Here is a 54,918-nt window from a genome sequence, read left to right on the forward strand (position 1 = left end):
ACGGCCGTGGACTGTTCCAGCAGTTCCCGGCTGGCAGGACAGCAGGTCAGGGAGCCGCGTTTGTTGCCTGGGGGTCAAGGAGTCCGAGGTGACGTCACAACGCGCAGGAGCCGTGCGCGACCATGGGCGTGTGCCGACGGACGATGCTCTCCCGAGCCAGACACGACGCCCACTCAGCGAGGCTGAGCGTGCGGTGATCGAGCGTCTGCTCGCTTCGCCGTTTCCCGGCAGTGACGAGCTGCTGGCGCAACTGAGGCATACCACGGTTGACGGTGGATGCCATTGCGGCTGCGCGACGGTCAACCTGTCAGTTGACCGAGCGGGAGCGGCGCCCGCCCCGGTCATCTCGGCGGCACCCGTCTCGGCGGATATCAGCGACGGCGACACCTACACCGGTGTCGTCCTGCTTGTAAACAGCGGATTCCTGTCGTGCCTGGAGGTCTACTCCATCGATGAACCTGTCCGAAGGCTGCCACCGCCCCACGCCATCTGGCCCCGCCCAGCGGCGTGAGCCGACAAGCCCGAGGCGTCGGACTGCTGGGTGACCAACTGGGCGACGATCGACACGAGTGACGATGGACGACCGTGGACACTGGCGGACCGTTCGGGCGGGCCAGCCTTGACGTTTGCTCAGCTCATCGGCCCGTGATCGATCCTTCGGAAGCGACAGGTCCTGTGGATGGAGTCTGCCTTCTAAGTGGTCCATGCAAAGCTGTTGGCTTTGGCGAGGTTCCTCCTCTGCTATGCCGACCACGGCTGCGGCGGGTGGGGTGGGACAGACAGCGGGCCACCAACGCAGGGTGTCGACACTGGAGACCTCCGCAGGGCTACACCGCGGTCGGCCTCCGTCATCTTGCAAGCGCCGCAGGGCAAGGTGCCACAACAAGAGTTATGCGACCGGCCTCCGGGGCCTGGGTGTCCGACTGAGTAACACCACGAGAACAGGCGGGACGCCTGGCGTACGAATCGGTGGGCTCAGGGCTGTTGTTTCAGGTCGATCACAGGTACAACGGGCGGCGTGGAAAACCATGAAGGGTCGCTTGAAGCGAACCTCGAATACCTCCGTTCCAGTCGCGCCGATTTCGGGTGGGACCGGAGACGCGTTCTCTGGCGTCTCACCGATCACGGCATGGAGTTGGTGCCTCGACTGCGGCAGATCCGTCGTGAGGGTCCCGGTCGGCTTCGGGCGGCTGCGCTCGAGGTCCTGGTCGCGATCGGGGGTGAGGCGGTGCTGGACGAGGCAGACATGGCGGCAGCGGAACGGCTCATCCGTGTCAAAGCGCCCTCCGAGACGCCCATAGGAATCGACGCATGCGTAACCTTCTGGATCTGCGTGCGCGGTGGTGATCAGCAAGGGGTCATGAGTTCCCTAGGTCTCACCGCGCTGCGGCCGGCGACGTTCGCGCTCGGGGAGAGCGTTGTGGTCGGCGATGCCCATGGCGATGAGAGCGGCCTGGTCTTCGTCACGCCGGAACTCAATGGCTGGACCGCAGTGGTCGGTCTCTGGTGCGACCCCTTTGTCGACGAGCGGCGCGAGGAGATCCGAGCGCTCGTCGAGGAACTGAGCGAGAGGTACGACGAAGCTCATGCTTACTACTTCAGCTCGCAAGGCGACGGGTCGGCCTGGCTGATCGCGCGGAACGGCCGCACCGTTCGGCGATACATCGAGTGGTCGGCCGCCATGGCCCTCGGCGAACCGCTGCCGATCGAGCGCCAGTACCTCGACCAGTTGGGGATCAGGGGCAATCCTGAAGACCACCACGAGAGCGACGACGACTTGCTCGGAGATTTCCACCTCGAGTGCGACGCCACCACCGTGGCAGCTGCGATGAGCATCGACGTGGTCTCGAGCATGTCCACCGAGTGGGTGGTGCGTGGAACCGGGCAGCTGGCTCTTGTGCCGGGCGCATCAACAACCGGTATTCCACCAGGACCGCACCGGATTTGATCTGGATCGAGGAGCGACAGCTTTGACAGGACCACGACGAGCTTCGCGGCCGGCTTTCGCCTCCGCTGTTTCTTGGTGGCCATCGATCAAGGCAATCCTTCCCTGGCGGCCCTCCGTGCGCGTGCTGAGACGGTCCGACTGGTTCAGTGATAACTGGCGATACGCGGGCCTGGTGCTTGTGTCGCTTCTGGTCGTAGCGGGAGCGGTTCTGCCGAGCCTGATCTTCCGCAGAGCGCGTCGCCGCATGAGCGTGAGGACGGCATTGAGCCGGCCGGCAGGTCTTTGCGTTGCTGAAGACCTGCCAGCCGGGCCGGCTGTCGTCAGACCTGGGGTGGCCAGGTGTGCAGGATCGCCTCGACGACCTGCTCCAGCTCTTCACGGCTGGTGCCGCCGGCGGCCTGGACGGCGAGGCCGTTCGTCACGGTCATGACGTAGCGGGCGAGCAGCCCGGCGTCGGTCCCCTCGGGCAGATCGCCCTCGTCGACGGCTCGTTGGAACCGCTCGCGCAGCATTGAGCAGCCGCTCTCCCGCCAGGCCGCCAGGAGGTCCCGCGCCCGACGCCCCTGGTCGCCGGTGGCGATGCCACCCTGGATGCCGAGGCAGCCGTGGGGGTCGCCGGGGCGGGTGGCCGTCCGGACCGCGCCGTGCAGGAACGCCGTGACCACCTCCTGCGCCGTCGGTTCGGCCAGGGCGCGGTTCACGTACGCGGCGGGGCCTTCGGTGTAGCGCTCCAGGGCCTTGCGGAAGAGCTCGTCCTTGTTGCCGAAGGCCGCGTACATGCTGGGGCGGTTGATGCCCATGGCGCTGGTCAGGTCGGCCAGCGAGGCGCCCTCGTAGCCCTTCTCCCAGAAGACCCGTACGGCGCGTTCGAGCGCCTCGTCGGCGTCGAAGCCGCGCGGCCTGCCGATCGGTGCCTTCTGGCTGGTGTCCATGCGATCAGCCTACCCTTCTGTACCGCTCGGTTTGGAACTGCTACTGTCTGATTCAGTACCAACCGATACAGAAATCTGGGGAGTCACTGTCATGGGGCAATTCGAAGGCAAGACCGCCGTCATCACCGGCGGAAGCACCGGGATCGGGCTGGCCACCGCCGTGCGGCTGGCGGAGCAGGGCGCGTACGTGTTCATCACCGGCCGGCGCAAGACCGAGCTGGACGCCGCCGTCGAGACCATCGGTGCGGCGTCGGTGACCGCGGTGCAGGGCGACGTGTCGGTCCCGGCCGACCTGGACCGGCTCTACGACGCGGTCCGCGGCCGGGGGCAGGGTGTCAACGTGCTCTTCGCCAACGCCGCCGTCGCCTCCTTCGCGACGCTTGCCGAGACCACCGAGGAGCACCTCGACGAGATCTTCGGCATCAACGTTCGGGGCGTGGTCTTCACCGTGCAGAAGGCGCTGCCGCTGCTCAACAATGGCGCGTCGGTCATCCTGAACGCCTCCACCAACGCCGAGCGCGGCGACGCGGCGTTCGGCGCGTACGGGGCCTCCAAGGCGGCGGTGCGGTCCTTCGCGCGTACCTGGGCCGGCGAGCTCATCGGCCGCGGCATCCGGGTCAACGCCGTCTCGCCCGGCCCGACCGAGACCCCGGGCCTCAACGGCGTCGTCGGCGACGCCAAGGCGGACCTGGCCGCATCGCTCCCGATCGGCCGGATCGGACGCGTGGAGGAGGCCGTCGCGGTCGTGGAGTTCCTCGCCTCCGAGCGGAGCAGCTTCGTGCTCGGCGCCAACTTCTATGTCGACGGCGGCTCGAACCAGGTCTGAGCCGTCCGCGGTGGCGTGCGGGCTGCTCCGCACGCCACCGCGTTCTTCCCTGGCGTTCGCCTTGCTGGCGCCCCGCTACGACCGGCCGGGCGATGCGTCACCGTGCGGGCAGATCACGCCCCTCGGTCATCAGCTCGACGGTGATGTCGAGGTGGCCGGCGTGGCGGGCGTACTCGGCAAGGACGTGGAAGCAGATCCACTCCAGCGTCGGCGGCTCCGACGTGAACCGGCCGCCCACCCGTCCCGCCTCGTGCAGATCGTGGGTGCGCAACACCTCCCGGGTACGTTCGCCCTGCGCCCGCAGCCGTTCGGCGATCTGCTCGGCCGTCACCCCGTCCGGCACCCGCCAGCGGGCGTCGGGATCGGCGTCCGGGTCGTCGACGTTCCAGTCGCCGAAGGGGTCGGCGGGCTTCTCGGCGAGGAAGCCCCAGACGAACCAGCGCTGCTCCATGTGGAGCAGGTGGTTCAGCAGCTCCAACGGCGTCCAGCCGGACGGCACCTTCGAGGTGCGCTGCTGGTCGTACGGGAGCGAGGTCACCGCCTCGATGCACTCCTCCCGTACCCAGTCCAGGTAGCCGGACCAGCGGGGCGCGCCGGCGTCGCCGGCCTTCGGTGGTTCTCCCGGATTGGCGTTCACTCGATTGTCTTCATTGATCACCGTTCACTAATAGCACGGGTGCTTGGGGCGGTCGATCGCTTTCGTGGTCAGCCGCCGAACGGCGCCAGGCTGAACCGGCCCCAGGCCACGAAGGCCGCGAGCGCGAGGAAGAACAGATCGGCCGGGACGATCCGCCACTCCCGGCGCATGATCCGCACGGTCGCCGCGCCGGTCATGAGCAGCACCAGCCCCAGGGCGGCCAGCGGCACCAGCACCGGCGCGATGTCGAGCACGGCGGGCAGGACCAGCCCCGCAGCGGCCAGGATCTTGACCACGCCGAGCGCCTTGATGAACCCGGCGTCGAAGCTGTCGACGTAGTGCTGACCTGCGCCGATCGCGCGGAACCGCTCCTTGGAGAGCAGGAGCATGGCGAGACCACCGCCCAGATAACCGATCGCCAGCAGACCGGCCACCACCCACAGTGTCGTATTCATCGATTTCTCCTTGCCTTGTCCGGCTGCTCTTCGGTAGTCAGGACGAGACGGCGGCCGGCGCCGTGACATCGCCCGCCGATGTCACAGCGCGGCGCGGTGCGTCGTCACAGGGACATGCGGACACCAGACGACGTACGGCAGGAAGAGCACTCCATGACGCAGGCGCAGGAGTTCGAGGCGCTGCGACCGCTGCTCTTCTCGGTCGCGTACCGGATCCTCGGCAGCGTCAGCGAGGCCGAGGACGCGGTGCAGGAGACCTGGCTGCGTTACGCGGCGACCAGCGTGCGGCCGGAGTCGCTGAAGGCGTACCTCTGCACCGTCGTCACCCGGATCTCGATCGACGTGCTGCGTTCGGCGCGGGTGCGCCGCGAGACGTACGTCGGGCCGTGGTTTCCCGAACCGCTGCCGACCGATCCGGTCGCCGCCCAAGGTGACCCGGAGCGCGCCGTGGAGCTGGCGGAGTCGGTGTCGGTGGCGGCGCTGCTCCTGCTGGAGCGGCTCAGCCCGCTGGAGCGGGCGGTCTTCGTGCTCCGCGAGGTCTTCGGGTTCGATTTCGCCGAGGTGGCCGCGGCGGTGGGGCGGACGGAGGCGGCCTGCCGGCAGCTCGCCGTACGGGCCCGCCGGCACATGCGCGAGCAGCGGCCCCGTTTCGAGGCCGACCGGCGCAAGCGGACAGAGCTCGCCGACCGGTTCTTCGCCGCCGTGCACGACGGCGACGTGACGCGGCTGACCGCGCTCCTCACCGCCGAAGTGGCGACCCTCAACGACGGCGGCGGCACGGCCGGCGGAAAGGGCGGCGTCTTCACCGCCGCCAAAGCCGCCCGCTACCTCGTCGCGATGGTGCCGCCGCTGCTGGCGTCCGGCGCGACGCTGGAGCGGACCGAACTCAACGGCCACCCCGGGGCGATCCTGCGCGGCGCCGACGGCACCGTCGTCGGCACCTGGACCCTGGAGATCGGTGACGGGCGGATCCGGGCGATCCACTCGGTGACCAACCCGGCCAAGCTGCGCCACCTCGGCCCCACGGGCGACCTGCGCGCGGTGCTGCGGCAGCGGGGAAAGACACCACGCCGGCCGGGCTGACCCACCCGTGCCACGCCCGGAGCCTGCGCCCGAAGACCGCGCGGGAAGACCGCACGGGGAAGGCCGTGCCCCGTCGGGGACACGGCCTTCCGATGACGGAGCTCAGCCGCGCGGGACGTTCATCCGCTCGGGGATCGACTCGTACCGCTCGGGGTCGATCTGGTCGAGGGTGCCGTCGGTGATCGAGTCGAGGAGGCCGGTCAGGCCGGTCCCGATCTGCTTGGTGAGCATCCCGTGCTGCTTCTGCCCCCAGGACTGGGTCTGGCCGCGCGTCTCGAAGAGGATCGTGGCGCTGCCGCGGAGCGCGAACGAGCCGAGCGCCGTACCGGGCAGGTTGGTGTTCTGCGGGTAGCGCGTCACCTTGCTCTGCGGCGAGTTCCCCGACTGGAGCGCCTCGTAGACGGCGACGTTGACCCGGCGGGAGGCGTCGTAGTCGAACTTCGGCCAGTTGCCGTGCTGCGCCGGGTCGGTGATGAAGCGCCCGGAGATGGAGAGGGTGGTGAAGTCGTCCATCCCCTCACCGGTGTAGCAGGCGGCCTGGTTGTGCAGGTCGACGAAGACGTCGACGGTGCCGAACTCCCGCTCCAGCGCCCGGTAGACGTCCCGGGTGGTCTGCGCCTCCGGGGTGACGTACCAGCCGACGGAGGCGCTGTTGCCGGGGAAGTCCGCCGCCTGCGGCACGTAGTCCAGGTCGGGGTGGAAGTCGCGGTTGACGTCGAAGCCGCCGACCCGGGAGTTGTAGTTCCACGCCGGGCGGGCCCCCGCCAGCTGCGGGAAGTCGGCCACGGTCGCCTCCCAGCTCTGGGCGTTCGCCCGCTGGTCCAGCTCCCCGCCATCCGGGTTGATCTTCGGTACGGCCACCACGGTCACCGCCCGGCGGATCGCCTGCGAGCGCGGCGAGTTGTTGCCGAGCGTACGGAGCAGGTCGAGGAGCGCGGCCGTACCGTGCATCTCGTTGCCGTGGATCTGGCTCTGGATCAGCACCACGGTGTCGCCCTCGCCGACCCGGGCGGTGAAGATCTCCCGTCCCTGGTGCGAGTAGCCGGCCACGTCGACGTCCACCACACCGCCGCTGCTGTGCTCGATCTGCTCCAGGCTGCGCCGCAGTTCGGCGTGGCTGATGAAGCCCTGCACCGACTTGCCGCCGGTCTCGGTGCCGCAGTGCGATTCGAGCGGGTTGGCCAGCGCCGGGCTGCCCAGGACGGCAGCCCCCGCCCCGGGTACGGCCAGCAGGGCGGCCGTTGCGGCGGCGAGCCGGCGCCGGCCGCGGGCTGAGATGGATGTGACGGGTCCGCGCACAGTCTGCCTCCGGTGGCGTGGGGGATGCATTGATCGCGACTCAACCAGCCCCACTGACGACCGTCAATAGCGCCGCCATGGCGTGCGAGGGCGGCTCTGGCCCTGCGCGCACCACGGTGGCAGGGTGGCCCGCAAGCCCTCCGGCAGAGGGATCCCTCACGGGGACAGCCGTCGTTACTGTCGAGTAATGTCGCGGTCAACCGATACGTAACCGGTCCGAAACCCGTACTCGGCGCAGCGGACCGGCGGAGGAGACAGGGGAGCACGTGCGGTCACCTAAAGACTTCTTCCAGCCACTGGCGGTCGGGGCGCCCGCGCCGCTGCGGGAGATTCCGGTCCGTCCGTCGCGGATGATCCACTTCTTCGATCCGAGCAACGAGAAGATGGCCGCCAAGGTTCCCGGCCTGGTCGGCAAGCTCGACGTGCTGCTCGGCAATCTCGAGGACGGCGTCCAGAGCGACCGCAAGGAAGCCGCCCGCGACGGGCTGGTCAAGATCGCCCAGAACACCGAGTTCGGGCAGACCCAGCTCTGGACCCGCATCAACAGCCTCGACTCCCCCTGGGGCCTGGACGACCTGCTCACCCTGATCCCGGCCATCGGCGACAAGCTCGACGTCGTGATGGTGCCCAAGGTCGAGGGCCCGCAGGACATCCACTACGTCGACCGGCTGCTGGCGCAACTGGAGGCGAAGGCCGGCCTGACCCGGCCGATCCTCATCCACGCGATCCTGGAGACGGCGACCGGTGTCGCCAACGTCGAGGAGATCGCCGGCGCCAGCCCGCGCATGCAGGGCCTCTCGCTCGGCCCGGCCGACCTCGCCGCCAGCCGCCGGATGAAGACCACCCGCGTCGGCGGCGGCCACCCCGGCTACCTGGTCCGCACCGACCCGGTCGGGGACGACCTGCACGCCGGGCGTACGACCTCGCAGCAGGACCTGTGGCACTACACCCTGGCGCGGATGGTCGACGCCTGCGTGGCGAACGGGATCCTGCCCTACTACGGCCCGTTCGGCGACATCCGTGACGTGGTGGCCTGTGAGGACCAGTTCCGCAACGCCTTCCTGCTCGGCTGCGTCGGCACCTGGACGCTGCACCCGGTGCAGATCGACATCGCCCGCAAGGTCTTCTCGCCCGCCCCGGAGGAGGTCCGCTGGGCCCGGCGGGTCCTCGCCGCGATGGGTGACGGCACCGGCGCGGTGATGCTCGACGGCAAGATGCAGGACGACGCCACCGTCAAGCAGTGCCGCGTCGTCGTCGGCCTCGCCGACCTGCTCGCCGCCCGCGACCCGGAGCTCGCCGAGGCGTACGCCGCGGAGGAGGAGTGACCATGAGCGCCGACGAGATGCTCCGTCCCCGCCGGTCCGTGCTCTACATGCCCGGTGCCAACGCCCGGGCGCTGGAGAAGGCGAAGACCCTCCCGGCCGACGCGCTGATCCTCGACCTGGAGGACGCGGTCGCCCCCGACGCCAAGGTCGAGGCCCGGGCGCGGGTCTGCGAGGCCGCCGCCTCCGGTGAGTACGGCAACCGCGAGGTGACCATCCGGGTCAACGGCATCGGCACCGAGTGGCACGACGAGGACCTGCGGGCCGCAGCCAAGGCCGGACCGGCCGCGGTGGTTGTACCGAAGATCGGGTCCGCCGACGAGGTGCTGGCGGTGGTCCGGGCCCTGGAGGCCGCGGGCGCGCCGGCGCATACCAAGGTCTGGGCGATGATCGAGACGCCGGGCGCGCTCCTGCGCGCCGAATCGATCGCCGCCGCCCACGAGCGCCTCACCGGCCTGGTGATGGGGACCAACGACCTGGTCAAGGAGCTGCGCGCGCAGCGGGTGCCGGACCGCTCGCCGATGCTGACCAGCCTCTCGATCGCGATCCTCGCCGCCCGCGCCGCCGGGAAGCTGATCTTCGACGGCGTCTACAACGACGTCAAGGACCTCGACGGGTACGAGGCGGAGGTCCGTCAGGGCCGGGCGATGGGCTTCGACGGCAAGACTCTGATCCATCCCGGTCAGATCGCCCTCTGCAACGAGATCTTCAGCCCCGGCGAGGCCGAGATCGCGCACGCGCGCCGGGTCATCGAGGCGTTCGAGCAGGCGCAGCGGGAGAAGCTCGGCGTGGCGACGGTCGACGGCCGCATGATCGAGAACCTGCACGTGGAGGAGGCCCGGCGGGTCCTGGCGATCGCCGACGCGATCGCCGCCGCCGACGCGACGAGGTAGCAGGTCACGGCCGCGTCCAGCACGCCGGCCGAGATGCGTGAACGGTATTTCAGGGGCCGTCCGGGGATGAACCGGACGGCCCTTGATCCGTTCGGCCACTGTCATGCCTGGCCGCCGGGCTGACATCGGTGGCCAGTTGGTCATCTCCGGCTGGACACCAGGCGTGACCAGCCCCGCGACGGTGATCACATTTCGGCCTCTCGGCCGCTGACTGACGTGAGGAATGATCACTTACGGTCCTCGCAGTCGGGCGAATCCCCTCCACCGCCCTGTCACCTGCGAGGAGCAGCCAGCCGGATGTTGCGGGTCTTCCTTGCCCTCCTCGTGGGCCTCAGCGCGCTGTTTCTCCTCTCGATCGTCGTCGCCTTCGTCTACGGGTTGGTCCGTCCGGAGAAGGTGCGGCAGGCGAAACGCAAAGCCGACGCCGGACCGCGGTACGGGCCGGTCCGCCGCGACCAGGTCGCCATCCTCATCGCCTGCCGCAACGGCAGCGGCACCATCGGCGCCTCCGTCACCGCCGCCCGGCGTACCGGGGCGAACGTCTACGTCGTCTCCGACGCCTCCAGCGACGACACCGTCGACCAGGCGCTCCGGGCCGGCGCGGCGGTGCTCGAACTGACCGACAACGTCGGCAAACCGGCTGCCCTGAACCTCGGGTACGTCCGCTTCGGGCTCGGCGTCTATTACCGCGCGATCGTGATCCTGGACGACGACGTGACAGTCGCCGAGGACTTCGTCGAGGTGTCACTGGCGCAGCTGACAGACCGGACCGCGATCGTCGTCGGGCACAACGTGACCTGGTGGCCGCAGGAGCGGCGCTGGAACGTCTGGCTGGCCAAGCGCGCCTACAGCTACTGGAACTACCAGATCTTCATCCGGCGGGTGCAGAGCTACTTCAACGTCATGAACTGCATCTCCGGCTCGAACTCCCTCTACCGCACCGAACTGCTGGACATCCTGTTGCCGCAGCAGCCGCCCTACATCGTCGATGACACGTACTGGGTGCTGGAGACCCACCGGCGAGGGCTCGGCGAGGTCGTCTACGCCCCCCACGCGGTGGCGCAGCTGCAGGACCCGACGAACCTGCGCGACTGGTACAAGCAGAACCTGCGCTGGCTCTGGGGCACCTTCCAGGGGATCATCGGCCACCGGGTCGGGCGCCAGGTCAGCCGCTTCGACTACGCGTACGTGCTGCTGATGCTGCACTGGGTGCTCTACGTCCTCGGCATGCCGCTCACCATCGCCCTGCTCGCCGGCGCCGGACCCGGCCTGCTTCCCGGGGTGCTGCTCCTCCTGGCCGGCCACGGCATCTGGGTCTCGCTGGCGGCGTGGCGGCTGCGCCGTCCGCAGCTGGTGCTCCTCATCCCGGCGATCCTCTTCGCCGACATGGTCTACCGGGTGATCTTCGTGCACGCCCTCGTGAAGGCGATCCGCGAACCGACCGTGGACCGGTGCGTCTGGGACTCCCCGGAGCGCATCAGGGTCCCCGAACCGACCCCTGTGTGAGGAGGTGAAGATATGTCAGCCAGCCAGGATCTCCCGGTCACCGGGGCGCCGGCCGCCGCCGTCGGCCTGATCGGAGCACTCTCGCTCGCGATCGGCGCGGTACTGGTCGCCGTTGCCCAGTGGGGCGCGAAGCTGCGACCCGGCAACTGATGCCGGCGGTGGGCGCATTCCGGCCTCGCGCGAGCGCGAATGCGCCCGCCGTTGCGACAGCGGCGGACCCCTGCCGCCGTCGTAGGAGATCATCGGGTAGAGTTCGACGAGTCGGTGGGCGACCACCGACGTGCGGACGTAGCGCAGCTGGTAGCGCATCACCTTGCCAAGGTGAGGGTCGCGAGTTCGAATCTCGTCGTCCGCTCAGATTTCTCCCCCAGGCCACCGCCTTCTGCCGGTGGCCTGTTCTGTATCCGGCCACCGGTTGTTGCCGGGTCGCCTCTTCGTGCGCTGTCGTGCGGAACCGGCCGGTCCCGCACGACAGCGCCGTCGGGATCTAGGAGAAGAGCCGGCCGATCGAGTGGATGATCTCGGCGTAGAAGTTGCCCTCGATGCTGCGGAACAGCGCGAAGTCCTGGTCGGGGCTGCCGAAGAACGGACGCAGGGTCCAGGCGAGCTGGGTGCCGACGAAGCCGAAGAGCACGATCCAGACGTAGAGCAGGGTCATGCTGGCGGGTCGTTCGGCGGGTTGGGGCCGGGCGACCGGTCCGGTCCGGTACCCCGGCGGGAACGCGTAGCCGGGCGGCGGCATCGGGGCGGCGATCTGCGCCGGGACCGGGACCGAGGCAGGTGCCAGGGCTGGAGCTGGGGCGGGTGCCGGGGTGGGGCCTGGCTGCGCCGGGGCGGCACCCTCCGGCACGGCGACCGGGGCCGTGACGACGCCGTTGGCCGGGACCGCGGCCTGAGCCGGGATGGCCACCTGAGCCGGGGCGGCCACCTGCGCGGGAGCAGCGTGTGCCGGGGCCATGACCTGCTCCGGGGTGGCCGCCTGAGCCGGGACGGCAGCCGGCCTCGGAGCGGCGGTCAGTAGGCCGCGGGTGTGCAGTTCCTGCATGCCGCCGGTGAGAAAGCGCAGCCCGATCAGCGCCGACAGGCCCAGGATCGCCACGTTGAGCAGCTTGAAGAACGAGTAGTCCGGCGCGGTGATCAGGAAGAAGAGGCTGATCGGAGCGAACGCCACCGCCAGCATCGCGATGACCGTGATGGCGACCATCACCATCGCCACCGCCTGCTTCAGCGACAGCCGGGCACCGAAGACCAGGTTGAGGAAGTACAGCGTCGGCAGACAGATCGCCAGGGTGATCAGGAAGAGCAGCGGGAGCTTGATCGCGGAGGTCAGCGACATCAGCACGCTGTGGAAAGCGCCGAGCACCGCGCCGTAGCAGGCGAGCGCGATCGCGGAGCTGATCAGCATCTGACCGCTGAGCCTGCCGAGGTCCCGTTCCTCGGCGACCTGTGCCCAGATGCCCTGCCGATCTCGCAGGATCCGTTCGATGATCAGCAGGCTGGAGCCGTTCGCGGCCATGAAGTGGTGCCTTTCCTCTGCGGGGGCGACCCGAGGTGGGGGAGCGTCCGATGACGGTAGGGCACGAACGGCCCCGCGATGGCCCGCTGCCACAAAACGGACTATGGCGCCCGAAGCCGCACCCGTGGCGCTCGTTTCCAGCCGGTGGTCTTCTCCTCGTCGGCGGTCACCAGCGGTGCCGAGTGCGCGATGCACATCGGCGGCAGCGCCACCGGGGCGCAGATCGGCGGCCTCTACGACGGTGGCAGCACCTCCGGGGCCACCCACGTCACCGACGTGACCGCCGGAGTCGGCGGCGGCGGCATGCCGGGCGGGGTGCCCGGTGGGCTGATACCTGAGCTTCTTGATCGTTAGTCGAAAACCGGTGCTGTCGAAGCTTTGGGGCACCGGTTTTCGACTAACGATCATCGGTGAGCAGGGCTGGCGGGTGCCCGGCTGCACGCGCTGCGACACACCTTCGCCACCCGGCGGCGGCGCGGTGGTACCAGCACCACACCACACCTTGGAGCGAAGCGGCTCACTGCTGCGAGGGCCCGAACTCCGGGTGTTCCCTTGCGGTCTGCGGCGCCGCCGGCAGGTCGGGGGCGTTTCTGCGGACGTACGCGATCCGCAGGCCGACGCCGATCATCAGCAGGGTCGGGAGCAGACAGAGGAACGCCAGCACGAAGAGTTGCCACGGCTTCACGGCGTCCACGGGTCGAGGTTATCGGGGTTAACCGAAGTCCGGTGGCGTTCGTCGGTGTCGGCACGCGCGAGTTCCCGCCGGGGTTGCCTGCCGGACCCACCCATCGGATGTTGCCGGGAAACCGCGACCAAAGGCGGTACGGAATCGGTCGAGGGTCTACCTTCGGCCGTCGCCGTCCGGCGAGGCGTCTGCCTAACCTGCGCGTACCCCTATTCACCTCAGGAGGGCGAACATGGTCAGCGGGCAGTCAAGGTCGCAGCAACTCCCCGGCTCGCAGGCCACCGTGCTCGGCCTGCCGCGCGGCGACCGGATCGTCATCTACGCCGGCGCGCCACTGGCGGGGCTGCTGCTCGCCTTCGGGCTGCCCTGGGTGGCCAACTGGCTGCTGCAGTTCGATCGGCTTCCGCTGCCCGGGGTCGTCCGGCTGCTCGCCGCCTTCGACGGCATCTCCGGCTGGAAGTCGCTGCTCTGGCTCGGCGGTGGCCTGGTTCTCGGCCTCGTCTTCGCCGTCGTCGCCACAGTGGAATCGTTGAAGCTCACCCTCACCGACCAGCAGCTGCGCATCGACAAGAGCGGCGACACCCGGTTCCTCGCCCGTGCCGAGATCGGCGCGGTCTTCCTCGACGGCAAGGAACTGGTCCTGCTGGACCGCCACTCCCGCGAACTGCTGCGGGACACCCACGACGCGCCCGCGCCGGCCCTCGCCGCCGGTTTCCGCGCCCACGGCTACCCCTGGCAGGACCGCGACCCGTACGAGGGGCGCTACCACCGCTGGCTGTCGGACTTCCCGGAGCTGCCGCCGCGGGTGCACGCGCTGCTCGCCACCCGTCAGGTTGCCCTTGAACGCAAGGACCACAAGGACGCCGCCCGGCTGGCGGAAGAGGTGGCGCAGCTCGGATACGTGCTCCGCACGGAGGACCAGACGCAGTACTGGCGGGCACTTGAATCCTCACCACAGTAGGACTGACTGCGCCTCGCGTGACGCGCGCCCGTTGCCGGTGGGTTTCGATGGCCGATAGCATCCGCCGATGCTGACTGTGACCCGCGACGACGGGTTCGTGATCTCCGCCGATCCGGGCCGCATCGACGTCGACCGCGTGCACCACTGGCTCTCCACCGACACGTACTGGGCGACGGGGCGTCCGCGCGAACTGGTCGAACGTTCGATCGGGAACTCACGGACGTACGGCGTCTACCGCAGCGATGGTGAGCAGGTCGCCGTCGCGCGTGTCGTCACCGACGAGGCGACCTTCGCCTGGCTCTGCGACGTCTACGTCGACCGGGCGGTACGCGGCCGCGGGCTGGCCCGCTGGCTGGTCGAGGCCATCCGCGACGACCTGGAGGCTGTGGGCGTACGGCGGATCCTGCTGGGGACCTGGGACGCGCACGGTGTCTACGAGAAGGTCGGCTTCGCGCCCCTGGACCGACCGGACCGGTGGATGGAGTACGACCGGCGTCCTCCCCTCTGACTCCGCGGGCGTCTGCTCGGTGCTGACCGCCGGGCTGATCTGGCCGCAACCCTCCTGGCAGTCCGGTGAGTTATCCACAGGCCGCGGATTGCGGGCTGCCTTTGTCGATCGATCTCGATAGCTTCTCCCCGTCAGGCACGCAGGGTGCCGCGGTCGTAACGGACCGGTGATCACCCGCTCGTGCGCGGATGGCGGTGGACGGAGATCGACGTGACGATGGACCAGACCGATGACCTGCTCCACGGGTTCGAGCGGCGTATCGATGAGCAACTCGACCGGGCGGAGCGGCTCAAGGCGGCGATGAACGAGGTGCGGGTGACCGCGCAGTCCCGTCAGGGCGACCTTCAGGTCACCGTCGACTCGACGGGCGCGCTGGCCGCGCTGCGGCTCAGTCAGGAGGCGCTGAGCAGAACGCCGCAGGAGCTGGCCGGTGAGATTCTCGGCGTCATGCGTTCCGCGCAGGTCAGTCTCACCGACCGGATGCGCCAGGTGACCACGGAGGTGCTCGGCCGCGACTCCGAAACCGCCCGCTTCGTCGCGGACACCTACGCCGAGCACTTCGTCCCCGCCCCGCAGGACGCATCCCGATGAGTCACATCGACGTCGCCGTCGACGGGTTGCGCCGCCACGCCGGCCGGATCGAGGAGATCAGCGACGAGATCACGTACGCCCGCGCCGCGGCCGCGCAGGTGGCGGTGGAGACCGACGCGTACGGCAAGCTCTGTGCGCCGATCCTGCTCCCCACGCTGAACCTTCTGGAGGAGCGGGGCCTGCGGGCGATGCGGGTGGCCGCCGCCATGGTGGATGCGACCGCGGGCGGGGTGCGCAGGATGGCCGGCGGTCTCGACGTCGCGGATTCCTTCGCCAGCCGGGCCGTGGAAGAGGTCCGCCGATGAGCCACCCGCTGGTGGCGACCCCTTCCGGCCCGTCTCCGCTCGTGCAGAAAGTCCTGGGAAGCGGCGCGCTGGAGTACGGCGTCAAGACGGTGGAGCAGATCCGCAACGGCAATGTCACCGAAGGGCTGATCAACGGCGGGGCGGCCGGGCTGGCCACGCTCGGGTTCATGAGCGATCCGCTCGCCACCCTGGGCGCGATGGGCGCCGGCTGGGTGATCGAGCACTGTGAACCGTTCCGGCAGGCGCTTGACTGGCTGGCGGGCAACGGCGACGTTGTCGCCACCTACGCCCAGACCTGGAGCAACGTCTCGGGTGCCCTCGACGCCAGCGCCGACCGGATGGTCGCCACGGTCGCCGCCGACACCGGGCCCTGGCGTTCCACCGCTCTGGACGCCTACCGTCTCCTCGTCGCCGCCGAGGCCGGCGTCGTGCGTCTCGTCGGCGTACTGGCCGGCGGCGTCGCCGGCGCGGTCGAGGTGGCCGGTGTCGTGGTGGGGACCGTGCGCTCGATCGTGCGGGACCTGATCGCCGATGCGGTAGGGCAGCTCATCGCCCTGGCCATCGAGTCGCTTGCTGTCGTGACCATGGTCAGGACGGTGCCGAAGGTCATCGCGAAGGTCGCCGAATGGTCGCTGCGGATCAGCAAGTGGCTGCGCATCCTCGAGCGCGTCATCGGCAAGATCGTCGAGCTGTGCCGCAAGCTCGACCCGATGTTCGACCTCGTCGAGGGCGCGTACGACAAGATCAAGCACGGCCTCGGCGGCGACGGCGGTGTCCTGCTGCTGAGCAATGGCGCGACGACCGCCGCCGGCGCGATCTGGTCCGACCCCGCGCCGGCCGCCGCATGACCGGTACCTCCGAGCAGGTCGTACCGCTGCGAGGGCTGCTCAGCGCCGAGCAGCAGGGTGCGCGGCACTGGCAGGCCCAGTTACTGCGTTCGCTGTCGTTGCTGCTGCTCGCGGCCCTGCCGGTGGCCGCTCCCGTCGTCATGTATCTCAGCGGGTCGCTCGACCTTTTCCGCTTCCGGGGCATCCTGGCGCTGCTCATCTCGATCGTCTGCCCGGCCCTCTTCCTGCTCCTGCTGCTGGCCAAGGCCCGCACCCTGCGGCAGGAGGCCACCGAGCGCTTCTGGCTGGTCGGAAACGTCCTCGTCGTGCACGACGAGGACAGCGGCCGGCGCGACTACGACCTGACCCGTTTCCCGGTGACGCTCAAACGGCAGGCACCCGGGTTCAGTGTCCGTGGGGGAGCGGTGCGCGGATGGGCCGAGCTGCGCATCGGCGACGTTGCCGAGGGCGGATGTGTGGTCTCGCTCTGCGATCACCGGTCCGGTGCCTGGTGGGCACCACAGGAGCTGCGCCGTTTCGCGGCGGTTCTCGCGGAATCTCCGATCGAGGTGTCCCGCGGTAGCGCCGTCACCCTCCATAGGATCGCCGACCGGCTCGACCTGGCTGCGGCAGCCGCCACCGTGCAAGGCAGGCAGGCCCACGAGGCGCTGGCGCACGTCGCTCTCGATCCGGATCCGCCGTGGAGCACCCCGCCGCGCTCGTCGGCGCCAAGCCCGCAGCCGGCGGATTCGGCGCGCGGTGACAGTCCGGGAAAGGAGCAGAAAAGGGATGAATTCGGCCCGTTCGCCCGCGCGACCCTCGCCTGCACAGCCGCCGTTCTCGGTGTCACGTCCGTTCTCACCGGGATGACGCTGTTCACCCTCGCCGGCTACGAATACCCGGGGGTGACCGGACGAACGGGAATCGCGAACGTGCAGAGCTGCGAGCGCGTCGGGCCGGTGAGCCGCCACGGCTTCGGCTACTGGTGGCGCTGTCGGGTTGAGGTGGGCTGGGACGACGGCGTCACAGAGACATTCGTCGAAGGCAGTTCGCGCTTCACCCCGGACGATCAGCGGGCTGGGGTCGCCGTCGGGGAAGGAATCGCATCGGAGCGCAACGGCACGATCAAGCGGGGCCCGGTCCCCGCCGACGAAGGCCCACGGCACGCCAGCCTCATGCTCGGTGGCATGCCCCTGGTCGTCTTTGGATTCCTCGGGCCGTACTGGCTTCTGGCAGAGCTGGGGATGGCCGGTTACTGGCTGGTGAATCGCTTGCGGTCGCACACGCCGGCTGATCCGCCATGAGCCGCCCCCCGGCCTAGCCATGAGCCGCCCCCCGGCCCTCGCCGTGGCCGTCCAGCGCACCCCTTGGCAGTGCAGGACGTCATCGCGCGGTCAGCTACGGGTATCCCCGCTGACGTCGCACTCCATCAGCCACTGGCGCACCGAACTGTTGTGCTCGCCCAGGCGAGGCGGCGGCGCGTACCGGATCGGCGGGTTCGCCGAGTACGAGATCGGATGCCGCACCTGCGGCGGGTGCTCCTCGCCCACCTCGACCAGCGGCGCCAGCCCGAGCGACTCGGCCAGCCGCAGACCGGAGGCGACATCACCGACCGGGCCGGCCGGCACACCGACCTGCATCAACCGGTCCGCCCAGCCGGCCACCGAGTCCCGCCCGAGCGCCTGCTCCAGCAGCTTCACCAGCTCGACCCGGTGCGCCACCCGGTCGGCGTTGGTGGCGAACCGCGGATCGCCGGCGAGTTCGGCAACCCCCAGTTCCGTGACGAGGCTGCGGAACTGCCGGTCGTTGCCGCAGCAGACGGCGAGCAGCCCGTCCCGGCAGCGCAACGTCTCGTACGGCGCGATCGATGGATGCCGGTTGCCCATCCGCTGTGGCACCCGGCCGGTCGCCAGGTAGGAGCCGGTCTGGTTCGCCAGCGCACCGAGCAGGCTGGAGAGAAGGTTCACCTCCACCCGCTGACCGTGGCCGCTCGCCTCCCGCGCCCGCAACGCCGCCAGGATGCCGATCACCGCGTCCTTCGAGGTGAGTACGTCCACCAGCGCCACCCCGACCTTCGTCGGCTCACCACCGGCGTCCCCGGTGATGCTCATCAGCCCGCCGAGCGCCTGCACCAGAAAGTCGTACCCGGGCAGCTGCGCTCCCGCGCCGGAGCCGAAACCGCTGATCGCGCAGTAGACGAGCCCCGGGTTGGTCACCGCCAGATCGGCGTAACCCAGGCCGTACCGCTCCAGGGTCCCCGGTTTGAAGTTCTCCACCAGGACATCGGCCCGCCCGGCCAGCCGCCGGGCCAGTTCCGCGTCCGCCGGGTCCCGCAGGTCCAGCTCGACCGACTCCTTCGACCGGTTGGCGCACTCGAAATAGGCGCTGGAGGTCCCGGTCCAGGGCGGACCCCAGTGGCGGGTGTCGTCGCCGGCGCCCGGCCGCTCAACCTTGATCACCCGGGCGCCGAGGTCGGCGAGCATCGTCGTGGCGAGCGGCCCGGCAAGGACCCGGCTGAAATCGGCGACCAGCAGACCGTCCAGCGGCCCCGCCCCGGCCGAGCCGCCGGCCTCACCACCGGGCTGCGTGCCATCACCACCCCCGAAACCGCCGGAACTCACCCGACCCCCTCCACATTCGCGATACCTGCCGGCCTCGGCCTCGCCCCCGGACTCGACTGCGACCCCGGCACCGAATCCGCGCCGGACCCTGGCACCGGCTCCGACTCCGGCTCCGAGCCCGGCTCCGGCGCAGGCAGCGGCGTGGCGTCCGAAGCCGACGTCCCGGAGGGCAGGGGGTACGCGATCCCACGGGCGTGGTCGGTGACCGCGGCGCCCACGACCGTCGCTTCGATCGGCAGCATCTCCAGGCAGCGGCGGATGGCCGTCCCCATCAGCGGATTCGGCACCCGCATCGACAGGGTGCAGTGCGGCACCCAGGCGCCCGGGGTGTACTTGTCCCAGACTGCTACCCCTGCGTCGGTCAGCCGCTGATGCACCCGCGCCTGATGGTCCAGCAACTCCCGCTGCGGTGCCGGGCCGAGCCAGAGCACCCGCCCCACGAACTGCCCGGCGAAGTCGAAGCGCAGGCGCAGCGGCGGCGCGGCGGTCATCCCCGACAGCGCCGGCGCGACCGTCTCCGGGTCGAGCCGGTCGGCGACAGCCAGGGAGATGTGCGGTCGGTGCCGGCGGCCGAGCAGCGACAGCATGCTCTGCACACCCTCGCTCTCCAGCGCCTCCCAGAGCACCCGGATGCGGCGGGTGGCGTCGGTGTCGAAATAGAGCTCCAGTGCGGCGACCACGCCGACAACCTACCGGGCCGGACCCGCCGATCATGGGCGGCGGACCCGGCCCGGCCGGACGGCAAGCGGCTAGGAGACGGTGACCGTTCCGTTGCTCGCCCGTACGCAGGAGACCGAGCGCTGGCTGGTCGCCACCGCGCCGCTGAGGCACTGGCCGAGCACGCTGTGCCCGGCGGCGTTCGGGTGCCACGACTCCTGGCAGGTCTGGTAGTAGGTGACGCAGGAGTTGGCGATCCGCTGAATGTCGATCTTGTCGTATCCGCTGAGGCTGGTCAGGTGCACCCCGGTCGGGCCGTCCATCAGGCGGATCGGTGTTGCCAGCGTGCCGGCCGGGCTGTTCGCCTGCTCGCAGAGCCGGCCGCCGTTGAGCGCCTGCTGCACGTTGAGATAGACCAGGTCGGCGTTGGGGAACTCGGCCCGCAGGGTGGTGAACGTCGACTGGACCATGGCGCCGAGACGAGTGGAGAAGACGTGGCCCGGGGCGAGGCTGGCCCGGTGCACGGGGCAGCCGGCGGCGTAGCGCTCGGAGCCCAGCGCCCGGAACTTGTCCCGGCTGTCGGTGCGGTTCTCCTCGTCGTGGAAGTTCGCGGCGAGGTCGAATGGCAGCGGGTTGGTGTAGTCCTGCAGCACGATGCGGTGCTGCCCGTCGGCGTCGACCGCGCGCAGGGTGGTGAGGAGCTGACGCAGCGCGGCCACGGTCTCGGTGGAGGCCGCATCGAACTGCGCGGTCGTGGCGAGATCGTCGTTGCTGCACGGCTGCTGCGGCACCGGGCCGTTGAGGTACGCCCAGAATTCCCACCAGCCGGTCCAGGCATCGGCGATGAACCGGGTGGCGCAGGTCAGGGCGACGTCACCGAAGGTGAAGGAGCTGTTGTTGGAGCCGAGGCCGACGAGAACCACGTCGATGTCGTGGGTCTGGGCCACCTGCTGGACCTGACTGATCTGCGAGGCGACCTGGCGGCCCTTTGCCCGGTTGCTCGACGGGTTGGCGATGTCCGGCGGCTGCGCGCCGGAGCAGGCCAGGTTGAACCGGGCGGTGATGCCCGGCAGGTTCGCCTTGTGGATGGAGGCGTTGTTCGACCGGTGGCAGAAGAACGCGTTGCTGTTCGGCGCGGTCCAGCCGGGGAAGGATCGGCTGACGCCGGACACGTCGGTGACCGGGGCGTACGAGCCGGCGCCTTCGCCGCTGATGAAGCTGTCGCCCACGGCGATCGCGGCGGTGGGCAGTGCGGCCGCTGCGGGGGTGAGGGTTGGGGACGGGCTGGGGGAGATTGCCGGCACGGTGCCGAGAGTGACGACGAGTGCCGCCGTCAGGGCCGTGCGACGGAGTAGGGACACGGGCTCTCCTATCACCACAGAGAACGTGAATATTGATCGAGATCAGACCACCCGTCTCGCCGATCGTCAACGAGCCGACGCGGGATGTTCCTATGCTCGACACATGGAACTGAGGATCTTCACCGAACCGCAGCAGGGCGCCAGCTATGACCAGCTGCTGGCGGTGGCGCGCTGCGCCGAGGACGGCGGATACGGGGCCTTCTTCCGCTCCGACCACTACCTCAACATGGGCGACGGCGACGGCCGCCCCGGCCCGACCGACGCCTGGACGACACTGGCCGGCCTGGCACGGGAAACCCGCCAAATCCGGCTCGGCACCCTGATGACCGCGGCGACCTTCCGCCTGCCCGGCCCGCTCGCCATCACCGTGGCGCAGATCGACGCGATGAGCGGCGGCCGGGTCGAGCTCGGCATCGGCACCGGCTGGTTCGAGGCAGAACACGCCGCGTACGGGATCCCGTTCCCGCCGCTCGGCGAGCGCTTCGACCGCCTCGAAGAGCAGCTGGCGATCATCACCGGGCTCTGGGAGACACCGGCCGGGGCGACCTTCGACCACATCGGCCGGTACTACACCCTCACCGGCTCCCCGGCGCTGCCCAAGCCGGTGCAGCAGCCCCGGCCGCCGGTGCTGATCGGCGGCCACGGGGCACGTCGTACCCCGGCTCTGGCCGCCCGGTACGCCGACGAATTCAACCTGCCCTTCGCCGGTCTCGACGACACCGCGGCCCAGTTCGACCGGGTACGAGCCGCCGCCGCGGCGATCGGACGCGAGCCCGAATCGATGATCCTGTCGAACGCGCTCGTGCTCTGCTGTGGACGTACCGAGGCGGAGGTGAAGCGCCGGGCCGATGCGATCGGCCGCGAGCCGCAGGAGTTGCGCGCCAACGGCCTGACCGGTTCGCCGGCCGAGATCGTCGACAAGATCGGCCGGTACGCGGCCCTCGGGGCGAGCCGGATCTATCTGCAGGTGCTCGACCTGACCGACCTCGACCACCTCGACCTGGTCGCCGCCGAGGTCGCCCGCCAGCTCTAGAGCGGGCCAGCTTCACAGCGCGCCGGCTTCAGAGCGCGCCAGCTCCAGGGAACGTCCCCCAGGGCGGGCCGCGTCCGGTGGCGGCCGCGGGATGCGGCCCGCCACCGGACTCGGTTCAGGCGGAGATCAGACCGCCGCCCGCATCACCGGGTAGTAGCCGCCGGACTGTCCTGCGGCGAACGGGTGGTACGAGATGCCGATGTCGGCGAAGTTCAGCGCCCGGATCCACTTGTCACCGCTGCAGAGCTGGTGTCCGACGAAGATGGAGCGCACGTCGGCGAAGGTGAACCCGTACTGGGCCGCCGTGGTGCGGGTGATGTCGTCGACCAGGTTGATCCCGGAGTTGATCTTTGCGCGGCTGGTGGCGGTGAGCCCCACGCAGGTCACACCGAGCTGGTAGAAGACCGGGTAACTGAGCACGACGACCTTCGCGTTCGGGGCCTTGCTGCGGATGCCCGCGTAGACCTTGCCGAGCTTGGTGGCCAGGCTCGACCGGGCGTTCGCCATGGCCGTGTCGACCGAGGCCACGCACTGCGTCTGCCCCTGGAGCACACAGGTGGTCATGATGTTGGCGAAGCCGACGTCGTTGCCGCCGACGGTGATGCTGACCAGCGTGGTGGTGCTCTTCAGCGCCGACAGCTGAGAGTTGATCACCGACGTGGTGGTCGCGCCGGAACAGGCGACCGAGACGTACGAGGCGGGGGAGTGGGCATTGGCCCAGAGCTGCGGGTACGCCTTGGTGCTGCGTTTGCAGTCTCCGCTGGAGCTGATGTAGCTGCCGGCGCCGACGCCGGAGGAGTACGAGTCGCCGAGCGCCACATAGTGGACGGCTGCGGCTGCCTGGGCGGGGGCGGCGAGGGTGAGGGAGGCGACGGTGGCCGCGACGAGCGCAGCGAGGGCGGCGGTGATGCGTTTTGACAGCACGGGTTCTCCGTTGGGGGGTGCCGGAAAATGGGTGCTGTATGAATAGCATCACGTTGATGTTTTGAGTAGAGAATCCGACAGATGTATTCCTCTGTGCACTTTCGGTCACCGGAAACGCTGATGGCCGGACCCGTCAACGGGTCCGGCCATCAGCGGCGCTGGGCAGGTCAGACGGCGGAGTGCTCGGCCTGGTGGGCGGAGAGGTCCAGCACCTCCTCCACCGTCCGGCGGGGAGTCGCCCAGCCCGGCTGGCCGTAACCGATCCGCAGCACCATCTGCGGGGTGCCGAAGCGGCCCAGCGCCCGCCGCAGCTGCTCCCGGGCGCTGGCCACCTCGATCGGCTGGGAGATGAGCGACGCGCTCAGCCCCAGGTCGGTCGCGGTCAGCAGCACCCGCTGCAGGGCCTGCCCCGCCGTGATCTGGTCGGCCGGGGTGTTGCCGGGAGCACCGAGGACCGCCACCAGCGGCTCCGGTTCGAAATCGCGCCCGGGAGCGCGGTGCCGGCTGCCGAACGAGCGCTGCGGCAGCAGGTCCTGCGGCTCGGCCAGTGGCGCTCCGGCGCTGGCCGGCACCCCGTCGGGCGCCGGTTCCCGGCGCAGCCAGTCCTGCAGCTGCGCCTGGTATCCCGGATCGCGTTCCAGCACGCGGTGCGCGCCGCGGGCGATCTCGGCCAGCGCCGCGACCGCGCCGGTGCCGATGACAAGTTCGAGCCAGGCGCCCTCGTCCTGGGCGGCCTGGCCAAGCTGCCAGCGGTCGTGGGCGGGCACCGGGTCCGGCCAGAACGGCGCCCGGTTGCTGAACCGGCGCGGGATCGCGCGGTGCAGTGTGCGTTCAGTGCCCGTCGCCGGCCGGGGCGCGGCCGGGGTGAGCCGGGCCAGCAGGTTCGGCTCACCCGGTTCGGGGCGCAGCCGTACCTCGGCGGGGGTCCCGGCGACGGCCAGGGCGAGTCGCAGGTTGAACAGGGCGGCGCCGCAGGCGACCCGTGCGGCCCAGCCCGTCGGGTCGGCCGACGCCAGGCGGCGCCCGGGATCGAGGAGGATCTCGATGGCGCCGTCGCGCAGGCGGAAACGCCACGGCTGGCTGTTCAGCAGGGACGGGGCGCGGATGGCGTCGGCGGCAGCGGCACGCAGCTGCTCGGCGCGATATCGGGTTTCCATGGTCATGCTCCTGTCCACCACTCGATGACGTCCTCGAAACGCCGCCGTGGCGCCGGGGGGAGGTGCTCCGGTCCGTGCCCGTAGCCGATGCGCAGCACCAGATACGGCTCGCCGCCCTCGGTCAGCAGGCCGCGGGTCAGCGCGCGGGGCCAGGGCACCTCGATGGGGTCGCTCACCGGTGCGGTGGACAGGCCCAGGGTCACCGCGGTGAGCAGGACCGCCGAGAGCGCCTCCCCGCCGCGCAGCCAGCCGTCCGGGGTGTCCGTCGGCCCGTAGAGCAGCGCGAAACTCGCACCCCCGTCGTTGTCGGCGCCGATCTCCAGGCCGGCGGGCCCGCCGAGAGCGTGGTCGCGCACCGGGATCCGGCGCGGCCCCTGCTGCACGGCGACGCTGTGCGGCACACCGTCACCGGCCTCGGCCGGCCGGCTCGTCCACCGGCCCAGCTCGCTGCGGTACGCCGGGTCGGCCAGCTCCGCCTCCGCGGCCTGAGCCGTCGCCACCGCCAGCATCGGGATCTGGTCGAAGCGGACCAGGTGCAGTCCGGAGCCGTTGCGGCGGGCGACCTCCGTGAGCTGCCGCAGATGCGCCGCCGGCACGGTCTCGTCGGTGAACGCCCGGCGGTCGGTGCGCCGCTTGGACATCGCCGCCAGCAGGTCCCGGTCGGCGGCGGTGGGGTCGAGCCGGCCGTCGAGCCGGATCGTGGCGAGCTTGAACGGGTGCTCCGGGTCGGCCAGCCGGTCGACCCGGGTCCGGTACCCCTGCCCGGCGAGCGCGACCAGCGCGTGGTGCAGCGCGGCCCCGCAGCTGACGGTCAGCAGCCGGTGCGCGGAGTCGACCACGCCCAGTTGCCGCTCCGGGTCGGCCCAGAGCTCGAGGGTGTCGCCGGCGATGCGCCAGCGCCACGGCTGGGTGTTGAGCACCGACGGGGCGTGGAGGGCCTGGCGTGCGGCCTGGGCCAGGGCAACGGAGGGTGCTGTCGTCGGTTCGGTCCTGGTAGCCACTGCTGCCTCCCTCGGCGCTCGTCGCCATCTATGTTGCCCGCGCCGGGTGGTTCCTTATCAGGGCCGGACGTCCCTTCCGGCCGGGCCCCCGGCACCTCCTGGTGGGCCGATTCACGGGACCTTCGGCCTATGCGCGGCACGGTCAAAAGCGGTAGAAACGAGGGATGATCCGGGTATTCCTGCTTGATGACCACGAGGTTGTCCGTCGAGGCCTCGCCGACCTGTTGCAGAGCGGCGGCGATATCGAGGTGGTGGGTGAATCCGGTTCGGCGCAGGAGGCGGCCCGCCGCATCCCCGCGCTCCGGCCCGACGTGGCGATCCTCGACGCCCGGCTGCCCGACGGCAACGGCATCGACGTCTGCCGGGACATCCGCGCCGTCGACTCCGGCATCAAGGGGCTGATCCTCACCTCGTACGAGGACGACGAGGCGCTCTTCGCCGCGATCATGGCCGGTGCGGCCGGCTACGTCCTCAAGCAGATCCGCGGCACCGACCTGGTCGACGCCGTACGCCGGGTGGCCGCCGGGCAGTCGCTGCTCGACCCGGCGGTGACGCAGCGGGTGCTGGAGCGCATCCGCAGCGGTGTCGAGCAGCCCCGTGAGCTCAAGAGCCTGACCGAGCAGGAACGGCGCATCCTGGAGTACGTCGCCGAGGGGCTGACCAACCGGGAGATCGCCGGGCGGATGTTCCTGGCCGAGAAGACCGTGAAGAACTACGTCTCCAGCATGCTCGCCAAGCTCGGCCTGGAACGGCGTACGCAGGCGGCGGTGCTCGCCACCCGGCTGCTCGGCCGCGGCTCCGCCAGCCACCTCTGACCCACACCCGCGTCAGGACCCCCGCGACTGCCCTGGTGCTGCTGCCTCGAGTTCCGCTCGGGGCAGCAGCATCCGGCAGGTCGTCGATTCCGGGCCGGGGGAGTGGGCAGGGCGGCGGCGAGGGTGCGTTCAGTCGCGGAGGGGGACGCTCCAGTCGAGGACGGTGCCCCGGGGCTGGGCCGCGTGGATCTCGAAGTGCCCGCCGTGCCCGGCGGCCCGTTCCCGCATGTTGATCAGCCCGCCGCGGGCGGCGGCCGGGTCGGTGCCGACGCCGTCGTCGGCGACCGTCAGCGACAGCCGGTCCCCGGTGACGCGCAACCGCACCTGCACCGCGGTGGCGTGGGCGTGCCGCACCGCGTTCGACAGCGCCTCGCGCAGCACCGCGAGCAGATCAGGGCGTACCGCCTCCGGCACGGCGCTGTCGACCGGCCCGGTGAGCTCCAGCGCCGGCGTGAAACCGAGCGCCGCCGCCGCCATCTCGATCGACTCCCGGATCTCGGTACGCAGCTGCGCCGTCATCGGAGTACGCAGTTCGAAGATCGTGCGGCGGATGTCGCGGATGGTCGCGTCGAGGTCGTCCACGGCGACGTTGAGGCGGCGTACCGTCTCCGGGTGGGTGGAGAGCGGGACGGTGCTCTGCAACTGCAGCCCGGTGGCGAAGAGCCGCTGGATCACCACGTCGTGCAGGTCGCGGGCGATGCGTTCGCGATCCTCCAGCACCACCAGCAGTTCGCGTTCCTCCTGCCCGCGGGCCCGCTCCATCGCCAGCGCGGCCTGGTTGGCGAAGCTGTTCAGCAGCGGAATGTCCTCGTCGGCGGGCTGCTCCCGGTCCGGGCTGATCCCGAGCAGCAGCACGCCGTGCAGGGTGTCACCGGCGGCCAGCGGGGAGAGCACCGCCGGGCCACCGACCACCGGGACCGGCCACGGCGCCGCCTTGGCCAGGTTGGGGACCAGGAAGTGCCGCCGTTCGATCACCGCGGTGGCGAAGGTCGTCTCGCTGGCCGGCACCACCGCTCCCACCAGCGCGGGTGCCTCATCGTCGGGCGCGTCGACGACCTCGACGATGAACTGCTCGGCCTCTTCGTCGTAGAGCAGCACCAGCGCCAGTTCGGCGTCGGCGACCTCCCGTGCCCGGCGCGCCACCAGCTCCAGCGCGTCGGTACGGCGCACCTCGCCCAGCAGCACGGAGGTGATCTCCGCGGTGGCGGAGAGCCACTGCTCCCGCCGGTGCGCCAGCTCGTAGAGGCGGGCGTTCTCGATCGCCACGCCGGCCGCCGCGGCGAGCGCCACGACGATCTGCTCGTCGTCCTCGCTGAACTCCGCCGCGCCCTGCTTGTCGGAGAGGTAGAGGTTGCCGAAGACCTGGTCGCGGATGCGCACCGGCACGCCGAGGAAGCTGTGCATCGGCGGATGCCCGGGCGGGAAGCCGTAGGAGTTGGGGTGCCGGGTGATGTCGGGCATCCGCACCGGGCGGGGCTCGGCGATCAGCAGCCCCAGCACACCGCGCCCGTGCGGCAGCTCGCCGATGGCGTCTGTCGCGTCCTGGTCGAGCCCGTGGGTGATGAACTCGGTGAGCTCCCGGTCCGGGCCGATCACGCCGAGCGCGCCGTAGCGCGCGCCGGCCAGGTCGCACGCCGACTTCACGATCCGCCGCAGGGTGCTCTGCAGGTCGAGGTCGGTGCCGATGCCGACGACCGCGTCGAGCAGCGCGCGCAGCCGTTCCCGGCTGGTGACCACCTCGCTGATGCGGTCCAGCATCTCCTGGAGCAGGGCGTCCAGGCGTACCCGGGACAGGGGGGTGAGCCCGAGCGACGGGGCGAGAAGCTGCTCATCGCGGGGGAGGGGGTCGGCGACCATTCGGCGATCGTATCTCCGCAGGTGCCGCCCCCGGCAGCTCAGGTCGGCCGTCAGCGCAGCGCTGTGGTGTCCACCACCTGCTCGGTCGGCAGCCGCGGGGTGTGCGGCGGACCGGCGTGCTCCGGGTCGGCGATGCCCAGCCGCAGCACCAGGTACGGGTAGCCGAGCCCGGCCAGCATCACCCGTAGCGCCTGGCGGGTGCCCGCGACCTCGATCACGCCGCTGAGCGGCACCACCGAGACGCCGAGCCGGGTCGCGGTCAGCCAGGCGGCCGAGAGCGCCTCGCCGGCGCGCAGCCAGCTCACCGGTTCGTCCTCGTCGCCGTTGAGCAGCGCGAAGGTTGCCGCCCGGTCGTGGCCGGGGCCGATCGGCAGCGTCCCGGCCCGGCCGAAGTCCCGGCCCGGCACGGTCGTCTGCGGATGGCTGGCCGGCAGTACCTCCACTGGCAGCCCGGTGCCGCCGGGAGCGCCCCGGCTGGTCCAGTACGCCAGCTCGGCCTGAAACTCGGGATCGTTCGCCTCCACTTCGGCGGCCTGCGCGGCGGCGGCGGCCAGCGTCATCATCTGGTCGGTGTCGAGCAGTTGCAGCCGGGCGCCCTGGGCGTCGGCGCTGCGGCCGATCGCGTAGAGGTCCTCCTGGGCCACCGGCTCCTCGCTGACCGGCCGCCGGTCGGTGTGGCGCATCCGCATGCACTGCACCGTGCGCATCGCCTCCGGGTCGACCGTGATCCGCTCGCCGATGGTGATCCGCGCCAGCAGGTTCTCGTCGGCGGGGTCGGGGAACCGTTCGACTGTCGCGTTCCAGCCCTCGGCCGTCAGGGCCGTGGTGGCGTGGTGCAGCGCCGTGCCGCAGCTGAGAGTCAGCAGCTGCGCCTGCGGGTCGGTGGCGGGCAGCTGGCGCTCGCGGACGGCGTGCAGCTCCAGCTGCCGCGGCAGCACCCGCCAGCGCCACGGCTGGGTGTTGTGCAGCGACGGGGCGTACCCGGCGGTGGCGGCGGCCTCCACGAGCGCGGTGGCGGCGCCCCGCTCCTGCCCGGAAGTCTCGTGGCTCATCGTCACGACCTTTCGTCTCCTGCCATCGTGCCGCACTGTGCAGCCGTGGTCGGGTCTTCGCCCCGTTCCGCATGATTCCATGCTTTCCCGGCAGCGGCCGCGCACCATGGTGGAAACGGGCGGTCCACGATCGGCGGGGCGATGGCGGCGGGAAAGCAGCACGACCGGGCGCGGCGGGGCGAGTCGGTGCGCCGGTGGGCCCCGCTGACCGCGCTCGTGCTGGCGGCGCTCGCCGGTGGGGCCGCCGCGCTGCTGGGGCAGGCCCGTGCCGCCGACGCGATCTGGGCGGCGGCGACCGTGGCGACGCTGTTGCCGCAGCTCTGGTCGATGCTGCGGTCGCTGTGGCGGCGGCACTTCGGGGTGGACATCATCGCCGTGCTGGCGCTGATCAGCGCCCTGATCGCCGGGGAGTACCTGGCCGGTGCGGTGGTGGCCGTGATGCTCGCCACCGGCGGGGCGCTCGAGGCGTACGCCCAGGGGCGCGCCACCCGTGATCTGCGGGAGTTGCTGGAGCGGGCGCCGCGCTCGGCGCGGCGCCGTACCGCCGACGGCGGGATCGAGGTCGTTGCGCTGGATGCCGTCGCCGTCGGTGACCAGCTGCTGGTCGGTCCGGGTGACGTCGTCGCGGTCGACGGCCGTCTCCTCGACGCGGCGATGCTCGACGAGTCGGTGATCACCGGCGAGGCGGCGCTGGTGGACCGGGCCGCCGGTGAGCAGGTCGCCAGCGGTGTGGTCAACGCGGGCACCGGTTTCGCCATGCGGGCCACCACCACGGCGGCGCAGAGCACCTACGCCGGGATCGTGCGCCTGGCGGCCGAGGCCACCTCGCGCAAGGCCCCGGTGGTCCGGCTCGCCGACCGGTACGCCGTGGCGTTCGTGCCCTTCACCCTGCTGATCGCCGGGCTGGCGTGGGCGCTGACCGGCGAGTTCGTCCGGGCGGTGGCGGTGCTGGTGGTCGCCACCCCGTGCCCGCTGCTGCTGGCCACACCGATCGCGATCGTCGCCGGGCTCTCCCGGGTGGCCCGTCGGGGGGTGCTCGTGCGCGACGGCGGGTCGCTGGAGCTGCTCGGTCAGGCCCGGGTGCTGCTCTTCGACAAGACCGGCACGCTGACCACCGGGCGCCCGCGGGTCATGGGGACGGTAACCGCGCCGGGCTGGGCCGGCGAGGAACTGCTGCGCCTGGCAGCCTCGGTGGAGCAGCTCTCCCAGCACGTGCTGGCCGCGCCGCTGGTCGCCGCCGCCCGGGGACGCCACCTGGCGCTGAGCACGCCGACGGAGGTCACCGAGGAGGCCGGCCGCGGCGTGAGCGGCCGGGTCGACGGGCGGATGGTCCGGGTCGGGCAGCTGGCCGGGGACTGGCCGCAGTGGGCCCAGCGCGAGCAGCGCCGAGCCGAGCTGGAGGGTGCCTCGATCGTCTGGGTCAGCGTCGACGGGGCCCCGGCCGGCGGACTGCTGATGGCCGATCCGGTGCGCCCCGACGCCCGCCGGACGCTGCGGCGCTTGCGCCAGGCCGGCTTCACCCGGCTGGTGATGATCACCGGCGACCGGCAGCGGGTCGCCGACCAGGTGGCCCAGGTCGTCGGGGTGGACGACGTGGTGGCGCACTGCACCCCGGCGGAGAAGGTGCAGCGGGTACGCGCCGAGTCCGCGCACGCGGTGACGGTGATGGTCGGCGACGGGGTCAACGATGCTCCGGCACTCGCCGCGGCGGGTGTCGGTATGGCGATGGGGGCCACCGGGGCCACCGCCGCGGCCGACGTGGCCGACGGGGTGCTCACCGTCGACCGGCTGGACCGCCTGGCCGACACTGTCGAGATCGCCCGGTACGCCCGGCGGATCGCCGTGCAGAGCGCCTCGGTCGGGATGGGGCTGGCGCTGCTCGGGATGCTCGCCGCCGCGTTCGGCCTGCTGCCGCCGGTCGCCGGCGCGTTCGCCCAGGAGGGTATCGACGTGCTCGTGATCGGGAACGCGCTGCGGGCGCTGAGCGGCGGGCTGGGCCGGCCGCTGCCCGCGCGGACCCGGCAGGTGCTGGAACGCTACGCCGGCGAGCACGTCGACCTCTGGGACGCCGTCGAGGAGCTGCGGAGCGCCGCCGACCGGGTCGTGGCCGCACCGCGTGACCAGTCGGCCTGGTTGCCGGGCCTGACCCGGGTCTACGACCGGCTGGTGACCGAGGTGCTGCCGCACGAGGAGGGCGAGGAGACGCGCCTGTATCCGATGCTGGCCGGGCCGTTGGGCAGCAGCGAGGCGACGGCGACGATGAGCCGCGCCCATGTGGAGATCCGGCACCTGGTGGAGCGCATCGGCGGCTACCTCGACCAGACGGCCGGGCCGTTGCGCAACGAGCAGATCCCCGACCTGCTCGCCGCCTGCTACGGGCTGGCGGCGATCCTGCGGCTGCACTTCATCCAGGAGGAGGAGGACTTCTTCTCACTCGAGGGCGCCGGCCCCTGACCGGCGCCGGGGCCGGCGTGAAGGCAGCGGCCCGCCCCCGCGCGATGCGGGAGCGGGCCGGTGGTCCCTACAGCTCCTGGTGCAGCTCCGGCACGACAGCCACGGGGCAGTGGCCGTGCTGGATCAGCTGCTGGCTGACCGAGCCGAGCAGCATGCCGCGCAGGCCGCCGCGGCCGCGGGTGCCCACCACGGCGAGCTGCGCCTGCCGGCTCGCCTCGACCAGCACCGCTGCCGGGCTGCCGGTGGCGATCTCGATGTTGATCTCCAGCTCGGGGTGACGCTCGCGCCACGGCGCGACGCTCTCCTCGGCGGCGGCGCGCTCCTGGGCGGCGATCTTCTCCGGGTCCAGCTCCGGCGGGCCCCAGCGCGGGGCCGGCGGCGACCAGATCCGCAGCACGCGCAGCGGAACCGCCCGCTGGGCCGCCTGGGCGGCCGCGAACTCCAACGCCCGCAGCGAGTGCGCGCTGCCGTCCACCCCGACGACGACGCCGCCGGTGTGGGCGTGGCTGAGCGCCTCCTCGCCGCGGATCACCACGACCGGGCAGTGGGCGTGACCGCTGAGGGCGATGCTGGTGGAGCCCACCAGCAGCCCCGCGAAACCACCCTGTCCCCGGCTGCCGACGACCATCAGGTCGGCGTGGGCCGACCGCTCCTGCAGCACCAGGGGCGCCGGGCCGTCGACCACTTCGCCGTGGACCTGCACGCCGGGGTGGGTCTTGCCGGCGGCGTCGACGGCCGCCTTCACCAGGTCTTCGAGTTCCTGGCGGGCGGTCTCGTCCGGCCAGACCGTCGGCAGCATGCCCGGACCCGCCCAGGCAGCGCCGGACATCCACTCGAAGGCGTAGATCAGCCGCACGCTTCCGCCACTGCGGCTCGCCTCTTCCAGGGCCCAGGTCAGCGCGTTCTGCGAGTCGTCGGACCCGTCGAAGCCGACCAGAAGTTCCCGTACGGACATCTTCGTCCCCTTTCAGGCGTTGGTGGGGGAGGTGGGACGAGCCCAGCGCCATTCCGCCACCTGTGGCGCGTCTTCACCGTATCGCCTGGTGTAGTCCCGGCACTCGTGCCGGGCGTCGACCATCTCCTGCCGCAGATGTGCGCAACGCTCACCGAGCCCGGGCACACGATCGATCACGTCGATCACCAGGTGGTACCGGTCCAGGTCGTTGAGCATCACCATGTCGAAGGGCGTGGTGGTGGTGCCCTCCTCCTTGTAGCCGCGCACGTGCAGGTTGCGGTGGTTGGCCCGCCGGTACGTCAGCCGGTGGATCAGCGACGGATACCCGTGGTACGCGAAGACGATCGGCTTGTCGCGGGTGAAGAGGTTGTCGAACTCGCGGTCGGGCATGCCGTGCGGATGCTCGCTCTCCGGCTGCAGGCGCATCAGGTCCACGACGTTGACGACGCGTACCTTGAGCTCCGGCAGGTGCTCGTGGAGCAGGTCGGCGGCGGCGAGCGTCTCCAGGGTGGGGATGTCGCCGGCGCAGCCGAGCACCACGTCGGGCTCCTGCCCGTTGTCACTGCTGGCCCACTGCCAGATGCCCAGGCCGCGGGCGCAGTGCTGCACCGCCTGCTCCATGTCGAGCCAGTTCGGCATGGGTTGCTTGCCGGCGACCACCACGTTGATGTAGTGCCGGCTGCGCAGGCAGTGGTCCATCGTGGAGAGCAGCGTGTTGCCGTCCGGCGGCAGATAGACCCGGACGATTTCGGCCTTCTTGTTGACCACGTGGTCGATGAAGCCGGGATCCTGGTGGGAGAAGCCGTTGTGGTCCTGGCGCCAGGTGTGGCTGGAGAGCAGGTAGTTCAGCGATGCGAGCGGGCGCCGCCACGGGATGGTCCGGGTGACCTTGAGCCACTTGGCGTGCTGGTTGACCATCGAGTCGACGATGTGGATGAACGCCTCGTAGCTGGTGAACAGCCCGTGCCGGCCGGTGAGCAGGTAACCCTCGAGCCAGCCCTGGCACAGGTGCTCCGAGAGCACCTCCATCACCCGGCCCTCGGGGGCGATGTGGTCGTCGGTCACCTCCCGCTGCGCCATGAATGCCCGGTCGGTGACGTCGAAGACGGCGCCGAGCCGGTTGGAGGCGACCTCGTCCGGGCCGAAGAGCCGGAACTGCTCGGGGTTGGCGACGATGACGTCACGCAACCAGGGACCGAGGGCGGCGGTCGCCCCGGCCGCGATCGAACCGGGGGCTTCCACCGGGACCGCGTAGTCGCGGAAGTCCGGCAGCCGCAGGCTGTTGAGGACGGCGCCGCCGTTGGTGCTGGGGTTGGCGCTCATCCGCTTGGTGCTCGACGGCGCGGTCTGCAGCAGCTGTGCCGTCGGCGCCCCGGTGATCTCGAAGAGCTCCTCCGGCCGGTAGCTGCGCATCCACGCCTCCAGCGCGGCCAGCTGCTCCGGGTCGTCGCGGACGTCGCTCAGCGGCACCTGGTGCGCGCGGAAGCTCCCCTCCACCGGGCGGCCGTGGACCTCCGCCGGTCCGCTCCAGCCCTTCGCCGACCGAAGAATGATCATGGGCCAGCGGGGCCGCGAGGTGTCCTTTTCGATGCGCGCCCGCCGCTGGATCTCGGCGATCTCGTCCAGCACGGTGTCCAGGGTGCCCGCCAGCATCTGGTGCACCTGCGCCGGATCGATCCCTTCGGCCCGGCCCTCGGCATCGGCGGCGTCGACGACGTACGGCTCGTAGCCGAAGCCGCGCATCATCGCCTTGAGGTCCTCCAGCGGGATGCGGGCCAGCACCGTCGGGTTGGCGATCTTGTACCCGTTGAGGTGCAGGATCGGCAGGACCGCGCCGTCGCGTACCGGATTGAGGAAGACGTTGGAGAGCCAGCTGCCCGCCAGCGGGCCGGTCTCGGCCTCGCCGTCACCGATCACACAGGCCACGATCTGGTCGGGGTTGTCCAGCGCCGCGCCGTAGGCGTGCATCAGCGAGTAGCCCAGCTCGCCCCCCTCGTGAATGGAGCCGGGCACCTCGGCGGCGACGTGGCTGGGAATTCCGCCGGGGAAGGAGAACTGGCGGAAGAGCTGGCGCATGCCGGGCTCGTCGCGGCTGACCGAGGGGTAGACCTGGCTGTAGGTCCCCTCCAGCCAGGTGTTCGCCACGATCGCCGGGCCGCCGTGCCCCGGGCCGGTGATGTAGATGATGTTGAGGTCGCGCTGGATGATCTCGCGGTTGAGGTGGGCGTAGATCAGGCTCAGGCCGGGGCTGGTGCCCCAGTGGCCGAGCAGCCGCGGCTTGATGTGCTCCGGCTTCAGCGGCTCCTTCAGCAGCGGGTTGTCGAGCAGGTAGATCTGTCCGACGGTCAGATAGTTCGCCGCCCGCCAGTAGGCGTCGATCAGGCGTACTTCCTCTTCGGTGAGTGGCATCTGCCGCTCGAGTACGGTCTCCATCCGACTGAGCCTCTCCTAGTGGCCGGTCACCCGCATCCCGACCCTCTTGCGGATGGGAGGCAGGTCCGGGTGTCAGGACCGGGTCCTGGTCGTTTCGTTCTGGTATCTGCTGCCCACCGCACTGACCCGCCGGCCCCGCACGATCAGGACCGGCGCGCGGGAGTGGTAGAGGACCGTCTGGCTCACCTCGCCGAGCATTCCCCGGCTGGGCTGGGACCCGCGAGGGCCCACCAGCACCAACTGCGCCTCCTCTGCCGCGGCCAGCAGTTCCGGTCCCGGTTCCCCGGTCAGGATCCGTTGCTCGATCGGCACATCCGGATAATCGGGTTGGAGCCGCTCGACCACCACGCGGAGTTCGTCCAGCCGGATGCCCTCGCGCCGGTCCTGCTCCCACTCCTGGTCGCGCACCTGCACCGCCACGACCGACGCGTGCTGGTACGAGGCCACCTCCACCGCCCAGGCCAGTGCCAGTTCCGACATGTGCGAGCCGTCCACACCGACCAGAAGCGGCGCGTCGGCCGGCGGCGGCTCCGGGCGTACCACCAGCACCGGGCAGGCGGCCCGGGACGCGACCTGGACCGTCAGGGAGTCCCACGGGACCACCTCGGAGATGTCGTTGCGCCGCCCGCCGAGAACCACCGCCGTGGCGTACTCGGCGTTGCGGGTCAGCGCGACAACCGCCGATCCCTGCACGAGTTCGGTCTCCACGTCGATCTCGGGAGCGACCTCGCGAACCGCCTGCACCGCGCGCTCCATGAGCCCGTTCAGGTCGGCAGCGGACCAGGCGACGTCTCCGTCGGCGCCCGGGGTGCCCACCCAGTTGAAGGCGTGCACCAGCCGCATCCGCCGGTGCTGGGCGGTGATCTGGCGGGTGGCGTTGCGGAGGGCGGCGAAGCTGAGTTCGGAATCGTCGATGCCGACGATGACGGGTACCTCGACAGGGGCCACGAGCTCCCGCACGCGGCATCACCTCCACACGTCCGCATCCGGTCGGGCGCGGAGTCTCCGCCCAAATCGTAAACCGGGGCGGGGGTCGTCAAGGCCGCTTCGCAAGGTCCGCTCCCGGCGGGCCGTGCCCGCTTCCCGAGGTCAAACCTGCGCGGGCTGCCAGAAAGCTCACCGTCCGCCGGCTCGCCGCCGGGTGCGTCTTGCTGCACACTGACCGCCGTGGAGCAGCCGTGGGAGAGGCCGGGCCTGCGCTCGGCAGTCGTGATCAATCCGGTGAAGATCATCGATGTGGACGCCTTGCGGCGCATCGTCGACGACACCCTCGGCGCGGTGGGCTGGCCGGAGCCGCTCTGGTTCACCACCACCGCCGAGGACCCGGGCCGCGGCCAGACCCGGCAGGCGGTCGAGGCCGGTGTCGAGGTGGTCTTCGTCTGCGGCGGCGACGGCACCGTCCGCTCCTGCCTGAGTGCCCTCACCGGCACCGACGTGGCGCTCGCCGTACTGCCGACCGGCACCGGCAACCTCCTCGCCGCCAACCTCGGGCTCTCCAACGACCTCGCCGCCGGTATCGAGGTGGCCATCGAGCGGGGCCGTCGCCGCCTCGACGTGGGACGCGTCGGCGACGACGTCTTCGCGGTGATGGCCGGGATGGGCTTCGACGCCCAGATGCTCGGCTCCACCTCCGAGATCACCAAGGCCCGGATCGGCTGGCCGGCGTACGTCGTCGGCGCGCTGCGGCATCTGCGCGGCCGGCCGATGCGGGTCAGCATCCGCATCGACGACGCCCCGCCGCTGCACCGGCGCGCCCGGTCGGTGCTGGTCGCCAACGTCGGCCGGCTACAGGGCGGCGTGCGGCTGCTGGCCGACGCCGAACCCGACGACGGCCACCTCGACGTGGCGGTGCTGACGCCGCGGACCCTGCGGCACTGGCTCGCCCTGGGCTGGGCGGTGCTGCGCCGGCGCCGCCGGGTACCCAACATGGAGGTCTTCCGCGGCCGTCGCGTCGAGATCGTCAGCAACCGGGCGCAGCCCCGCGAGCTCGACGGCGACCTGATCACACCCGGCCGGAAGCTGGTCGCCGAGGTCGTCCCGCAGGCGTTCTGGCTCTGCGTGCCGCGCCCGGCGCACGCACCCGACCTGGCCGCCGACGCCGACGCCGTCGCCGAGCGGGGTGACGAGCTGGTGGACGAGGTCAGCGGTGAGTAGCACCCGGACGGTGCCGGAGACCCGGTGCATGTCCGACGAGGAACTCTCCGCCGACGACGCCTGGCGGGTGCTGCGCCGCCACGGCGGCTGGCGGCTGCTGAGCGACTCCTTCGTACGGTTCCGCTACGGCGACGGATTCAGCCACTCCCGCGCGTTCGCGTTCCAGCTCTGCCTGGCGGTGGTGCCGTTCCTGATCGCCTTCAGCGGCCTGATCACCGACCTCGGCGCCGACGAGGGCGGCAAGGTCCTCGCCGAGACGATGCTGGCCCTCACCCCCGGCGCCAGTGAGCAGATCGTCGCCGACCTGCTCACCGGCAGCGAGCAGGTCGGCGAGCTCGCCCTCTTCTTCGGTCTGCTGACCGGTCTCTGGGCGCTGACCACCACCATGGCGCAGATCGAGCGGGGCGCCAACCGGATCTACGGGGTGGAGCGCGACCGCCCGGCGCTGCGCAAGTACCTGCGCGCCGCGGCGCTGACCGTGGCGGCCGGCCTGCCGGCGCTCGGCGGTTTCGTGATGCTGGTCGGCGGCGGTGCGCTCGGCGACGCGGTGCAGCGCCACTACGCCTGGGGCCGGCTCGTCGAGGAGCTCTGGGACGCCGTGCGCTGGCCGATGAGCGTCGTGCTGACCGTGCTGGCCGTGGCGGTGCTCTTCCGGCACGCGCCCCGCCGGCGGCAGCCGGGGTTGTCCTGGCTGGTCTTCGGCGCGGGTATCGCCACCGGGCTCTGGTGGCTGGCCACCCTGCTGCTCGCCGCGTACGTCAAGGTCAGCGACAGCTTCGGGCAGACCTACGGCGCGCTGACCGGGATCGTGGCGCTGCTGCTCTGGGCCAACCTCACCGGCATCGCGCTCTTCGCCGGGCTCTCCTTCGCCGCGCAGCTCGAGGCGCTGCGCATCGGCCGGCCGGAGCCGGCCCAGCCGGACCTCTGGTCGCCGGTGGGCGCCGGTTCTCTGGAGTCCGACACCGGGGAGATGACCAGCCTCTGAGCCGCCGCCCGGCCCGTCGCCGGGTGCGGACGTCCCGTATCGGCGTGTGCCGCGGTCCCGCATCGGGTACTGCCTCCCGGCGACGACAAGGGAGGCAGTACGTGGAGAAGGAACCGAGGGCGCCGGGGCGGCCGCTGGGGCGTTTCGCCGAGCGGAGCCTGGCCGGGCTGATCGTGCTGCTCGCCTGCGGTACGGGCGCGGGCACGCTGCTCCTGCTGGTGCGCGGCGAGTGGGGACCCCTGCACGACCTCGACCACGGGGTGGTCGTCGCTCTGAACGCGCTCGTGGCCGACAACGACGTGCTGGTGACGGTCCTCAACTTCATCACCGACCTCGGTGCCCGGCTGGTGCTGACGTGCGTGACCGCGGTCGCCGTCGTCACGCTGCTGATCCGCCGGCAGGGTCGCCTCGCCGTCTATCTGATCGTCACCGGCCTCGGGTCGCTGGCCATCGGCCCCGTGCTCAAGCTGCTGGTGGGGCGGCTGCGCCCGGTTGTCGAGGTGCCCCTGACCGGGTTCAGCGGCAACAGCTTCCCCAGCGGCCACGCGCTCGGCGCGACGGTCACCTACGGTTCGCTGCTGCTGGTCTTCCTCCCGGCGATCGCGCCGCGGTGGCGCAAGCCGGCGATCGCGCTGGTGGCGCTGCTGGTCACCGCCATCGGGCTCACCCGCATCCTGCTCGGCGCGCACTTCGTCTCCGACGTCGTCGCCGGCTGGCTGCTCGGCGTGGCCTGGCTGGTGATCACCGCGTACGCGTTCCGGCTCTGGCGGCGGGAGCGGGGCCGGCCGGTGGGGGAGCTGACCGACGGGCTTGAACCCGAGGCCGCGCCGGAGGTCAGCCCGGCGCCGGACGAGGAGCGGATGCTGGAGCACCCGCGGGCCGCGATCGCCGAGCTGGCCACCGGCTGGGTGCTGATCGCGGGGGTGCTCTTCGGGTTCGGCCTGCTCGTCACCGACTACGCCGATGGCACGTTCCTGGGGTTGCTCGACCGGGAGGTGCCCCTCTGGTTCGCCGCCAACGGCACCCCGTTCTGGGACGACGTGAGCTGGTGGGCGAGCAAGATCGGCGACACCGGGTCGATCATGCTGGTCGGGGTGCTGTTCTGCCCCTTGCTGCTGGCGGTCTGGCGGCGCTGGCGCCCGGTGTTCTTCCTGGTCGCCACGATGCTCGGAGAGCTGAGCCTCTTTCTGCTCAGCACCCGCACCGTGGGGCGGCACCGGCCGCCGGTGGAGAACCTGGACGGGGCGATGCCGACGTCGAGCTTCCCCTCCGGCCACGTCGCCGCCACGCTCTGCCTCTACGTCGCCATCGCGATCCTGGTCTTTCCGCGTACCGATCGCTGGTGGCGGTGGATCAGCGTGCTGGCCGCGGTGCTGCTGCCGCTGGCGGTGGCGGCCTCGCGGCTGTACCGGGGAATGCACCACCCGGCCGACGTCATCGGTTCGATTCTGCTCACGCTGCTCTGGGTCGGGCTGCTCTACTGGGTGGTGCGGCCCAACGCGGACCTCGACCAGGGCAACCGTCCCGCCCTGGAGTCCGAGGAGGTGGGTCGCCTCGACGACGAGCTGATCGAGGCCGGGCGGGCCGGCTGACCGGGAGGTGCGATGCTGCGGGTGATGACCTGGAACATCCGTACCGGTGGCGAGGACCGGGGGGATCCGCAGCGGCTGGAACGTGTCGTCGAGGTGGTCCGGGAACAGCGCCCCGACCTGCTCGCGCTGCAGGAGCTGCGCAACTTCCGCCGGGCCGGCCGGCTGGAACGTTTCGCCGAGGCGGTCGGGCTGCGGCCGTACCTGGCCCGGTCGTCGTTCGGGCAGCCGGTCGCGGTGCTGGTCCGTCCGCCCGGCCGGGCCGTCGTGGCGGCGCCGGTGCGCCGGCCGTTCCATCACGCCGCGCAGCGCGTCGTGGTCCCCACCGACGCGGGCGACCTGACGGTGATCGGCACGCACCTGCACCCGTTCTCGGGTGGGCGGCGCCGCCGCGAGGCGGGCTGGCTCGCCGCGGCGGTCCGGGCGGCAGGGGAGCGGGTGCTGCTGATGGGCGATCTGAACTCCCTGGACCCGTGGACCGATCACGCCGAGCGGGTGGGCAGCCTTGCGCCCCGCTACCGCGGCCGGCACCTCGACGGCGGACGGGTCGACACCCGGGCCGTCGCGCGACTGCACGACGAAGCGGGGCTGCAGGACCTCTACCTGACCGCCGGGCCGCCCGGGGAGGGCTGCACGGTCCCCACGTCGCACGGCGGCGCCGAGTTCACCGCGATGCGCCTCGACTACCTCCTCGGCACGCCCGCGGTCGCGGCGTCGACCCGCTTCTGCGGGGTGCTGCGCGGCGGTCGGGCCGAATCGGCTTCGGACCACTACCCGGTCAGCGCCGAACTCGACCTGAACTTCGCCTGACGCCCGCCGCCCGTGCCCTCAGAGCAGCAGGTTCAGCCCGACGGTCAGCAGCACCGAGGCGAGCAGCGAGAAGAGGATCATCAGCAGGCAGCCGAGGCCGCCGCCGAGCGGACGGACCTCCACATTTCCGAAACGCATCGTCTCACCTGATTCTTGTGGGTTGGAGGAAGGCGCGCACCGCGGCGGCCGTTTCGGCGGCAGCCGAGGTCACCACGTTGTGCGCCACGCCGGGCACGGTCACCACCCGGGCGTCGGGGACGATCCGGCCCAGCTCGGCGCGCCAGGCCGGTGGCACCAGCGGATCCCGCCCGCCGGTGAGGATCAGGGTGGGGCAGTCGAGGCGCAGCAGGTCGACCTCGATCGGATGGGCGGTGGCCAGCTCCAGGGTCCGGTGGACCCGGGCCGGCCCGGCATCCCACACGTCGCGCAGCAGGATCGGGACCTGCAGCAGCGGTTCCCGGGGCGCGTCCCGCAGGAACCGGCGGAACTGCCCCCACGGCGTCCGGGCGCGCGGGTCGGCGATGGCGCCGGCGAGCACCAGCGCGCCCACCGTCCCGGGGTGGCGGGCCGCGAGCGCCGCGGCCACCTCCGCGCCGAAGGAATGCCCCAGCACGCAGACCCCGCCCAGCCCGTACGCCCCCAGCCAGGCCGCCAGATGGTCGGCGTGCCGGTGGGCGTCGTAGACGGTGCGGGGTGCGCCGCTGAGCCCGAAGCCCGGCAGGTCCGGCACGTAGACGTCGTGGTCGACGGCGAGGGCGCTCGCCAGCGGGCTGAGATAGCGGTGCGAGACGGCCAGGCCGTGCACCAGCAGCACCGGCGGCCGGGATGTCCCGGCGTTACTGCCTCGGCGGCAGTGGGTGCTGATGCCGTCGACGAGCCGCCATTCGCTGACCAGGCCGCCGGCGGGGGCGGGGGCGGCCATCGACAGCCGCAGCCCTCGCAGACCGAGGCGTCCCCGGTCGGCGGTGCCGCGCGGGCTCACAGCTCCCGCAGGCGCGGCAGGAGTTCCGCGGCGGCCTCGTCCAGGAAGCGGCGCTGACCGTCGCCGCCGATCTGGACCAGCGCGACGTGGGTGAAGCCCGCGTCGGCGAACTTCTTGACCGCCGCCACGTGCGCGTCGAGGTCCGGTCCGCAGGAGATCGCCGAGGCGACGTCGTCGGGCCGGACGAACTGGCTGGCCCGTTCGAACGCGGCCGGGTCGGGCAGGTTGGCGTTGACCGGCCAGCCGAGGCCGAACCAGCGGAACTGGTCGTGGGCGATGCGGGCGCACTCGTCGGCGTCCGGGCCGTAGCAGATAGCCACCTGGCCGTAGCGGGGCTTGCCGCTGCCGCCGGCCGCGTCGTAGCGGCTGACCAGCTCCGGCAGCGGGTCGGTGGCGATCAGTCCGTCGCCGTAGGAGGCGGCCAGCTGCACCGAGGCCGGGCCGGAGGCCGCCAGCGCCATCGGCACCGGACGGTCGGGGCGGTCCCAGAGGTACGCGTCGGGGACGTCGAAGTGGTTGCCGGAGTAGGTCAGCGGATCGCCGTCCAGCAGCGGCCGGATGATCTGCAGCGCCTCCTCGAACATCTCGTGCCGCTGCTCGACGTGCGGCCAGCCGCCGACGACGTGCTCGTTGAGGTTCTCGCCGGCGCCGAGGCCGAGGGTGAACCGGCCGTCGGAGAGGACCCCGATGGTGGCGGCCTTCTGCGCGACAACGGCCGGGTGGTAGCGGCGGATCGGGCAGGTCACGAACGACATCAGCTGCGCCCGCGAGGTGACGTGCGCGATCGCGCCGAGCACCGACCAGGCGTACGGGGAGTGGCCCTGGGATTCCAGCCAGGGGCTGTAGTGGTCGGAGATCACCAGATGGTCGAAGCCGACCTCTTCCGCGCGTGCCGCGTACTCGATGAGTTCCTTCGGCCCGGACTGTTCGCACATCAGGGTGTAGCCGACCGCCACCATCGTCATGTCCTCCCGCAGGCTGATTGTGTCTGCGTGTACCCCGTACGGCACCGGTAAACCGCCGTGTGTCCGGCTTCGCCGCGCCGGGCGAGGGCTTCCGGACTCTCAGTCACTTCCCAGCCATGATCGTTAGGATCTGCGCCAGATTCGCACCGTCCTGGTTGGAAGGCGGTGCGCGAGTGCCGCGGGAGTGGTCGATGGTCTTCAAGAAGATGCTGGGTGCCCTCGGCGTGGGCGGCCCGAGTGTGGACACCGTGCTGTCCAACCCGAACACCCGCCCCGGGCTGATGCTCGACGGGCAGGTCAATCTCCGCGGCGGCGAGGTGCCGGCCGACATCGACAGCGTCACCGTCAGCCTGGTGACCCGTGTCGAGGTCGAGCAGGGCGGCAGCGAGTTCGGCGGCGTCTCGGAGTTCCACCGGCTGGTGGTCAGCGGGCCGTTCCACCTCGCCGCGAAGCAGCAGCTCGCCATCCCGTTCCAGCTGCCGATGCCGTGGGAGACCCCCGTCACCCACATGTACGGCCAGAGCCTCTACGGAATGACGATGGGGCTGCGTACGGAGCTGGCGGTGGCCCGGGCGATCGACAAGGGCGACCTGGACCCGGTGGCCGTGCACCCGCTGCCGGTGCAGGAGCGGATCCTGGAGGCCTTCTCGGCGCTGGGCTTCCGGTTCAAGGGCGCGGACCTGGAGCACGGCCGGCTCTACGGCGTGCAGCAGACGCTCCCCTTCTACCAGGAGATCGAGTACTACGCGGCGCCGCAGTACGCGGGGACGGTCAACGAGGTCGAGCTGACCTTCGTGGCGAACCCGGCCGGGGTGGACGTGATCCTGGAGTGTGACAAGCGCGGCGGCTTCTTCACCGGCGGCCAGGACACCATCGGCCGGTTCACGGTGTCGCACGCCGAGGCCGACCGGCAGGACTGGGTCGCGCTGGTGGACAGCTGGGTGCAGGCCACCACCTCCCGCTACGGCGCCCTGCGCGCCCAGCAGCCGGGCTACGGCGCACCCCAGGGTTACGGCGCCCCGCACGGTTATCAGCAGCGGCGTGGTCCCGGCATGGGCGGCGTCGTCGCGGGCGCGGCGCTGGGTGTCGTCGGCGGCATGGTCGCCGGCGAGATGCTGGAGGACGCCTTCGGCGGCGACGAGGGCTTCTTCGAGGAGTAGGCCCGGCGTGCCCGCGCCGTCGCGGGCAGGTGGCTGCTCCGACCAGGACTGACAGCGGCGGTGGTCGCCGGGTGAACCGGCGGCCACCGCCGCGTCGTGCTGCCGGGCGTCCCGTGGGGACGCCACCGGCGTCATCGCTTGCCCGAGCGTTCCTTAGCCGGACGCCAGGCGTTGCCGGCCTTGGCCAAGCCCCGGCTGACCAGGTACGCCAGCGTCAGCAGGGTGATGTACAGCCAGGCGGTGTTGGCCCGGAACGGGTCCACCCCGGTGGCGTCGGTGCCCACCAGCTCAGAGGCGAGCAGCACTGCGGCCACGGCGGCCAGGAAGATCCACAGCTCGGTGGTCCGGAACGCCGGAGCGGTCTCGGTCCCCGGCGACGGCATCGGATTGTTACGGCCGTCCGATACCACCTGCATGTGCTGGGTCTCCTGCATCGGCTGGACGTCCCGGACCGAAGGCCGGTCCTGCAGCCGAGTGTTGCTGTTGTTGCTCTCCCGCACCTGCCGGTTCTGGCGTGCGGATGCAGCCTGCGTGCTCATCTGTCCTCCCTCAAGGATTCGATGAGGCCCTCCCGGCCCCCGTTCCCGCGTTCCGGACGCGGCACGGTGTCGGCACTGCGCCGGTGGCACCGCCTGGCTACCCGGTGCCGATGCCCGAAAACCTCACCCGGCCTCCGCCGGCCCGCCCGCCCGCCGCATGCCTGTTGACCCGTTCACCTGCGATGCGGCCTGCGGCGTTTAGCGTGCGATGCCCCGGGCAGCCTGCGGCACGGACCGAGCAGTGAGGTGGTGCGAGATGGGCGGCAAACAGCCGACACCGGAGCAGTTGCGGCAGGCACGGGAGCGGATCGCCGGCTTCGACTACGGGCCCGGGGCGGTCGAGGAGGTCACCCTGCCCGAGGGCGACGAGTGGGGACACAGCGAAGAAATGGGACAGGACGGCCGTACGCCGCAGGTCGGCGCGGAGGTGCTGCGCGACGGTGGCCCGACGAACGGACGCGGCATGGTCACCACCACCGGCGGCGACGCCGAGCCGCCGCAGACCCGCCGTCCCCGCGTGACCGGGGCACACCCGGGCAAGGTGGCGCCGACCACCACCGGCGATGCCACCACCGGCGGGTTCGCGATCCCGGCCGGCGGTGCCACCAGTGACCAGTACACCGAGCCGGAGCAGGTCGTCGACCTCAGCGACGCCAGTGAACTGAGCGACCCGGGCGACCTGAGCGAACGCTGACCCGGCCCGGATCGAACGCTGATCCGGATCTTGAGCGAGTGCTGACCGCGGCCCGGACCGAGCGCCGGTCCGGGCCTTGAGCCTGACGCGGGCCTGACGGTGGCCGTCGGTCCAGCCGTGCGGGTCAGCGCCGGGCGGTGTCGGCGTCCACCCGCAGGATTCCGAGTCGCCGGGTCGCGCGGGTCAGCGCCACGTACAGGTCGTTGAGCCCGCGCGGCGAGTCCGCAACGATCTGCTCCGGGTCCAGCACCACGACCGTGTCGAACTCCAGCCCCTTGGCCTGGGCGACGGTGAGCACCACGAGCTGCCGGCGCAGCTCCGGGTCCGCGCCGAGCGCCGCCTCCGGCAGCCGGCGCTGAACGGCCGTGCCCAGCTCATCCACCCGGGAGGCCGGCACGACCACGCCGAGCCGGCCGTCGCCGACCGCCGCCGCCTCGGCCACCACCGCCTCGACCGCCTCGGCGGCGAACCGGGCGGGCGGCACCCGCCGGTCCCAGGGCTGCTCGCCGGTGCTCCGTACCGAGGAGGGGGGCGCAAGGAGCGGGTCGATCTCGGCCAGGACCCGGGCCGCCACGGCCATCACCTCGGCCGGGGTCCGGTAGCTGACGGTCAGCTCCGCGAGCCGCCACCGCTGATCCACGTACGGCTCCAGCACCTCGTGCCAGCCGGCGGTGCCGGCCAGCGCGCCGGTCTGCGCCACGTCGCCGACGAGGGTCATCGAGCGGCTCGGGCAGCGGCGCATCAGCAGCCGCCAGGCCATCGGCGACAGCTCCTGCGCCTCGTCGACGATCACGTGGCCGAAGGCCCAGCCGCGGTCGGCGGCGGCCCGTTCGGCGGCGGTGAGCTGCTCCTTGCGGTCCTGACGCGCCAGGATGCGCTCGGAGTCGAGCAGGTCCGCCACGCTGAGGATCTCGCCGCCGTCGGCCTCGTCCTCCACGTCGATGGAGCGGGAGCCGACGGCGATGTCCAGGACGCCCTCGGCGTACTCGAGGCGCCGGCGGCGCAGGTGTTCCTGCTGGGCGCGGTCGTCGCGCGGGCGCTCGCCGAGCAGCTCGGCCGCCTCGTCCAGCAGCGGGACGTCCGCCGGGCTCCAGCCGTCACCGGTGCGGTGCAGCAGCGCCTGCTCGTCGCGGGTGAGCAGCCCGTCGGCCGCCGCCGCGATGCGCTGCGGGGCGGCGAAGAGGTCGGCGAGCAGCCGCTGCGGGGTCAGCTCCGGCCAGAGCAGGTCGAGAGCGGCCCGTACGGCCGGTTCGGCACGCAGCTCCCGCCGGATCTCGGCGAGGTCCGCCTCCTCCAGCAGGTTCTCGCCGCCGAGCGGGTCGGCGCCGATGCGGTCGGCGGCCTGCCGGGCCAGGGCATGGACGATCTCGAGGTCGAAGCGTTCCCGGGCCAGGTTGTGCGGTTTGCCGGTGCGCCGGGCCAGGTCGCGGGCGGCCCGGCAGGTCTCGCGGTCGAGGCGGAGCGTGTCGGAGTCCACCTCGATCTCCAGCGCCTCGTCGGGGACCTCCTGCCGGTCGCGTACCGCGGCGGCCAGCATCTCGACCATGCGGGCGCGCCCCTTGATCCCGGCCGTCTCGGCCGCCTCGGCGCGGCCGGCGACAACGCCGGGGAAGAGGGTCGCCGGGGTACGCAGCAGCACGCCGGTCTCGGCCAGCGTCGGGAGCACGTCGGAGATGTAGCGCAGGAACGTCTCGTTCGGCCCGACCAGCAGCACACCCCGGGTGGCGAGCTCACGACGGTGGTTGTAGAGCAGGTACGCCGCCCGGTGCAGCGCGACCGCGGTCTTACCGGTGCCCGGTCCGCCCTGCACGACCAGCACTCCGCCGAGTTCGGCGCGGATCACCTCGTCCTGCTCGGCCTGGATGGTCTCGACGATGTCGCTCATCCGGCCGGTCCGGTCGGCGTTCAGGGCCGCCAGCAGCGGGGCCTCGCCGACCAGCCCCGGGTGGGTGGAGGGTTCGGCGGTGCCGAGGTCGAGCACCTCGTCGTTGACGGCGACGACCTGCCGCTCGCGGGTGCGCAGGTGCCGGCGGCGCCGTACGTCCTGCGGGTTGGCGGCGGTCGCCAGGTAGAAGGGACGGGCGGCCGGCGCGCGCCAGTCGATCAGCAGCGGCTCGGCCGCGTCGTCGTCAAGCAGGCCGATGCGCCCGATGTAGCGGCGGGTGCCGTCGGTGATGTCGAGCCGGCCGAAGCAGAGCCCATTCTCGACGGCGTCGTAGCGCTGCAGTTGTTCGGTGTACATCAGTACCGCGCTCTCGCGCTGCGAACGCTCCTGCGGCGTGCCGCCGCGGGACCGCAGCGCGTCGGCCACCCGCTGCGCCGCCTGCGCGCGCACCCCGTCGAGGCGTCCGTAGAGCGCACCGACGTACGCCTGCTCGGCGGCGATCTCGTCGGCCTCGGCGCCGGCGTGGGTGTCCGCGACCGCGCCCGCGCCCGACTGCTTTGACAAAGCATCTCCCCATCGGATAGAATGGAATGCAGAACGGCAATTATTGCCGTTCTTTTTTGTTTGTCCGAATGTTCGAAGATAGCGCGCGCCGGGCGACTGCACAAACACGAAATAGCGATCTACCGCCCCGGGGTGACGTGTGTGTCATTCCCGGTCGGTGCAGACCGGCGTGGCGGCGCCGACCAGGGTCGGCGAGTAGGCCACGGCCACCCGGAAGCAGAAGTCGGCGGCGGGGTCGAGGCCGTGCACGACGTACTCGCCGGTGCCGGCGGGCAGCTGCTCGAAGGCCCGCAGTGGCTGGCCGCGCAGCCCACCGGAGATGATCACCGGGCTCTCGGCCCCGGCGGGGTAGCTCCACGTCAGCGCCAGGCTCGCCCCGTCGTCACGAAGGGTCACATTCGCCGGCGGTGAGCCGGGGGAGGCCGGGGGTGCCGCGGTCGGCTGGGGCGCTGTTGTCGGCGGCGCCTCGCCGGTGAGATCCGGCTCCGGCGCGGTCGCGCTCGGTGCGGCCGGCCCGCCGGCCTGGTCGACGTCGCCGAACCCGCTGATCACCGCCGCGACCCCGAGCACGACGATCACGACCCCGGCGAGGATGAACGCCATCCGGTCCGGCCGCCCGGCCGGCGCGCCGCCGGTGACGAGCTGCACCCGGCGCCGGATGGGCGCGGCGAAGCGGCGCTGGGCGGGTGCGGCGAAGGGGCGCGGGCGGCGCGCGTCCGGACCGGACCGCGGCCGAGGCGGGACGCGCCGCCCGGCGGGTGGCGGCTGCGCCGGCGTCGGCGGGACCCCGGGGGTCGCCGCGGGCTCCGGATCGGACGTCGTGGTCGTCCGTGCCGGCCCGGTCGGCTCCGCCCGGCCCGCTGCCTCGCCGGCGAAGCCCTGGCCCGGTACCGCCGTGCCCCCCGAACGGTCCCGATTCGCTGCCGCGCCGCCTCCGGCTGATGCGGCGCTCGGAGTGCTGTCGGCGGGGGAGTCCTGGCACTGGTGCCCCGGATCGGCGGCGCCCTCGGCGAGCGCGGCGATCTGCGCGACGAGCGGGTCGTCGGGACGCAGGTGCTGGCGGCACAGCTCTCGGGCCAGGGCGAGATTCTCGCCGGCCTCGACGGGCCGGCCGCAGTCGCGCTGCATCGCACCGAGCCGGGCCAGCATCCGCAGCCCGTTGCGGTGCCCGTCGCCGTAGACCTCGCGATGCAGCTCCCAGGCCTCGGCGAGCCGGCTGCGGGCGGCCGCGCAGTCCCCGGCGGCGTGCTCGACCCGGGCCAGGTCGGCGTGGGCGGCCAGCACCCGCAGCGATTCCGGCCCATCGCCGGCGGTCAGCTCGGTGATGACGTACCGGTAGAGCTCCGCGGCCCGGTCGAGTTCCGTGCCCCGGCCGAGGATCGCCGCGAGGGCCGCCGCCGCCGAAACGGTCCGCGAATCCTGCGGGCCGTGCAGCCGGGACGTCGCCGTGTACGCGAACTCCGCCCAGCCGCGGGCGTTGTCGGTCTCGCCCAGTGCGGCGAGCACCGCGGCGTAGACGGCGCCGGTCTGCGCCAGGTCCGCGTCGGCCTCCTCGGCCGACAGCAGTGGGGTGTCGGCCAGCGCGGCGGAGAGAAGCTGATGGGCACCGTGCAGGTCGCCGGTGCTCGCCAGCTGCTGCGCGTGGGCGGTGACCTCACCGAGACCGGATGCCATACCTCATCGTGGTCGCATCGACACGTGCAGTACAACCCCCTGGGTGGTCGTGTCGTACCGGCTGTCGCGACCCTGGTAGAACCGGGGAGTGGATCCGTTGAGTGAATTCCTGGGCCGGCTGGCCGCACGGCAACTCGAGGCGTGGGCGCCGACGGCGCTGCGGCGCTCGCGCCGGGCAACTTTCGTGCAGACGTACGACGGCCCCGACGGTGGGGTGGCCGATATGGCGCTGCGCGGGCTGACGGCCGTCGCGCACACCGTCCGGGGTGGTCAGTTCTCGGTGGTGGTGGTCGCTCCGGCCGGGGATCCCGGGCTGGCCGCGCGGCTCGGCGCGGTCGAGGCCGAACTGCCCCGGGAGGTCGCCGTGCACGCGCTGCCCGGTGATGCCGGGCTGCTCCCGGTGGCGCTCAAGGCCGCCGGTGCCGCGGGCGCGCCGACCTTCGCCTTTGTCGTGGCGGCGCAGGAGCCGCCGCGCGCGGTGCTCGCCGCCGCTGCCGCGGGTCGCCCCGCCGATCTGCTGCTCTGCTCGGCGGCCGGCGAGCCGGGGCTGCGCGGCGCGCTGGAGTCGGCGGGCTTCACCCTGGTCAACGTGGTGGAGGTGCTGATCGGCGGGCACCCGTACGGGCTGGCGTTCGGCACCGGTTCGGAGCGGAGCCTGACGGCCTTCAAGGAGGCGCTCTGGTCGGTGCCGCACCCGGAAGGGCTGCGATACCGGGAGCCGGCCGAGCGCGGTGGCGGGCCGATCGACGCCCCGGAGGGCGCGCCGGAGGTGCTGCGGCAGGAGGTGCTGACTCAGCTTGGCGCGGCCGGGGGTGCGCTCACCGTCAACGACCTGCGCCGGCACGTGCTGACCCACGGCGGGTACCGTCCGGTCGACCTGCTGGCGGTCGTCGCCGATCTGCACGACGCCGGCGTGGTGACCCACGATCGCGACGACGGGCGGATCGGCGGCGACACGACGATCAGGATCGCCTGACGGCACCCGCGCCGGGGGTCATCGCCGGGACTTGTCCTGCTTCCAGGAGAGCGGGCCGGGCAGGTCGACCCGGTGCGCCCGGGTCCGGGAGTTCCAGGACCACTTGCCGATCCGCAGGCTCCAGGAGGAGAAGCCGTTCTCGGTGAAGTTCAGCACCACGGGCCCGTACTTCTTGCGCTTGCGGAACATGAGACCCATCGGGGTGCTCCCTTCGTCACATTCCCATTTCTCGACGGTCGAAAGATGCCCTCCTGGGGTGTTCGGCAAACGCGACGTACGACGCTTGTCGGGTGACCGGTTCGGGTACGGCAGCGGTCATCGGGTACACAGGTAGGCCGAGAGCGGTTCATCGCGGCCGTTAGGCCGGTGGGACGAGTGAAGGGACCCCGATGGTGGCACGGCCCGATCAGCCCGACGCGGCGCGGCAGCCAGAGCTGCGCCCGGTCGACGCGGATCTGTTCCGCGCGGTCTTCCGGCGTCAGGCGTCGACGGTCAGTGTCGTCACCGCCGCGGGCGCCGGCGATTCCGAACTGCCGGCCGTCGGTCTGACCGCCACCTCCTTCACCTCGGTCTCCCTGCAGCCGCCGCTGGTCTCCTTCTGCCTGAGCCGCCGTTCCTCCTGCTGGCCGACGATCGAACGCGCCGAGCACCTGGCGGTGCACCTGCTGGGCGAGGGGCAGGAGGAGGTATCCCGGACCTTTGCCACCCCGGGCGTCGACCGGCTGGCCCGGCACGGGCAGTGGCACACCGGCCCGTACGGGGTGCCGTTGCTCGACCGGGCGCTGGGCCGGCTGGTCTGCCGGACCGTGCAGCATGTCCCGGCCGGCGATCACGTGGTGGTGATCGCCGAGCCGTTGCTGGTGGGTGTCGGCGCCGAGACTCGCCCGCTCGTCTACCACCAGGGCCGGTACACGACCGTGGCTGCGACGCCGGGCGCCGAGGCCGCGCTGCGCACAGTGGCCTGACCGGCCGCGCAGGCAGCGACCGGATACGGCAGCGCGGCGTAGGGCGGCAGTGACCGGTGCGGGCTGCACCTGGAGCGGTGTGGGTCAGCCGTGGCGCGGGCGGGGCAGCGGGGCGGCGTCGGCCCAGCGCTGGTAGCCGTCGCTGCGGAAGGCGCCCGGGCTCCAGCCGGTCTCACGGGTGAAGAAGCGACCGAAGTTGGTCGGTTCGGTGAATCCGAGCCGACGGCCGATCAGCGTGATCGGGTCGTCGGTGGCGGCCAGCAGCCGCATCGCCTCCAGCGCCACCCGGTCGTCGATGACCTGCTTGGCGCTGCGGCCGGTCGTCGCCAGACAGGCCCGGGTGAGCGTACGCACGGAGCAGCCGATGCGGGCGGCGTAGTCCTCGACCCGCCGGGTGCGCATGTAGCTGCACTCGACCTCCTCCCGCAGCCGGTCGAAGGTGGCCTGCTCCACTTCGGAGCCGGTCCGGTCCGGCCCGGGCTGCAGCGCCAGGCGCAGCAGCAGGACGGCGAGCGCGTGCCGCAGCAGTTCCCGTGCCGGCCCGTGGTCGTGGCGTCGTGCGGCATCGACGGTGAGCTGGGTGATCTCGGTGACGACGGCGTCCTCGTCGGCGCCGGTGAGTTGCCAGTGGACCCGGTCGCCCGCCTCGGGCAGGCGCGCGTCGAGCAGTCCCGCCGGCCAGCTCACCAGGGTGGCGTCGAGCCGGGCGCCCCGGGCCCGCCACACCTGGCCGGGGCGCAGCCGCAGCACGCTGCCGGGCCGGCCGGGATACCGCCGGAAGTCGACCTCCACGGCGCCGTGCCCGGCGGTGACGAGCAGCAGCAGGTGCGTGCGCAGGCGTACCGGTCTCGGTGTCCGGGTCGCGGCGGTGAGGTCGCGCAGGCGGCCCACATCGACGGCGGTCTCGGCGGAGCCGGAATCCCCGCAGGTGACCGCGGCGAGGGGGTGACCGGTGAGGACCATCGTGCCGACGGTATCGGTGCCGAGCCGGACTCGCAGCCCGGCGGGGGTTGTCCGGCCCTGCCTAGCAGCGCTAGTTTACGGCGGACAGCGGGTTGGGAGGGTTTCCGCCCGCGCGGCTGTGAAGGGGTGCAAATGCCGGATCTGTTCTCCGTGCAGGGCAAGACCGTGCTGGTCACCGGCGGTTCCCGCGGAATCGGCCTGATGATCGCAGAGGCGTTCGTCGAGGCCGGCGCGCGCGTGATCATCTCGTCGCGGAAGGCCGGCGTCTGCCACGAGGTCGCCGAAAGATTGTCGGCGAAAGGGCAGTGTGAGGCGATTCCGGCCGACCTCTCCGACTCCGCCGGCGCCGACACGCTGGCGGCGGCGGTCAACGAACGACTCGGTTCGCTGGACGTGCTCGTCAACAACGCCGGGGCGACCTGGGGCGCACCGCTGGCGGAGTACCCCGAGGCGGCCTTCGACAAGCTCTGGGCGGTGAACGTCAAGGCGATCTTCCGTCTGACCACGCAGCTGCTGCCGGCGCTGCGCAAGGCCGCCGACGCCGAGGACCCGGCCCGCGTGATCAACATCGGTTCGGTGGACGGGATCCGCGTCCCCTCGATGGAGGTCTACGCCTATTCGGCCACCAAGTCCGCGGTGCACATGCTGACCCGGTCGCTGGCCCACCAGCTGGCGCGCGAGCACATCACCGTCAACGCGATCGCCCCCGGCCCCTTCGAGAGCAAGATGATGGCTTTCGCCCTCGACAGCCCCGAGATCCGCGCGGCGATCGAGGACGAGGTGCCGCTCGGGCGCATCGGCCGTCCGGAGGACATGGGCGGTACGGCCATCTACCTGGCGTCCCGTGCCGGGGCGTACCTGACCGGGGCGATCATCCCTGTCGACGGCGGCATGACCACCCACGGCTGACCCCGCGGGCGGCGGCCGGCCGCAGGCGCCGGCCCGACCCTGGCGGTCCGGCCGCGGCGCCCGGCCTGACAGCGCTTCCGTCGACAGCGCTCCCGCCGCTCGGCGACCGCCGGTCCATTACGCGACGTGCCGCCATGTGGCCCCGGCAGAGGGCACATGGCGGCACGTGTGGCGTTGGTGCGGTCGTTCCGGTCGGTGTCGTGCGTGCGGTGACTCAGCGGTCGGCGAGCAGCCGCGTGACCGCGGTGTCGACGTCGAGGTGCTGGGCCTCGTGCCCGCGCGGCACCACGACGTAGGTGCGCCGCAGGAAGCGCACCAGGACGCTGCGCGGCACCTCGAACAGGGCGTTGCCGTCCGGCGACGACAGGGCCAGGGCGACGAAGTCGCCGCGCGGGGTGGCCCAGGGCCAGACCCGCACATCCCCGATCCCCGCCGGTTCGTCCAGGCCGGTCACCAGCAGCTCTCGCGCGAAGGACCAGCTCACCGCCTCGCCGCCGGCCGATTCGGCATGAAACAGGACGTGAACCGCGTACGGGTCACTCGGGTCGTAGCGCAGACTTGCCCGCACCGGCAGAGCGGTGGCGTCTGGCGCGACGAGCCGTAGCGACGTCTCGACCTCGACGGTCGTTGGTCGGATGACACTCATGGACGTTCTCCCCCCGGCACCGCTGCGGAACCCTCGCTCCGCCTTCCCCATACTCGGGTGCCTCCCGATGGCTACGCTCCGCCATACGCTGACTTCACCCAGTAGTGGGACACTCGGCCAAAACGCCACGCGAATTCTCGAATTCGCGTAAACTATCCGTTTTGTCCAGGTAGCAGGATCCCGTCTGGCGTCGGGTGGTTCAGACGTCGACTCACTCCGGTAACGTTCAGTGGTCCCAGCAAGTGACGGGGTTTGAGGAGACTGGCGGAGGAAATGGTGTCAAAACTCTCCTCGGCGGAGCCGCGCGCTCCAAAGGTGCAACCAGGTGAAACGGTCGAATCAGCCACAGATCGGGAGACTTTGATGCCGGGAGATGAAAAGCGCTCCCGCAATGGCGCCGAGACCGATGTGAAACGCGACTCCGCAACCACATCCGTGATTGCCCGCAAGCGCAAGCGCGGCAAATTGCGAACGGCCCTCGACCTGATCCGGGCCAACCCGACCGGCCGCGTAGCACTGCGGATCTTCATCTCGGTTGCCGGCGCCCTCGTCGTCGCCGTCGGAGTCGTCCTCATCCCGCTGCCCGGACCGGGCTGGCTGCTGGTCATCGCCGGCCTCGCCATCTGGGGCGTGGAGTTCCACTGGGCCAAGCGGTTGCTCGGCTTCACCCGCCGCAACGTCCAACGCTGGACCCGCTGGATCGGCGCCCAGATCTGGCCGGTCCGCCTCGCCGTCGGCGCCGTCGGCCTGGTCTTCGTCAGCTTGGTCGTCTGGCTCTCGCTCAAGTACAGCTTCGGCATCGACGTGATCGCCGAGGCGCTGCACTACATCGCCACGCACTGACCCGGATGTGCGCAGGGCCGAGACGATCAGGTAGAGTCATGCGCGCTGAGGGCGATTAGCTCAGTGGGAGAGCGCTTCGTTCACACCGAAGAGGTCGCTGGTTCGATACCAGCATCGCCCACGCAGGTCAAAGGCCACTTCCCGGCTTCGGGAGGTGGCCTTTCTGCTCTCGTGCAGCAGCTTTGTCAGCGGTTCCGTCAGCACCGCGTGAGTCACCGAGGTGCCGAAGCCCTCGCGCGGCACGGGCCGGCGCGACGGTCCACCTCCGGTACGTTCGTGCAGGCGATCGTCGCCTTCTGTCGTGGACGGGGGCGGTCTGCAGTCGCCTGTCTTGTCGACAGATGAGGTGCTGACGATGCTTGACGAAAGTGTTCAGCCCAACGAGACCACCGTGCCGATGCTGCCTTGTGTCGCACCGGAGGAAACCCTGGCATTCTGGCGCGCCCTGGGCTTCGCCGTGACCTACGAACAGACGAAGCCCTACCTGTACCTGGCGTTCCGGTGGCGCGGATTCGACCTGCACTACGGGCGCGCGCCGGGCAACCTGCAACCATCGGAGAACACCGGTGGATGCCTGGTCATGGTTGACACGGTCGCGCCGTACCACGCAGCGTTCACCGAGGCGATGCGCCGCACGTACGGAAAGGTGCTTGCCAAAGGGCTGCCTCGGATCACGCGGTACCGGCCCGGCGCCTCACGGTTCACCGTAACGGACCCGTCGGGAAACTCGATCATCTGCATTCAGCGGGACGAGCCGGCGGAGCTGGAGTACGGCGGTTCCAAGCAACTGCAAGGGCTTGCCCGGGTTCTGGACAACGCGCGGATCCTGCGCGACTTCAAGAACGACGACCTGGCCTCTTTCCGAGCGCTCAACTCGGGACTGCGCCGCTACGGCGACGCTGCACCGGCTGTGCAACAGGCGGCGGTGCTGGCCGTGCTCATCGAACTGTCGATGGCCTTGGAAAAGCCGGAACGGGTGCCGGAGTGGGGTGCCAGGCTCC

The 54,918-nt window shown here is 71.5% G+C and carries 54 protein-coding genes, 2 tRNA genes and 1 pseudogene (1 of these 57 only partly in view); 32 read left to right on the plus strand and 25 right to left on the minus strand.

Going from position 1 to position 54,918, the window contains the following annotated elements:
• Positions 1–193: 193 nt before the first annotated feature.
• Together ACK8GG_RS20665 and ACK8GG_RS20670 are read left to right on the plus strand one after the other, a co-directional pair.
• The gene (locus ACK8GG_RS20665; protein ID WP_440353600.1) at positions 194–511 is read left to right on the plus strand and encodes a hypothetical protein; all 318 of its coding nucleotides are present in this window, start codon (positions 194–196) and stop codon (positions 509–511) included.
• A gap of 507 nt (positions 512–1,018) precedes the next feature.
• The gene (locus ACK8GG_RS20670; protein WP_440353601.1) at positions 1,019–1,948 is read left to right on the plus strand and encodes a hypothetical protein; all 930 of its coding nucleotides are present in this window, start codon (positions 1,019–1,021) and stop codon (positions 1,946–1,948) included.
• Positions 1,949–2,268: 320 nt separating this feature from the next.
• On the opposite strand, the gene ACK8GG_RS20675 is transcribed toward ACK8GG_RS20670, so the two are convergent.
• A complete protein-coding gene (locus ACK8GG_RS20675) occupies positions 2,269–2,880 on the minus strand; it encodes a TetR/AcrR family transcriptional regulator (protein ID WP_440357039.1) in 612 nt (203 codons plus the stop codon).
• Positions 2,881–2,971: 91 nt separating this feature from the next.
• Here ACK8GG_RS20675 and ACK8GG_RS20680 point away from each other — a divergent pair, with 91 nt between their 5' ends.
• On the plus strand, positions 2,972–3,706 hold the full coding sequence (locus ACK8GG_RS20680) for an SDR family NAD(P)-dependent oxidoreductase (RefSeq protein ID WP_440357040.1): 735 nt from the start codon (positions 2,972–2,974) through the stop codon (positions 3,704–3,706).
• 97 nt (positions 3,707–3,803) lie between these two features.
• Here ACK8GG_RS20680 and ACK8GG_RS20685 read toward each other — a convergent pair whose 3' ends face one another.
• Together ACK8GG_RS20685 and ACK8GG_RS20690 are read right to left on the minus strand one after the other, a co-directional pair.
• Positions 3,804–4,343: a mycothiol transferase gene (locus ACK8GG_RS20685; RefSeq protein WP_440353604.1), complete on the minus strand. Its 540-nt coding sequence runs from the start codon at positions 4,341–4,343 to the stop codon at positions 3,804–3,806.
• A gap of 68 nt (positions 4,344–4,411) precedes the next feature.
• Positions 4,412–4,798, minus strand: a complete 387-nt coding sequence (locus ACK8GG_RS20690; RefSeq protein WP_440357041.1) for a DoxX family protein — start codon at positions 4,796–4,798, stop codon at positions 4,412–4,414.
• A gap of 153 nt (positions 4,799–4,951) precedes the next feature.
• Between ACK8GG_RS20690 and ACK8GG_RS20695 the strand changes: the two genes are divergently transcribed.
• Entirely contained in the window at positions 4,952–5,881 is a 930-nt protein-coding gene (locus ACK8GG_RS20695; protein WP_440353606.1) for an RNA polymerase sigma-70 factor, read from the plus strand.
• Between the two features lie 102 nt (positions 5,882–5,983).
• Here ACK8GG_RS20695 and ACK8GG_RS20700 read toward each other — a convergent pair whose 3' ends face one another.
• A complete protein-coding gene (locus tag ACK8GG_RS20700; protein ID WP_440357042.1) occupies positions 5,984–7,180 on the minus strand; it encodes a M14 family zinc carboxypeptidase in 1,197 nt (398 codons plus the stop codon).
• A gap of 266 nt (positions 7,181–7,446) precedes the next feature.
• Here ACK8GG_RS20700 and ACK8GG_RS20705 point away from each other — a divergent pair, with 266 nt between their 5' ends.
• The 5 genes from ACK8GG_RS20705 (at position 7,447) to ACK8GG_RS20725 (ending at position 11,256) form a co-directional block, all read left to right on the plus strand.
• Positions 7,447–8,505 (plus strand): HpcH/HpaI aldolase/citrate lyase family protein, encoded by a 1,059-nt coding sequence (locus ACK8GG_RS20705; RefSeq protein WP_440357043.1) that lies wholly within the window; start codon positions 7,447–7,449, stop codon positions 8,503–8,505.
• 2 nt (positions 8,506–8,507) lie between these two features.
• Positions 8,508–9,395 carry an HpcH/HpaI aldolase/citrate lyase family protein gene (locus tag ACK8GG_RS20710; protein ID WP_440357044.1) on the plus strand — a complete coding sequence of 296 codons (888 nt, stop codon included), beginning with the start codon at positions 8,508–8,510 and terminating at the stop codon, positions 9,393–9,395.
• Between the two features lie 297 nt (positions 9,396–9,692).
• Positions 9,693–10,901: a glycosyltransferase family 2 protein gene (locus tag ACK8GG_RS20715; protein WP_440357045.1), complete on the plus strand. Its 1,209-nt coding sequence runs from the start codon at positions 9,693–9,695 to the stop codon at positions 10,899–10,901.
• A 12-nt stretch (positions 10,902–10,913) separates the two neighbouring features.
• Positions 10,914–11,051 carry a hypothetical protein gene (locus ACK8GG_RS20720; protein WP_440350196.1) on the plus strand — a complete coding sequence of 46 codons (138 nt, stop codon included), beginning with the start codon at positions 10,914–10,916 and terminating at the stop codon, positions 11,049–11,051.
• Positions 11,052–11,183: 132 nt separating this feature from the next.
• Positions 11,184–11,256: transfer RNA gene (locus ACK8GG_RS20725), tRNA-Gly, on the plus strand.
• Between the two features lie 132 nt (positions 11,257–11,388).
• Here the strand turns inward: ACK8GG_RS20725 and ACK8GG_RS20730 are convergent.
• A complete protein-coding gene (locus ACK8GG_RS20730; protein WP_440353613.1) occupies positions 11,389–12,417 on the minus strand; it encodes a hypothetical protein in 1,029 nt (342 codons plus the stop codon).
• A 144-nt stretch (positions 12,418–12,561) separates the two neighbouring features.
• On the opposite strand from ACK8GG_RS20730, the gene ACK8GG_RS20735 reads away from it, so the two are divergent.
• Positions 12,562–12,771 carry a hypothetical protein gene (locus ACK8GG_RS20735; RefSeq protein WP_440357046.1) on the plus strand — a complete coding sequence of 70 codons (210 nt, stop codon included), beginning with the start codon at positions 12,562–12,564 and terminating at the stop codon, positions 12,769–12,771.
• A 163-nt stretch (positions 12,772–12,934) separates the two neighbouring features.
• Here ACK8GG_RS20735 and ACK8GG_RS20740 read toward each other — a convergent pair whose 3' ends face one another.
• Positions 12,935–13,111, minus strand: a complete 177-nt coding sequence (locus ACK8GG_RS20740; RefSeq protein WP_440353615.1) for a hypothetical protein — start codon at positions 13,109–13,111, stop codon at positions 12,935–12,937.
• A 223-nt stretch (positions 13,112–13,334) separates the two neighbouring features.
• Between ACK8GG_RS20740 and ACK8GG_RS20745 the strand changes: the two genes are divergently transcribed.
• From ACK8GG_RS20745 to ACK8GG_RS20770, 6 genes are all read left to right on the plus strand, one after another.
• Positions 13,335–14,063, plus strand: a complete 729-nt coding sequence (locus ACK8GG_RS20745) for a YqeB family protein (RefSeq protein ID WP_440353616.1) — start codon at positions 13,335–13,337, stop codon at positions 14,061–14,063.
• A 67-nt stretch (positions 14,064–14,130) separates the two neighbouring features.
• The gene (locus ACK8GG_RS20750) at positions 14,131–14,571 is read left to right on the plus strand and encodes a GNAT family N-acetyltransferase (protein WP_440357047.1); all 441 of its coding nucleotides are present in this window, start codon (positions 14,131–14,133) and stop codon (positions 14,569–14,571) included.
• A gap of 216 nt (positions 14,572–14,787) precedes the next feature.
• Complete coding sequence (locus ACK8GG_RS20755) at positions 14,788–15,162, plus strand: YbaB/EbfC family nucleoid-associated protein (protein WP_440357069.1); 375 nt, start codon at positions 14,788–14,790, stop codon at positions 15,160–15,162.
• Positions 15,159–15,467, plus strand: coding sequence for a hypothetical protein (locus ACK8GG_RS20760; protein ID WP_440357048.1), 309 nt, complete (start codon positions 15,159–15,161; stop codon positions 15,465–15,467). Before ACK8GG_RS20755 ends, ACK8GG_RS20760 begins: the two co-directional genes overlap by 4 nt.
• Positions 15,464–16,315: a hypothetical protein gene (locus ACK8GG_RS20765; RefSeq protein WP_440357049.1), complete on the plus strand. Its 852-nt coding sequence runs from the start codon at positions 15,464–15,466 to the stop codon at positions 16,313–16,315. Before ACK8GG_RS20760 ends, ACK8GG_RS20765 begins: the two co-directional genes overlap by 4 nt.
• Positions 16,312–17,598, plus strand: a complete 1,287-nt coding sequence (locus ACK8GG_RS20770) for a DUF6346 domain-containing protein (protein WP_440357050.1) — start codon at positions 16,312–16,314, stop codon at positions 17,596–17,598. The genes ACK8GG_RS20765 and ACK8GG_RS20770 overlap by 4 nt, the downstream gene beginning before the upstream one ends.
• Positions 17,599–17,688: 90 nt before the next feature.
• Here ACK8GG_RS20770 and ACK8GG_RS20775 read toward each other — a convergent pair whose 3' ends face one another.
• The 3 genes from ACK8GG_RS20775 to ACK8GG_RS20785 form a co-directional block, all read right to left on the minus strand.
• Positions 17,689–18,915, minus strand: coding sequence for a CaiB/BaiF CoA transferase family protein (locus tag ACK8GG_RS20775; RefSeq protein ID WP_440357051.1), 1,227 nt, complete (start codon positions 18,913–18,915; stop codon positions 17,689–17,691).
• Positions 18,912–19,595, minus strand: coding sequence for a 2'-5' RNA ligase family protein (locus ACK8GG_RS20780; RefSeq protein WP_440357052.1), 684 nt, complete (start codon positions 19,593–19,595; stop codon positions 18,912–18,914). Before ACK8GG_RS20780 ends, ACK8GG_RS20775 begins: the two co-directional genes overlap by 4 nt.
• Positions 19,596–19,664: 69 nt before the next feature.
• Complete coding sequence (locus ACK8GG_RS20785) at positions 19,665–20,933, minus strand: SGNH/GDSL hydrolase family protein (protein ID WP_440353622.1); 1,269 nt, start codon at positions 20,931–20,933, stop codon at positions 19,665–19,667.
• A gap of 103 nt (positions 20,934–21,036) precedes the next feature.
• Between ACK8GG_RS20785 and ACK8GG_RS20790 the strand changes: the two genes are divergently transcribed.
• Positions 21,037–21,966 (plus strand): LLM class F420-dependent oxidoreductase, encoded by a 930-nt coding sequence (locus tag ACK8GG_RS20790; protein WP_440357053.1) that lies wholly within the window; start codon positions 21,037–21,039, stop codon positions 21,964–21,966.
• A 126-nt stretch (positions 21,967–22,092) separates the two neighbouring features.
• Here the strand turns inward: ACK8GG_RS20790 and ACK8GG_RS20795 are convergent, their stop codons facing one another.
• The 3 genes from ACK8GG_RS20795 to ACK8GG_RS20805 form a co-directional block, all read right to left on the minus strand.
• Positions 22,093–22,890, minus strand: a complete 798-nt coding sequence (locus ACK8GG_RS20795) for an SGNH/GDSL hydrolase family protein (RefSeq protein WP_440353624.1) — start codon at positions 22,888–22,890, stop codon at positions 22,093–22,095.
• A 167-nt stretch (positions 22,891–23,057) separates the two neighbouring features.
• A complete protein-coding gene (locus ACK8GG_RS20800) occupies positions 23,058–24,047 on the minus strand; it encodes an Acg family FMN-binding oxidoreductase (RefSeq protein WP_440350221.1) in 990 nt (329 codons plus the stop codon).
• A 2-nt stretch (positions 24,048–24,049) separates the two neighbouring features.
• Entirely contained in the window at positions 24,050–25,048 is a 999-nt protein-coding gene (locus ACK8GG_RS20805; RefSeq protein WP_440357054.1) for an Acg family FMN-binding oxidoreductase, read from the minus strand.
• A gap of 164 nt (positions 25,049–25,212) precedes the next feature.
• On the opposite strand from ACK8GG_RS20805, the gene ACK8GG_RS20810 reads away from it, so the two are divergent.
• Positions 25,213–25,863, plus strand: a complete 651-nt coding sequence (locus ACK8GG_RS20810) for a response regulator (RefSeq protein WP_440350223.1) — start codon at positions 25,213–25,215, stop codon at positions 25,861–25,863.
• A 129-nt stretch (positions 25,864–25,992) separates the two neighbouring features.
• Here the strand turns inward: ACK8GG_RS20810 and ACK8GG_RS20815 are convergent, their stop codons facing one another.
• A complete protein-coding gene (locus tag ACK8GG_RS20815; protein ID WP_440357055.1) occupies positions 25,993–27,720 on the minus strand; it encodes a sensor histidine kinase in 1,728 nt (575 codons plus the stop codon).
• 50 nt (positions 27,721–27,770) lie between these two features.
• Positions 27,771–28,772 carry an Acg family FMN-binding oxidoreductase gene (locus ACK8GG_RS20820; RefSeq protein ID WP_440353627.1) on the minus strand — a complete coding sequence of 334 codons (1,002 nt, stop codon included), beginning with the start codon at positions 28,770–28,772 and terminating at the stop codon, positions 27,771–27,773.
• 141 nt (positions 28,773–28,913) lie between these two features.
• Here ACK8GG_RS20820 and ACK8GG_RS20825 point away from each other — a divergent pair.
• Positions 28,914–30,797: pseudogene (locus ACK8GG_RS20825) on the plus strand (heavy metal translocating P-type ATPase); the annotation flags it as partial.
• The gene (locus tag ACK8GG_RS20830; RefSeq protein ID WP_440350331.1) at positions 30,798–31,226 is read left to right on the plus strand and encodes a hemerythrin domain-containing protein; all 429 of its coding nucleotides are present in this window, start codon (positions 30,798–30,800) and stop codon (positions 31,224–31,226) included.
• A gap of 67 nt (positions 31,227–31,293) precedes the next feature.
• On the opposite strand, the gene ACK8GG_RS20835 is transcribed toward ACK8GG_RS20830, so the two are convergent.
• The 3 genes from ACK8GG_RS20835 to ACK8GG_RS20845 all read right to left on the minus strand — a co-directional run bounded on the left by ACK8GG_RS20835 (position 31,294) and on the right by ACK8GG_RS20845 (position 35,574).
• Positions 31,294–32,181 carry a universal stress protein gene (locus ACK8GG_RS20835; RefSeq protein WP_440350226.1) on the minus strand — a complete coding sequence of 296 codons (888 nt, stop codon included), beginning with the start codon at positions 32,179–32,181 and terminating at the stop codon, positions 31,294–31,296.
• 12 nt (positions 32,182–32,193) lie between these two features.
• A complete protein-coding gene (locus ACK8GG_RS20840; RefSeq protein WP_440350227.1) occupies positions 32,194–34,614 on the minus strand; it encodes a phosphoketolase family protein in 2,421 nt (806 codons plus the stop codon).
• A gap of 72 nt (positions 34,615–34,686) precedes the next feature.
• Entirely contained in the window at positions 34,687–35,574 is an 888-nt protein-coding gene (locus ACK8GG_RS20845) for a universal stress protein (protein WP_440350228.1), read from the minus strand.
• 198 nt (positions 35,575–35,772) lie between these two features.
• Here ACK8GG_RS20845 and ACK8GG_RS20850 point away from each other — a divergent pair, with 198 nt between their 5' ends.
• The 4 genes from ACK8GG_RS20850 (at position 35,773) to ACK8GG_RS20865 (ending at position 40,152) form a co-directional block, all read left to right on the plus strand.
• On the plus strand, positions 35,773–36,768 hold the full coding sequence (locus tag ACK8GG_RS20850; protein ID WP_440350332.1) for a diacylglycerol/lipid kinase family protein: 996 nt from the start codon (positions 35,773–35,775) through the stop codon (positions 36,766–36,768).
• Complete coding sequence (locus tag ACK8GG_RS20855; RefSeq protein WP_440357056.1) at positions 36,761–37,753, plus strand: YihY/virulence factor BrkB family protein; 993 nt, start codon at positions 36,761–36,763, stop codon at positions 37,751–37,753. Before ACK8GG_RS20850 ends, ACK8GG_RS20855 begins: the two co-directional genes overlap by 8 nt.
• Before the next feature lie 101 nt (positions 37,754–37,854).
• Entirely contained in the window at positions 37,855–39,345 is a 1,491-nt protein-coding gene (locus ACK8GG_RS20860; RefSeq protein ID WP_440357057.1) for a phosphatase PAP2 family protein, read from the plus strand.
• 12 nt (positions 39,346–39,357) lie between these two features.
• Positions 39,358–40,152 carry an endonuclease/exonuclease/phosphatase family protein gene (locus tag ACK8GG_RS20865; RefSeq protein ID WP_440357058.1) on the plus strand — a complete coding sequence of 265 codons (795 nt, stop codon included), beginning with the start codon at positions 39,358–39,360 and terminating at the stop codon, positions 40,150–40,152.
• Positions 40,153–40,294: 142 nt separating this feature from the next.
• Here ACK8GG_RS20865 and ACK8GG_RS20870 read toward each other — a convergent pair whose 3' ends face one another.
• Together ACK8GG_RS20870 and ACK8GG_RS20875 are read right to left on the minus strand one after the other, a co-directional pair.
• Complete coding sequence (locus tag ACK8GG_RS20870; RefSeq protein ID WP_440357059.1) at positions 40,295–41,134, minus strand: alpha/beta fold hydrolase; 840 nt, start codon at positions 41,132–41,134, stop codon at positions 40,295–40,297.
• Complete coding sequence (locus tag ACK8GG_RS20875; protein WP_440357070.1) at positions 41,131–42,093, minus strand: TIGR03557 family F420-dependent LLM class oxidoreductase; 963 nt, start codon at positions 42,091–42,093, stop codon at positions 41,131–41,133. Before ACK8GG_RS20875 ends, ACK8GG_RS20870 begins: the two co-directional genes overlap by 4 nt.
• 197 nt (positions 42,094–42,290) lie before the next feature.
• Between ACK8GG_RS20875 and ACK8GG_RS20880 the strand changes: the two genes are divergently transcribed.
• Positions 42,291–43,259, plus strand: coding sequence for a sporulation protein (locus ACK8GG_RS20880; RefSeq protein WP_440357060.1), 969 nt, complete (start codon positions 42,291–42,293; stop codon positions 43,257–43,259).
• Between the two features lie 131 nt (positions 43,260–43,390).
• On the opposite strand, the gene ACK8GG_RS20885 is transcribed toward ACK8GG_RS20880, so the two are convergent.
• Entirely contained in the window at positions 43,391–43,798 is a 408-nt protein-coding gene (locus ACK8GG_RS20885) for a hypothetical protein (protein WP_440350234.1), read from the minus strand.
• A gap of 256 nt (positions 43,799–44,054) precedes the next feature.
• Here ACK8GG_RS20885 and ACK8GG_RS20890 point away from each other — a divergent pair, with 256 nt between their 5' ends.
• On the plus strand, positions 44,055–44,492 hold the full coding sequence (locus ACK8GG_RS20890; RefSeq protein WP_440353638.1) for a hypothetical protein: 438 nt from the start codon (positions 44,055–44,057) through the stop codon (positions 44,490–44,492).
• Positions 44,493–44,616: 124 nt separating this feature from the next.
• On the opposite strand, the gene ACK8GG_RS20895 is transcribed toward ACK8GG_RS20890, so the two are convergent.
• Together ACK8GG_RS20895 and ACK8GG_RS20900 are read right to left on the minus strand one after the other, a co-directional pair.
• Entirely contained in the window at positions 44,617–46,941 is a 2,325-nt protein-coding gene (locus tag ACK8GG_RS20895; RefSeq protein WP_440357061.1) for a HelD family protein, read from the minus strand.
• Between the two features lie 144 nt (positions 46,942–47,085).
• Entirely contained in the window at positions 47,086–48,615 is a 1,530-nt protein-coding gene (locus ACK8GG_RS20900) for a tetratricopeptide repeat protein (RefSeq protein WP_440357062.1), read from the minus strand.
• Positions 48,616–48,712: 97 nt separating this feature from the next.
• Between ACK8GG_RS20900 and ACK8GG_RS20905 the strand changes: the two genes are divergently transcribed.
• Positions 48,713–49,591, plus strand: a complete 879-nt coding sequence (locus tag ACK8GG_RS20905) for a hypothetical protein (RefSeq protein ID WP_440357063.1) — start codon at positions 48,713–48,715, stop codon at positions 49,589–49,591.
• Between the two features lie 18 nt (positions 49,592–49,609).
• Here the strand turns inward: ACK8GG_RS20905 and ACK8GG_RS20910 are convergent, their stop codons facing one another.
• A complete protein-coding gene (locus ACK8GG_RS20910) occupies positions 49,610–49,789 on the minus strand; it encodes a DUF4236 domain-containing protein (RefSeq protein WP_440350239.1) in 180 nt (59 codons plus the stop codon).
• A gap of 191 nt (positions 49,790–49,980) precedes the next feature.
• Here ACK8GG_RS20910 and ACK8GG_RS20915 point away from each other — a divergent pair, with 191 nt between their 5' ends.
• Complete coding sequence (locus ACK8GG_RS20915) at positions 49,981–50,556, plus strand: flavin reductase family protein (protein WP_440357064.1); 576 nt, start codon at positions 49,981–49,983, stop codon at positions 50,554–50,556.
• 84 nt (positions 50,557–50,640) lie between these two features.
• Here the strand turns inward: ACK8GG_RS20915 and ACK8GG_RS20920 are convergent, their stop codons facing one another.
• Positions 50,641–51,519, minus strand: a complete 879-nt coding sequence (locus ACK8GG_RS20920) for a helix-turn-helix transcriptional regulator (protein WP_440357065.1) — start codon at positions 51,517–51,519, stop codon at positions 50,641–50,643.
• A gap of 132 nt (positions 51,520–51,651) precedes the next feature.
• Between ACK8GG_RS20920 and ACK8GG_RS20925 the strand changes: the two genes are divergently transcribed.
• Positions 51,652–52,428 carry a glucose 1-dehydrogenase gene (locus ACK8GG_RS20925; protein ID WP_440357066.1) on the plus strand — a complete coding sequence of 259 codons (777 nt, stop codon included), beginning with the start codon at positions 51,652–51,654 and terminating at the stop codon, positions 52,426–52,428.
• Between the two features lie 214 nt (positions 52,429–52,642).
• Here the strand turns inward: ACK8GG_RS20925 and ACK8GG_RS20930 are convergent, their stop codons facing one another.
• Positions 52,643–53,074: an SsgA family sporulation/cell division regulator gene (locus ACK8GG_RS20930; protein ID WP_440350243.1), complete on the minus strand. Its 432-nt coding sequence runs from the start codon at positions 53,072–53,074 to the stop codon at positions 52,643–52,645.
• A 273-nt stretch (positions 53,075–53,347) separates the two neighbouring features.
• On the opposite strand from ACK8GG_RS20930, the gene ACK8GG_RS20935 reads away from it, so the two are divergent.
• The 3 genes from ACK8GG_RS20935 to ACK8GG_RS20945 all read left to right on the plus strand — a co-directional run.
• Positions 53,348–53,917 carry a TIGR02611 family protein gene (locus tag ACK8GG_RS20935; RefSeq protein ID WP_440357067.1) on the plus strand — a complete coding sequence of 190 codons (570 nt, stop codon included), beginning with the start codon at positions 53,348–53,350 and terminating at the stop codon, positions 53,915–53,917.
• A 49-nt stretch (positions 53,918–53,966) separates the two neighbouring features.
• Positions 53,967–54,038 (plus strand) — tRNA-Val (locus tag ACK8GG_RS20940).
• Between the two features lie 234 nt (positions 54,039–54,272).
• Positions 54,273–54,918, plus strand: partial view of a DUF8817 family protein gene (locus ACK8GG_RS20945; RefSeq protein ID WP_440357068.1) — the 5' portion only. Its footprint extends 116 nt past the window's final position; only the first 646 of its 762 coding nucleotides appear in the window; its start codon is at positions 54,273–54,275; the stop codon falls past the right edge of the window.

The organism is Melissospora conviva (assembly GCF_049523535.1).
Lineage (GTDB): Bacteria > Actinomycetota > Actinomycetes > Mycobacteriales > Micromonosporaceae > Melissospora > Melissospora conviva.

Coding starts and splice junctions, on each gene's coding strand:
- ACK8GG_RS20675 (WP_440357039.1), bottom strand. CDS start 2,880: ATGGACACCAGCCAGAAGGCACCGATCGGCAGGCCGCGCGGCTTCGAC.
- ACK8GG_RS20680 (WP_440357040.1), top strand. CDS start 2,972: ATGGGGCAATTCGAAGGCAAGACCGCCGTCATCACCGGCGGAAGCACC.
- ACK8GG_RS20690 (WP_440357041.1), bottom strand. CDS start 4,798: ATGAATACGACACTGTGGGTGGTGGCCGGTCTGCTGGCGATCGGTTAT.
- ACK8GG_RS20695 (WP_440353606.1), top strand. CDS start 4,952: ATGACGCAGGCGCAGGAGTTCGAGGCGCTGCGACCGCTGCTCTTCTCG.
- ACK8GG_RS20710 (WP_440357044.1), top strand. CDS start 8,508: ATGAGCGCCGACGAGATGCTCCGTCCCCGCCGGTCCGTGCTCTACATG.
- ACK8GG_RS20715 (WP_440357045.1), top strand. CDS start 9,693: ATGTTGCGGGTCTTCCTTGCCCTCCTCGTGGGCCTCAGCGCGCTGTTT.
- ACK8GG_RS20720 (WP_440350196.1), top strand. CDS start 10,914: ATGTCAGCCAGCCAGGATCTCCCGGTCACCGGGGCGCCGGCCGCCGCC.
- ACK8GG_RS20730 (WP_440353613.1), bottom strand. CDS start 12,417: ATGGCCGCGAACGGCTCCAGCCTGCTGATCATCGAACGGATCCTGCGA.
- ACK8GG_RS20745 (WP_440353616.1), top strand. CDS start 13,335: ATGGTCAGCGGGCAGTCAAGGTCGCAGCAACTCCCCGGCTCGCAGGCC.
- ACK8GG_RS20750 (WP_440357047.1), top strand. CDS start 14,131: ATGCTGACTGTGACCCGCGACGACGGGTTCGTGATCTCCGCCGATCCG.
- ACK8GG_RS20755 (WP_440357069.1), top strand. CDS start 14,788: ATGGACCAGACCGATGACCTGCTCCACGGGTTCGAGCGGCGTATCGAT.
- ACK8GG_RS20760 (WP_440357048.1), top strand. CDS start 15,159: ATGAGTCACATCGACGTCGCCGTCGACGGGTTGCGCCGCCACGCCGGC.
- ACK8GG_RS20765 (WP_440357049.1), top strand. CDS start 15,464: ATGAGCCACCCGCTGGTGGCGACCCCTTCCGGCCCGTCTCCGCTCGTG.
- ACK8GG_RS20770 (WP_440357050.1), top strand. CDS start 16,312: ATGACCGGTACCTCCGAGCAGGTCGTACCGCTGCGAGGGCTGCTCAGC.
- ACK8GG_RS20790 (WP_440357053.1), top strand. CDS start 21,037: ATGGAACTGAGGATCTTCACCGAACCGCAGCAGGGCGCCAGCTATGAC.
- ACK8GG_RS20800 (WP_440350221.1), bottom strand. CDS start 24,047: ATGGAAACCCGATATCGCGCCGAGCAGCTGCGTGCCGCTGCCGCCGAC.
- ACK8GG_RS20810 (WP_440350223.1), top strand. CDS start 25,213: ATGATCCGGGTATTCCTGCTTGATGACCACGAGGTTGTCCGTCGAGGC.
- ACK8GG_RS20815 (WP_440357055.1), bottom strand. CDS start 27,720: ATGGTCGCCGACCCCCTCCCCCGCGATGAGCAGCTTCTCGCCCCGTCG.
- ACK8GG_RS20820 (WP_440353627.1), bottom strand. CDS start 28,772: ATGAGCCACGAGACTTCCGGGCAGGAGCGGGGCGCCGCCACCGCGCTC.
- ACK8GG_RS20835 (WP_440350226.1), bottom strand. CDS start 32,181: ATGTCCGTACGGGAACTTCTGGTCGGCTTCGACGGGTCCGACGACTCG.
- ACK8GG_RS20840 (WP_440350227.1), bottom strand. CDS start 34,614: ATGGAGACCGTACTCGAGCGGCAGATGCCACTCACCGAAGAGGAAGTA.
- ACK8GG_RS20865 (WP_440357058.1), top strand. CDS start 39,358: ATGCTGCGGGTGATGACCTGGAACATCCGTACCGGTGGCGAGGACCGG.
- ACK8GG_RS20875 (WP_440357070.1), bottom strand. CDS start 42,093: ATGGTGGCGGTCGGCTACACCCTGATGTGCGAACAGTCCGGGCCGAAG.
- ACK8GG_RS20880 (WP_440357060.1), top strand. CDS start 42,291: ATGGTCTTCAAGAAGATGCTGGGTGCCCTCGGCGTGGGCGGCCCGAGT.
- ACK8GG_RS20885 (WP_440350234.1), bottom strand. CDS start 43,798: ATGAGCACGCAGGCTGCATCCGCACGCCAGAACCGGCAGGTGCGGGAG.
- ACK8GG_RS20890 (WP_440353638.1), top strand. CDS start 44,055: ATGGGCGGCAAACAGCCGACACCGGAGCAGTTGCGGCAGGCACGGGAG.
- ACK8GG_RS20900 (WP_440357062.1), bottom strand. CDS start 48,615: ATGGCATCCGGTCTCGGTGAGGTCACCGCCCACGCGCAGCAGCTGGCG.
- ACK8GG_RS20910 (WP_440350239.1), bottom strand. CDS start 49,789: ATGGGTCTCATGTTCCGCAAGCGCAAGAAGTACGGGCCCGTGGTGCTG.
- ACK8GG_RS20915 (WP_440357064.1), top strand. CDS start 49,981: ATGGTGGCACGGCCCGATCAGCCCGACGCGGCGCGGCAGCCAGAGCTG.
- ACK8GG_RS20920 (WP_440357065.1), bottom strand. CDS start 51,519: ATGGTCCTCACCGGTCACCCCCTCGCCGCGGTCACCTGCGGGGATTCC.
- ACK8GG_RS20925 (WP_440357066.1), top strand. CDS start 51,652: ATGCCGGATCTGTTCTCCGTGCAGGGCAAGACCGTGCTGGTCACCGGC.
- ACK8GG_RS20930 (WP_440350243.1), bottom strand. CDS start 53,074: ATGAGTGTCATCCGACCAACGACCGTCGAGGTCGAGACGTCGCTACGG.
- ACK8GG_RS20935 (WP_440357067.1), top strand. CDS start 53,348: ATGGTGTCAAAACTCTCCTCGGCGGAGCCGCGCGCTCCAAAGGTGCAA.